The following is a 57671-nucleotide window of genomic DNA, read 5'->3' as shown; positions in this document are numbered from 1 at the left end:
ACTTATAACCTCAAACGAATGAGATAAATTTTTCTTATATTTTACTATTCAAGTTACTGACCCGAAAAGTGAGTCAGTAACTTTTGCTAAATGACTTTTAAATTTGCCCGATCAATAAGCACGTTGCGATAACGACCATCAAACCACCTGAAAAACGGCCGACTAACTGTGCTGCTTGTGGTCTGGTTTTCAAAATAGCCTCTGAACCATAACCCACCATTAAGTAAATTATTGTGCAGCTAATCATGTGGACAACACCAAAGGCAAGAATTTGTGTTGTCACTGACCATGAAGCAGTAGTATCAATAAACTGAGGAAGCAGCGCTAAAAAGAGCAAAAAAACTTTCGGGTTTAACCCACTCACATAAACGCCTTTGGTTGCCCAGCTCAACCATGACTGAGCCTTTTCAGAACCAGATTTGTTCGGAGTAGGAGGGGTAAGTAATAAGTTTATTCCCATCCATAACAAATAAGCAGAACCCGCCACAGTAAGAATCATCAAAGCAGTTGGGTTATTTGCTACAAGCAGACCAACACCAGCCGCTACCAATAAAATCGTAATAAAGTGCCCAAATAACATACCTGCAACAGCAGGTACGACGACTTTGCCTTTAATGCCTGCCGAAATGGCATAGGCCCAGTCTGCCCCTGGCGTAATAATAAAAAGAATGGAGACACTCCAAAATGCAATAAAAATGTTAAAAGCCATATGCTTATCTCGGCAAACTATTTTCCAAAGGTTTCGCTCGTGGTTTAGAAAAAATCCCTATTTATTCGAGCTTGTTGAAAATAATATGCTCATGTATTTAGAATGTGCTTTTAAATGTTTGCTCATATCACACTCATTTGGGGTAAATTTTTCTAAATGGATCGCACAGATAAAAAGATTCTTGCTGAATTGCAATTAAATGGCCGATTATCTATTACTGAATTGGCAGAAAAAGTCGGCTTGAGTATTTCACCTTGTCATAGACGAGTGAAGGCTTTAGAAGAGTCGGGAGCAATCAAAGGCTATCGGGCAGAACTCGACCCAAACTTAGTGGGATTTGAATTTTCAGCGATTGTTTTTATTACGCTTAAAGAAGGTGATAAACAGGCAGTCGAGAAGTTTGAAAATGCCGTAATTGATATTCCACAAATTATTCAAGCGCAGCGTTTGTTTGGTGAGCCAGATTACTTGTTGCATGTGGTGGCTAAGGATTTACCGGCTTTTCAGCGTTTGTACGATGAAAAATTATCTGCTATTCCAAGTGTGCAACGACTCATCTCAACCATTGTGATGAAAGATGTAGTGCCTGAACGTTTATTTCCGATTGGCTAAGAATCATCAGATATAAAAAAAGAAGCTTTAAAGCTTCTTTTTTAGTTTCGAGAGTATTTAAGCATCGAGTGTTTTACACAAAGAACAGATCGTGCCGTTATGTTTGTGAGAGAACATAATATCTGGACGCTCATAACCTTGCTCACATACACGGCAGTGATAAACAGTTGCTACAGGTGTACCTTCAGCATCGTAACGTGGTTCTTTAATGCCGTCATCGTGTGACTTGATGTAGTATTTTCCTTTGGTTAATAAGCCCATGATTGGTGTTAATACAAAGGCAAGTACAAGTGCGATAAGCGGTGAGTAAGGTGCCAAGAAGCTACCAAGTAAGCCGAAGAATGCTGCAATTGATAGGCCTGCTGATACAAGGAACGCAACCATACCGACAGGGTTTACGTTGTAGAGCATGTCACGGCGATATTCTGGTTCTTTCGGTGAAAGTTTTAAAACATATTTGTTGATTGAAATGTCTGTTGCAACAACTACAACCCATGCAATCGCAAAGTTTGAATAGAACCCTAAGATTTTACCTAGTACCGCAAACATGTTGCCTTCCATTAAAGCAAGCGCAATTGCTAAGTTCACCATCACAAAGACAATACGACCCGGATAATGTTTGCTAATACGTGTGTAGGCACTTGTCCATGCAAGGGAACCAGAGTAAGCATTGGTCACATTAATTTTAATTTGAGAAATAACCACCAAAATCACTGCAAGTGTTAAAGCAGCCCAACCCGGAAGCATGTCATGAAACGCTGCATTAAACTGTTGAACAGGTTCAGTGCTGTTTACGCCCGGTATTTTAGTAAGTAAATAGAAACCTAAAAATGCCCCGATAATTTGTTTGATTGCCCCTAAAATCACCCAACCCGGACCCGCTGAAATAACCGCAGCCCACCATGCTTTGCTATTTTCTTTGGTTTTAGCAGGCATGAAACGTAAGTAGTCAATTTGCTCACCGATTTGCATGATTAGAGATAAACAAATACCAGCACCCAACATGATTGCTGCCATGTCTACGGTTGCAAAACCTTCTTTACCTGTAAAAGTAGCAAACTGGCTAACTAAGGTTGGTTCTTGATAAATCAGGTAGGCCACAGGACCAATCATCAGAATGAGCCAAAGTGGAGTAGTCCAGACTTGTAATTTACTCAAGGCTTTCATGCCGTAAATGACGAGTGGAATCACCATAATGGTTGAGATGAGGTAACCAGCCCAAAGCGGAATGCCTAAACCAAGCAATAACCCTTGAGCCATGATTGAGCCTTCAAGGGCAAAGAAAATAAATGTGAAACTGGCGAAAATGATACTAGTAAGAACCGAACCGATGTAACCGAAGCCTGCGCCGCGGGTAATCAAGTCAAGGTCGATGTTATAGCGCGCTGCGTAGTAAGCTAAAGGAATGCCGGTTAAGAAGATAATAATCGCTGCAAATAAAATGGAGAAAACAGCATTGGTTGTTCCGTAAGACATACCAATACTGGCACCAATAGAAAAGTCAGCAAGATAGGCAATACCACCAAGTGCAGTAATAGCGACAACTTTGGGACTCCAGCGCCGAAAGCTGTGTGGAGCATAACGTAAAGTATAATCTTCTAAGGTTTCATTCACTGCTTTTTGTGAATCTGTACCTTGCACAGTGTCCAGATTTGGATGTTCAGATACACTCATAACATCAATCTCCCAATCATTTTCGGTCAATCAACACAAATATTGATCATTGTTTTTTGATGGTTTTGAGTGTGTGATTTTTGGGAAAAATTGAAAATACGTTATTTTGCGTATATGTGCGTATTTGAGAAAATCGCCATGATAAATGACTTTTGGCATAAGGATTGCTGGGTTTAATGCAGCCACATCCAAAACATGAGTGTTATGCCAGATTCTTCACGCCCCCAACAAGCGCCACAACGTGTGATCAAAACACGCCGTGAATATAATATTTGGGTGGCAGATGAAAGTATCGAAGATTATGCGCTCCGCTATGCACCTACCTCAGTACGAAAATGGTCACCTTGGACTGTTACCAATACCGCAATTTCGACCGTTAGTTTTCTGGCGATGGAAGCCATTGGGGCGACTATGCTTTGGCAGTATGGCTTTAGCAATGCAGTCTGGGCAGCAATTATCGTATGTACCATCATATTTTTAACCAGTTGGCCGATCAGTTACTACGCTGCAAAATATAATGTAGACGTCGATTTGCTTACTCGTGGTGCAGGTTTTGGTTACATTGGCTCGACCATTACCTCTCTGATTTATGCCAGCTTTACCTTTATTTTGCTTGCGTTTGAAGCCGCAATTATGGCGATGGCACTTGAGCTGGCTTTGGGTATTCCACAAGTTATTGGTTACTTAATTTCTGCCTTAGTGATCTTACCTTTAGTGGTCAAAGGTATTGGTTTTATTAATAAAGTTCAGGCAATCACACAACCAATCTGGCTTTTATTGCTGTTATTGCCGTGGTTTTTTGTACTTTGGAAACAGCCACAAATTTTAAGTAGTAGCCTGCATTTTGTTGGTGCGGTTTCAAACTCGACCGATTTTAATCTGTATTACTTTGGTGCGTCGTGCACTCTTATTTTTTCATTTGTGATCCAAATTGGTGAGCAAGCCGACTATTTACGTTTTTTACCCCAACAAGAAAAAAACAGAACTGCATGGCGGTTTGCTGTTTTTTTAGGGGGGCCATCTTGGATTATTTTCGGTTTTCTAAAAGTTTTGATGGGCATGCTGCTGATGGTATTGGCTTTTCAGCTGTTTATTCCTGTCTCTGAACTAGACAATCCGACTTATCTGTATTGGGTTGCTTATCAACAGTTTATTCCAAACCCTCAGCTTGCTTTAATCTTGACTCTAGCACTGGTTTGTTTAGCACAAATTAAAATTAATATGACCAATGCCTACGCTGGCTCATTGGCATGGTCAAACTTTTTTGCGCGCTTAACTCATAGCCATCCGGGACGAATTGTCTGGCTACTTTTTAACGTTTTTATTGCCATTGTTTTGATGGAAATGGGCATTAGCCATGCGGTTGAACGTATTTTGGGGCTATATAGCAATATCGCTTTGGCATGGATTGGTGCCGTTGTTGCCGATTTAATTATATGTAAACCTTTAGGTTTAAGCCCGAAAGGAATTGAATTTCGCCGTGCTTATTTATATGACATTAACCCCGTAGGTGTGGGTGCTTTACTGATTGCTTCAGTGTTATCTATACTGAGCTATTTGGGCTTTTTCGGACTCATGGCAAAAGGCTTGGCGAGTTTTATTGCTTTGGGGAGTGCGGTGTTATGTGTTCCTGTTATTGCTTACTTGACCAAAGGCAAATATTACATTGCACGCCAGCCTGAAAAAATTCAGGCGACGTCGGTTGCTAACTGTGTCGTGTGTGAACGTGACTATGAACTTGCCGATATGGCTGGCTGTCCAGCCTATAACGGTACGATTTGCTCTTTATGCTGTTCACTTGAAGCACGCTGCCACGATTTATGTAAACCCGATGCCCGTTGGTCAGTTCAACTTAAAAAAGCCATCTGGCACTATTTACCAGAACGCTGGGCTAGCCGTTTAAATAGTCGAGTCAGTTTATATTTATTACTGACTTTAGGGCTGTCAATCGTTTTAGCAGTGAGTTTAAGTCTGGTTTATATCCAAGAAAAAACCTATTTAGAAACCATTAATGCGGCAGCCGTTCCTCAGTTATTTACGCTGTTTGTGAAAATTTACACCATCTTATTTTTATTGATGAGCGTTGCTGCATGGTGGCTCGTATTAAACGATGAAAGCCGTCGTAATGCCGAAATTGAAACACACCAACAAACAGCATTATTGATTGATGAAATTGCTGCCCATGAAGTCACTTCAAAAGATCTGCAAGATGCCAGAATTTCAGCAGAGCGAGCAAATGATGCAAAAAGCCGTTATGTCATTGGCATTAGTCACGAACTAAGAACACCTCTAAATAGTATTTTGGGCTATAGCCAATTACTTCAAAAACAAGAGCAGCTTTCAGAGCAAGGCAAAATGGCGCTCGGTGTGATTAGCCGTAGTGGGCAGCATTTGACTTCACTGATTGACGGCTTACTAGATTTAGCACGCATTGAAACAGGCAAAATTTCTTTAAATGTGGTGGATGTTCATTTCCCAAATTTTATAGAACAGATTATTCAAATGTTTCAGCCACAGTTTGAACAGAAGAATTTACAGTTTGTTTATGAAATTGGAGAAAACCTACCGCACTATGTCCGTACCGATAAAAAACGCTTAGAGCAAGTACTCATTAATTTGCTGGGTAATGCTTTAAAATTTACCATGAGCGGCACAATTACTTTGAAAGTTGAGTATCGTTTTCAAACGGCTTATTTTGAAATTAGAGATACGGGCTGTGGTATTGCCGAGGCAGATTTAGAGCGAATCTTTAATCCGTTTGAACGGGGCAGTAATGTGGTTCAAGGCGGATTTACCGGAACAGGACTTGGGCTACCCATTGTCAAATTATTGGTCGATTTACTGGGTGGCCAGCTATCTGTGACTAGTCAACTCAATCAGGGTTCACAGTTTAAGATTAAGTTTTATTTACCTTCAAAAGAAGTGGTTCATCCAATTTCTAATGTTTACTCCAACCAAATTACAGGCTATCAAGGTGAACGAAAACGAATTTTGGTTGTCGATAATGAAGCGGTGGACCGAGGTTTAGTCGCTAATTTTCTAAAACCTTTGGGATTTATGATTGAAGAAGCAGAGTCGGGCATTGACTGTTTAAGACGTGTACCTATTTTTCAACCTAACCTAATTTTGATGGATTTAAATATGCCTTTGATGGGCGGCTGGGAAACAGCACGGTTATTACGTCAGAATAATATTACCAATGTGCCGATCTTAATTATTTCAGCGAATGCAGGTGAGCGCGAAGTCAATCCACAAGATGCCGTCTTAAGTGAAGACTTTATGTTAAAACCAATCGACCTGAATTTGTTGCTGAGTAAAATTGGAGACAAGTTAGGCTTAGTTTGGATTGATTCCAAATCAGATGCAAACCTTGAAAATAATGAAGTTCAAGCATTGGATGTAAAAGTGTTTAAGCAAGAGCAAAGCGCTGTTCATACGCCAATCCAACGACCGGAAAATAATGATCTGCTTGATTTAACACAAAGCTTGCAGCAATTAAATGATTTAATTGGACAAGGCTACATTCGTGGAATTCAACAGACTTTAACGCAATGTCGTCAAAATTTTCCGGAGCATAACGAGTTATGGGAACAGCTTGAACAAGCGATTCAAAAGTTTGATTTAAAACACGCGCAACGATTGATTCAGGATAAGCAATGAGTACGCAACATGTTTCTTTTCAGCAAGCTTCGCCAAACGAGCAGGCTGTTATTCTGATTGTGGATGATGTGCCGGAAAATCTGGGCTTGTTACATGAAAGTCTAGATCAGGCCGGTTATCGCGTGCTTGTTACAACTGATGGGTTGAGTGCAATTGAAATTGCCCACCGATGCTTACCGGATATGATTTTACTCGATGGCAATATGCCACATATGGACGGTTTTGAAAGTTGTATACAACTTAAAGCAAGTCCAATTACGCAGTTTATTCCCGTCATTTTTATGACAGGCTTGTCTGAGACAGAACATATTGTGCGTGGTTTTCAGGTCGGTGGGGTAGACTATGTAACCAAGCCTCTGAATATTGAAGAAGTATTAGCAAGGGTAAAAACACATTTGGCCCATGCCAAACTATTGCAGCAACAAAAACAGGTGATTGATGCAACGGAAACAGCCATTCTTGCGCTAGATGTTCACGGTAAAATTGTATGGAAAACTCAAAAAGCCAGTGATTTACTGAATCAATATTTACCCGAATTAGACGGTTTTGAGGCAGGTTTAAAAGCTTGGTTTTCAGACTTAGAGCAAGAAAAAGACCCCAAAAAATTAACAAGCTGTTCTTATTCAACACCATCTCAGCAATTACAGCTTTTATTGCTTACGCCGTGGCAAACTGAACCAAGTGTGGCAAAAAATTATCTCATCCAGATCAAGACATCTACACCTGCCTTGGAAATGGCTGATATTTTGAAATATTGTCCGCAGTTGACTCAACGTGAGGCAGAAGTCATGCACTGGTTGTTGTTAGGGAAAACCAATAAAGATATTGCAGAAATTTTGGAGCTTAGCCCGCGGACGGTGAACAAACATTTAGAGCATGTTTTTGAAAAACTTTGCGTTGAAAACCGAACTGCTGCTGTGGCGCACATTAATAGTCTGGTGCAAGAGTTTCACTAATTTAACTGGCGATTGTATTTAAAAAGCATACAGACTCACTGCTAAAAATAGTCTATTTTTTTACAGTTAAATTTGTTCTTATAGATAAAGATTATACAAAGTCATTTCTAAATAAATATGAGTTGTAATACGAGGAATTCACTGTGAATATTCAACAAAAAGATGATACAAAACACGGCAGCTTTAGCTTACTTGATGGTGAAACCGTTGCAGGTGAAATGACTTATACATGGGCAGGCGAAAGCATGCTAATTATTGATGCCACAGATGTGAATGAAAATTATCGCGGACAAGGGGTAGGTCGCCAATTACTTGATGCCTTGGTGGCTTTTGTTCGTGAAAAAGACGTAAAAGTAATTCCGCTTTGCCCATATGCTAAATCGGTTTTTGATAAAGACCCAAGCATTGGCGATGTACTTAGAAAGTAAGTAATAAATTAAAAATCATTTAATAAAAATCGGGCCTTGGTGTCCGATTTTTTATTGGTTTTATTATTCATCTTTGTTTTAGTGAATGTGTTTTGAGCGGTTGTATTCAACTGATTCGAAGGATTTCGATTGCCAGATCGAATTTATCAAACTTATAGAAAAGCTTATCTAATAAAAATAGTTTTAGACCAATTGGGAAAAAAATAAACTCGTTGCACAAATATTTAATAGCTGACGAAAGCTAAATATTTATAACGTTTTAATATTATTTTTTGGAATTTTCCTTGAACTGGCAGTATATCCATAGTGTGTTGCCGCAATTTTTCTCTGCAACTTTGACCACGCTGAAAATTTCAATTATCAGCATTATTTTGGCAATTATTGTAGGATTAATTTGCAGCATTTTAATCACATATCGCGTGCGGGTGCTAAATAGAATTGCCCAGTTCTATATTGAGTTATCTCGAAATACCCCTTTATTAATTCAACTGTTCTTTTTGTATTACGGTTTGCCAAAACTCGGTATAAAAATCGATGGTTTCGCTTGTGGTGTGATCGGATTGACCTTTTTAGGCGGAAGCTATATGGCTGAAGCTTTCCGAGCAGGTTTACAGTCTGTTGCTAAAGGGCAGATTGACTCAGCAAAAAGTATTGGTCTACAACCGATTCAAATTTTTAGATATATCATTTTTCCTCAAGCACTTGCCATTTCAATTCCGGCAATAGGGGCAAATTGTCTATTTCTGATTAAAGAAAGTTCTGTGGTTAGTGCCATTGCTGTTGTTGAGCTGCTTTTTGTCACCAAAGACTTAATTGGCATGGACTATAAAACCACCGAAGCTTTGTTTTTACTCATCATGGCTTATCTGATTATTTTATTACCCGTGTCTATTTTAACCAGTTATCTGGAGCACAGAAGTCGGAAGGTGAGCCATGGAACTTGATTATCTATTTCAAGCAAGTCACCTCGAACGTTTAATGTGGGGACTTTGGGCAACTGCAAAAATCGCTTTTATTTCAGTGTTTTTTTCTGCAATTTTCGGCACAGTTTTCGGCGTCATTATGACATCTAAAAATATAGTCGTTAAATCGCTGTGCCGTCTGTATTTAGAAGCCATCCGAATCATTCCAATTTTAGTTTTGCTATTTGTGTTTTATTTCGGCTTTGCGACATGGTTTAACTGGCAGTTTTCCGCAATGTGGGTATGCGTTGTTGTATTTGTTTTATGGGGTACGGCAGAAATGGGCGATTTGGTTCGTGCAGCCATTACCTCGATTGATCAGCATCAACGCGATTCGGCCTATGCGCTCGGACTTACCCATGTTCAAGCCTTGGTCTATGTCATTTTCCCGCAAAGTCTAAAACGAGTAACACCAGGCGCGATTAATTTATTTACCCGAATGGTGAAAACCAGCTCTTTGGCAGTCCTGATTGGTGTGGTTGAGGTGATTAAAGTGGGTCAGCAAATTATTGAAAATTCGCTGTTGACCGTGCCGAGCGCTTCTCTTTGGATTTATAGCTTTATTTTTATTTTGTATTTTCTGATTTGCTATCCCTTATCTCGTTTGGCGGCACATTTAGAAAAGGTCTGGGAGTAATTATGCCTTTGTTATCGATACAACAATTACAGAAATCATTTGCACAAAGTCATATTTTACAGGGCATTGATCTGGATGTAGAACAAGGAGAAGTGGTTGTTATTTTAGGTCCATCGGGCTGCGGAAAAAGTACCTTATTGCGCTGTATTAACGGCTTAGAACCGATTCAGGGTGGTGAAATTCGTTTAACAGGTTCAGGTATGCTTGGTAAAGATGTGGACTGGACTAATGCTCGTCAAAAAATTGGCATGGTTTTTCAGAACTATGAGCTGTTTGGGCATATGAACGTTATTGACAACATTTTGCTTGGACCACTCAAAGTACAAAAACGTCACCGTGATGAAGCTGAACAAGTAGCAGATGAGTTGTTAAAGCGAGTGGGGCTATTTGAGAGAAAACTTGATTATCCACGACAGCTTTCAGGTGGACAAAAGCAGCGTATCGCTATTGTACGTTCACTGGTCATGCAACCTAAAGTCATTTTACTTGATGAAATTACCGCTGCGCTTGATCCTGAAATGGTCAGGGAAGTGCTTGATGTGGTACTCAAGTTAGCGAATGAAGGAATGACGATGCTGATTGTGACACATGAGATGTCCTTTGCACGCAAGGTTGCCGACCGCATTATTTTTATGGATAAGGGCAAGATTATTGAACAGGCTTCACCAGAAGAATTTTTTGAACAGCCAAAAACAGAACGAGCGAAAGCCTTTCTAAATATTTTGTCGTACTAAATTTTTATTATTTGAATCATGAGGAAGTGAATGTTTAAACGTAATTCAATAAAAATATTAAGCAGTCTTGCCGTTGCTGGGGTGTTGTTAACTGCATGTAGTAAAACGCCATCAACTGAACAGGCAAGCAATAGTCAAGAAGACCATTCTTTAGAGCAAGTCAAAAAAAATGGAGTTCTACGCGTTGCTGTTTTTGCTGATGATCCGCCGTTTGGTTATGTAGATAGTGCGGGGAATAATCAGGGCTTTGATGTGGCTTTAGCAAAACGGGTAACTAAAGATTTGCTCGGTGATGAAAAGAAAGTTGAGTTTATTGTGACTGAAGCTTCAAATCGGGTTGAGTTTTTAAAATCAAATCGTGCCGATGTTGTATTCGCGACATTTACGGTAACGCCTGAACGCAAGGAAGTTGTAGATTTTGCTGAGCCTTATTTAAAAGGTGCTTTTGGTATTGTCTCGCCTAAAGCCAAACCGATTACAGATATTGCCCAATTAGAAGGTAAGACCTTAATTGTCAATAAAGGCACAAGTTCAGATACCTACTTTACCAAGCATTATCCGAAAGTGAATTTACTCAAGTTTGAAAGAAACTCAGATGCCTTCAAAGCCTTAACTGACGGTCGTGGTGACGCGATTTCACAAGATAGTACCTATGCTTTGGCATGGGCGGCGAAGAACCCAAGTTATGTGGCGGGTATTCAGTCTATTGGTGATCAAGAGTTTATTGCACCAGCAGTTAAAAAGGGCAATACCCAATTATTGAATTGGCTCAATACTGAAATTAAGCAACTCAGAACAAGTGGTGAAATTAATAAAATTTATGATGAAACCTTGAAACCAATTTACGGTGACTCGGTCAATCCGAATGTGTTTTTAGATGTAGGCCAATAATTTTCGATATCGCTAGAGCAGTAGTGTCTACCAAGAGGCGCTGCTGTTTTAAATAAGACTTTTACAAGAACGATAGGGTGAAATAATGACAACATTAACATTGCAAAACGTGAAGCATATTTTAGCTGCGTCTTTACTGAGTTTAGGTTTGGTTGCATGTGACAAAGGAACTCAGTCTACTGAAAAAACGGCAGATACCACACAAACAGTGTCGAGTATTGAACAGATCAAAAAGAATGGCGTGGTACGAATTGGCGTATTTAGTGATAAACCGCCGTTTGGATATTTAGATGCTCAAGGTAAAAATCAGGGCTTTGATGTAGAAATTGCTAAGCATGTCGCGAAAGATCTGCTCGGTGATGAAAACAAAGTTGAGTTTGTTTTAACTGAAGCTGCGAACCGTGTTGAATATTTAAAAGCCAATAAAGTGGATATTATTTTTGCCAACTTTACCGTTACGCCAGAGCGTAAAGAAGTGGTCGATTTTGCTAAACCTTATTTAAAAGTGGCGCTCGGTGTAGTTTCTCCTAAAAGCCATCCAATTACTGATGTTGCTCAACTGAAAGACAAAACTTTGTTGGTAAACAAAGGTACAACGGCTGATTCATTCTTCACCAAGACTCATCCTGAAATTAAACTACAAAAGTATGAGCAAAACACTGAAACTTTTGATGCTTTAAAAGATGGTCGTGGTGCTGCGCTTGCACATGATAACTTGCTGGTTTTAGCTTGGGCTAAAGAAAATCCAAATTACACTGTTGGCATTACCAATTTAGGTGAGAAGGACTTAATTGCACCAGCAGTGAAAAAAGGCGATAAAGAGTTATTGGACTGGTTGAACCAAGATTTAGAGAAACTGGCTAAAGAAGGCGTGATTCATCAAGCTTATGAAAAAACGTTAAAACCAGTGTATGGCGATACGATTAATCCAAAAGATTTATTGGTTGAGTAATCGTGCTAATAACCTCTAATGATTAGAACTCTAGATAGTATTTACTCGAGCTAAGATTCATCTACAGCCTGCTCATAATTTATAAAGATAATGTTTTTGCAATATTTTCTATAGATATAAACAGTGGTCAGGTTCTGTAGATGAGAAAGGTTTTTGGTTACTTTTTTCAAAAAAAGTAACAGAATTAGCTGCTTGCTTTAGAGGTTAAAAGGTAGGATTCCATCGTGCTAATTCCTTGACTCTATATTACTTTAACTTAAATAAAGTCGGCTCTGCTGCTAATTTATCTGCCAAATATTGAATAAACACACTCAATTTAGGTGGGACATGCCGTGTCGGTGGGTAAAGTAACCACAGCCCACCACTATAATAGGTCTTAAAATACCAATCTGGTAAAACCTGAACTAAGGTACCTTGTTGTAGAGCATGGCGTGCAACGAAGTACGGCAAGCTTGCAATACCTAAATGCTGTAATGCGGCGCTCAAACGCACACCCGTATGGTTTGCTGCATAACGACCACGCACAGCCACACTGATCGATTTATTTCTTTGTTGAAATTTCCATTTTGAGTCACTGGCTTGTTCACCTAAGTAAATACATTCATGCTGCTTTAAATCACGAGGGTGGTTCGGTGTGCCATGCTTTACCAAATATTCAGGTGTGGCACAAACCAAGTGATCAATATTAATGAGTTTTCGACCCATAAGGCCACCCGGTGGTTGCTCTGTAATTCGAAGTGCTAAATCAACGCCATCATCAATGAGATCTACATAGCGATCTTCTAAAAGCATTTGTATATCAATTTTCGGGTAGCGTTCTAAAAACTCGGGTAAATGCGGATGAATCATAAAATGTCCCACAGCTTTCGGAACACTCATGCGAATAATACCTTCGGGTTCAACATGAAATTGACCTGAACTTTCCATGACTGCTTGAGCCGCATTCACCATGTCTAAACAGCGTTGATAGACCTGTTGTCCACTTTCACTTAAACGAAGTTTTCGTGTGGTCCGATAGAGTAAGCGGGTGCCTAAAGCACGTTCTAAACGGGCAATGGCGCGGCTAACAGCGGAAGGTGTAGTACCAAGCTGTCTTGCAGTTTCAGAAAAACTTTCTGACTCGACCACCTTAACGAAGGTCGCCATTTCATTTAACAGAACCAGACTTTGATTTGTGCTCATGAGGCAAAAGTTATTTGGATTTTGATTGGATTATCGCGTCTAAAAAATCGCAATACAATCTTTTAAGTGATTTTCAGGAACTAAATTGTTATGTGGCAGTTGTATGGACATGAGTTTTTAACGCTGGCTCTTATTCACTTTATGGCGGTGATTTTACCGGGACCAGATTTTGTGATTACGGTAAGGCAAAGTGTACGTTATGGCTACTTAATTGGATGTCTAACCGCGATTGGTATTGGTGTTGGGATTTCGGTTCATGTCTTTTATACCTTGGTTGGGATTGGTTTTTTGATTCAATAAAGTGAATGGCTCATGTCGCTTATTAGAGCAGCGGGAGCAGTCTATTTAATTTATTTGGGGTGGCAGTGTTTACGTAGCCAGCCGAATACCAATATTGAAATTAATGGCCAAGCAGGCAGTGATAAGCCGAGTTTATTTAAAGCTTTTACAATGGGTTTTCTTACCAATGCGTTAAACCCAAAAGCCACTATCTTTTTTCTGGCAATTTTTACGACGATTGTAAGTACAACTACACCAATGAAAGTTCAGGTTTTTTATGGGGTCTGGATGTGTATGGTCAATGCCATCTGGTTTATGGTGGTGAGTGTAATGTTTGCTCAGCCTATTGTACGTAAACGTTTTTTAGAATTTGGAGTTTATTTTGAGAGGGTGATGGGAGTTTTATTAATTGGGATTGCGTTGAGATTGATTTGGAGTTTGTTTGTTTAAGTTGGTTTTATTTATAAGTGGATGGGGTAGCACGACGGAGTCTTACCGTTTATACGTCATAATAAAGTAGATAATTCTGTTACTTTTTTTGGAAAAAGTAACCAAAAAACTTTGTCATCTACAGAACCTGTTCACTGTTTTTCATCTATCAGGAAATGTTGCAAAAACATTATTTTTATAAATTATGGGCAGGCTGTAGATGACTCTTAGCACGAGCCGAAGGCTAATTCAGAAATCGAATTTAAAATAACAAGACTCCGCAGTGATAACTACTTTGAGTTGTCCGAACTATTGATGACTCTTAATTCGAGCTAAAATCATCTGCGAACTATTGCATAGCACGACAGAGTATTATCACTTAAAGTTTTAATTTCTTCAGTCGCCTTCGGCTTGACTTACTTTGGTTTCGCTCAAAGTAAGCAAAAGCATTGTCATCTGCAAAACCTGTCGACTTATTTCATTTAACTAGTATTTCACAGAAACAGAATCTTTTTGATGCTACGCAGGTTGCAGACGACATTTGCTCGAGTAAATATAGTGCTAGGACTATTTGAGTTTTAATAGTTTCCTCATTGAAAAATTGAATTTTAATGATGGCAAATTAATTATAAAAAAAGACCGCTCGAAGGCAGTCCTTTTTGCAAAAATAGATTTAACTGGTACGCTTGTTACGCGTAAGTTGATGTAACACCGACACCAATAAATCAATTTCTTCAGTCGTATTATAAAAAGCCAAAGACGGACGCACGCTCTGTTCTACACCGAAACGACGTAAAATTGGTTGTGCACAGTGATGCCCAGAACGTACGGCAATACCATGTTGATTTAACGCTTTACCGACTTGTTCAGTTGAATAGCCTTGTAAGGTAAAGGACATAACACTGGCTTTGTGATGTGCAGTTCCAATCAAGCGTAAACCAGACACACTACTCAGCGCATTTTGACCATATTCGAGTAGATCATGTTCATAGCGAGCAATGTTATGAATGCCTAGACTTTCGACATATTCAAGTGCAGCGCCTAAACCAACAGCATCGGCAATGTTTCCAGTTCCAGCTTCAAACTTGTTTGGTGCAGGTTGGTAAACTACTTGTTCGAAGGTAACATCCTGAATCATGTTACCGCCGCCTTCCCAAACAGGCATACTTTCCAGTAATTCTGGTTTTGTATAGACCGCACCAATACCCGTTGGCCCAAACACTTTATGTCCAGAAAACACAAAAAAGTCTGCATCGAGAGCTTGTACATCAGTAGGGATGTGCGAAACAGATTGAGCACCATCAACTAAAACACGAACACCTTTGGCATGCGCAATTTTAATGACTTCAGCAACAGGTGTGACTGTACCCAAAGCATTCGAAACTTGAGTAATCGACAGCAGTTTAGTGCGCTCATTAATCAGTTTTGGCAACTCTTCTAAAATAATTTGCCCCGTGTCATCCACAGGAATGACTCTTAATTTAGCTCCAGTTTTTTTAGTGAGTTGATACCAAGGCACAATATTGGCATGGTGTTCTAAGTGAGAAACGATGATTTCATCACCTTCGCCAATATTTTGTTCACCCCATGTTTTTGCAATCAGGTTAATGCCTTCGGTTGTTCCTCGAACAAAGATAATTTCTTTAGAAGAGGGTGCACCAATAAATCGGGCAACTACATTTCTTGCATGTTCATAGGCATCGGTTGCACGAGCCGCTAACTCATGGGCAGCACGGTGAATATTTGAGTTTTCATGTTGATAAAAATAAGCAATCCGATCAATCACGCGCTGCGGTTTTTGTGTAGTGGCAGCATTATCCAACCAAACCAGAGGTCGGCCATTGACGCGTTCCTGTAAAATTGGGAAGTCGCGACGTATAGCATGTACATCGAGTGGTTGAGCACTACTTGCTACAAAAGTGGGTTGCGATGGCTGATAGTGACTATAACTTTGTCCACTTTGAGGCAAGTCTAAAAAATAAAATGCAGAGCTTGCCGAACTTTGGGGAGGCTTATTCGTTGCAAAACGATCTTCCGTCAGCAATGATTTCAGCTGGTCACCATGTGGTAACTGAAAAGACTGTGCAACCGAATAATTATCTTCAACACCTTTAACAGACTGTTCTGCTGAATTGGGAGCAGAAAAATCATTTAAAAAATAATAAGGTGATTCACCTGCACCAGTGGGTAAGTTTGGTTCAATGCGTGGCACATTGGGTTCACTATGAGCACTTTGTGGCAAATGTGGCTCAAATGGTGGGCGCGGCAAATTAGCTCCACCAACCACAGGCGCAGACGCTACAATTCGACGTTCAGGGTAGTCTGGCAAATTTGGAATATGCTCAGGATATTCCGGATTGAGACTTTTCTGAAAGGCGATATTGGGCGCACGACCACTCAGTGCAGAAAATGGTTCACCCGGTTGTGGAGGGTGCGGTGGTGCTCCGACAGGTAAGTCCAAGTTAAGGCCCGATGGAGAAGCTGAACTGCTTGAGCTTGGTAATGCTGAAAAAAACTCATTAGCAAGTCGAGCAATGGTGGACTCATCAGGGAAGTTGGCTGGTGGGTTAACACCAGTCACTTCAGGCCCCGTTGGACTACCTTGCAGATTACTTGTAGTTAACTGGGTAGTCATGATATTTGTCCACCTCCACATCATCTAATACTGCCAACGCATCATCAGTGAGTACTGCAAGTGAGCAATATAATGAGATTAGATACGACGCAATTGCGTTACGGTTGATTCCCATAAAGCGTACTGAAAGTCCCGGTGACTGTTCACCTGCAAGACCCGGCTGGAACAAACCAACAATCCCTTGACGCTTTTCACCAACACGAAGCAGCAAGATTTTAGTTTTGCCATCTTCTACAGGAATTTTATTTGATGGAATGAGTGGAATACCGCGCCATGTAATGAATTGCGAACCAAATAAGCTAACCGTTGGAGGTGGCACACCACGGCGTGTACATTCACGTCCAAATGCTGCAATCGCATCAGGGTGTGCTAGGAAAAATCCCGGTTCTTTCCAGACTTTACGTAGCAAATCATCAAGATCATCAGGAGTAGGTGGGCCATTTAAAGTCGAAATACGTTGGTCATCTGTCACACTTGCCAGTAAACCGTATTCAGGGTTATTGATAAGCTCACTTTCTTGACGTTCTTTAATGGTTTCAATCGTTAAACGGAGCTGTTCTTTAATTTGGTCGTGTGGGCTGCTGTAAAGGTCAGCAACACGTGTATGTACGTCTAAAACAGTAGATACACCATTTAAAAAGTATTCGCGTGGCTCTGGGTCATAATCAACAAAAGTTTGAGGTAAAGTGGCTTCATCACGTTGGGTGCAAGCTACTTGAATATCATCGGTATTATTTACACGGTTTAAGCGATAAATACCTGCTTCAACAGGAAGCCATTGAAGTAAGTGAGTCAGCCATCGGGGAGTGATCGTAGAAAGTTGGGGAGCTGTCTTGGTCGCATTGGCTAGTTGACGCGCTGCGTGATCCCCAAGTGCAAGTTGGGCTTTGTCTGTATTTTTCGCCATGAATCATTTTTCCTTATTACATTGGCTTTTTGAAAATAAAAATTCTAGGGTGCATATAAACTAGAATTAGTTCTGGTTTAAAATTAAAATAGCGTTGTAATTTAAATACTGAGCTTATTAATGAGTTATCTATTTTCTAAATAAAAATATATTTAAACTAGAAATAAGCATTTTATTAATCTGCACGTTCTTTGTTTATTTATCTCCTTATCTATTTATTTCACATCTATAGTGTTTAACCGGCAATATGATTTTTTTGATAAGACTCATTCGGTGACTGTAAAATCTGGCTACCTGATGCAACACTATGCGTAAGCCAGACATTTCCCCCAATAATGGACCCTCGACCAATCGTAATACGGCCTAAAATAGTCGCGCCTGCATAGACCACAACGTCATCTTCAACAATTGGATGGCGTGTATAATCTTTTTTCAAAGCACCATCATCATTGGTTTCAAAGCGTTTTGCCCCAAGAGTTACCGCCTGATAAATACGGACACGCTCTCCAATCACACAAGTCTCACCAATCACCACACCTGTACCATGATCGATGAAGAATCCTTTACCAATTTGCGCACCTGGATGAATATCAATACCTGTTGCAGAATGTGCCAACTCTGAAATAATGCGAGACAATAAAGGCACTTGGGCATAGAGTTGATGCGCTATTCGATGATGAATAATCGCAAATATGCCCGGATAGCAAAGTAATACCTCATCCACACTATGCGCCGCTGGATCACCTTCATAAGCAGCACGCACATCGCCGTCTAAAAGACGTCGTATCGAGGGCAAGGTGTTGGCAAAATCCTGCACAATATTTTGAGCAAGTTCGTCTGGCTGTTGGACTGTGTTCGAATGACTCAAATGACGTTTTGCTTCATAGTTCAAAGCCAGTTGTACTTGAGCATGTAAAGCTGTGAGTACCCGATTTAAAGTATAGGCAATATAAGAATCTTCAGTTTCTTGACGTAAGTCAGCAGGGCCTAAACGCATTGGAAATAAAATTCCGCACAAGTCATCTAAAATGGCTTTTAAAGCTTCTTTAGATGGAAGTTCACGGCCCCCAAATTCTTTGGTCCTGTGTTGCTGCTGACGCCAGTCATGCCTTGCTTGTTGCAAACCTTGCACAACAGCATTAATGTTCCATTGAGTCACAAGCTTTCCTTGATTCACTGAAAATTGATTAAAGTATTAGTCTTGTTGCCAAGGAAGTTGATGGATGCGCCAGCCATTTTTCTGATTACGCTGTTGCTGATCATTTAGATCGCCTTCGAAGCCTTCAAGAACGTTATAAATGTGCTCAAAACCAGCATTAAATGCGGCCTCGGCTGCTTGTGCCGAACGGTTGCCACTACGACATAACAAAAGAATGGTTTTGTCTTTACCAACTTTTGATTCGAGTTCTTTTAAGAAGCGTGGATTACGGTTAAACGATGTGCCAGTTGCCCAAGCGACATGAACACTTTCAGGGACATAACCCACAAATTTACGTTCTTCATTAGTACGCACATCAACTAAAACAGCTTCGTCTTGTTGTATGAGCTGCCATGCATCAGTCGGAGATAAACTGCCACTAAAATTAAGTTCATGGTCTTGTGCGTATTGCTGTGCTTGAGAAAGAATTTCTTGGGCTGAAAAAGATGTATTTGAACCATTTGAGATAAAGCTTTGAGGGGCTTCTGTATTTAATTTAGCATTCATTGAATATATCCTTATCTTCGATTCAGATTGTTATTGTTCAATTTACGCGGTTTTAAATATAAGCAAAAATAAGGAATATCTATTTATATATATTATTTTTATAAATAAGAATGGGGGATATTTTTATAAAAAAAGTATTAATTAAGCTTATATAGTTTTTTAACTGAAATTGATGGAATAATCATTTTAATAGTTAAGAAAAATTGTGTGAATTAAAATAATCCACACGATTTAAAAATTAAGCAAATCCACCATTTACTCGAACGACTTGTGAATTTATCCAACGTCCATCTGGGCCAGCTAGCATGGCAACTACACTGGCAATTTCTTCAGGTGTTCCGATTCTTTCCAAGGGAGCGAGTTTTGCAATTGCTGCCACTTGCTCATCAGTTTTTCCATTATAAAAAAGGTCAGTTCCTGTCGGGCCGGGCGCAACTGCGTTTACAGTAATATTTCGGCCGCGTAACTCATTTGCTAACACATGTACCAAACCTTCTACACCTGCTTTTGAAGCAATGTAGGGACCATATGCTGGAAAAGATTTAGCAATTACACTCGTTGAAAGGACAATAATCCGGCCACCATCCGGAACTGTTTCGGCCGCATGCGCCAATATTAAAAACGCGCCACGTAAATTGGTATGAATTACTTTATCGAAATCTGGCAGGCTTTCAGGTGTAATTTTTGCCATAGGCATAATACCTGCGCTATGAACCACAACGTCTAATTGACCGTTAATGGCTTTAGCTTCTTGAAATAAACGACTCACCTCATGTTCATTTGCAACGTCCGCTTGAATAGCTAAGGCTTGACCACCTTGCTCAATAATATGTTCTACAGTGGCTTGGGCATGCACCTTATTGCCCGCATAGTTAACAATCACATAAAAGCCATCTTGAGCTAAACGCTCAGCGATAGCTCGGCCAATACCACGTGAAGCACCAGTAACAAGAGCTGTCTTTTTTGAAATATTCATTTTTAGATTGCCTGTTTGAGTAAGTATGGCTTATTTTAATAATATAGAAATATGGGATAAATCTTCATAATTGGATAAGATAATTCCATATTCATTAATAATAGATAGGGTTAAAAGCGAGCACCATGGATAAATTTGATACCTTGCAACTTTTTACCCGCATCGTAGAGCTGGGTAGTTTTAGTCAGGCAGCCGATCAGCTAAATCTCCCACGCGCTACAGCAAGTAACGCCATTAAAGAGTTAGAAAATAACTTACAGTGTCGTTTGCTAGAGCGGACGACTCGGCATGTAAGACCATCACTAGATGGACAAGCATTTTATGAGCGTTGCACACAAATATTATCGGAACTCGATGATGCCGAATCATCTTTACGTAATGTAATTGCTCAGCCCCGTGGTTTATTACGTGTCGATTTATCAGGCGCACATGCAACTAAAATTGTTTTACCTAATATTGATCAATTTCACGAGTTGTATCCCAACATTGAACTGGTAATTAGTACGGGGGATCGTTTAGTTGATCTGATTAGGGAAGGGATAGACTGTGTGGTGAGAGCGGGTCGTTTAGATGATTCCACTTTAATTGCTAGACATTTGGTTGATATGCCACAAGTCATTTGTGCAAGTCCTTACTATCTAAATAAACATGGAACACCTCAGCAACCAGAGGATTTGTTATCACATTATTGTGTCAATTTTTTCTCGACATCAGGCGGGCGGAATTATCCATTTGAATTGATGGTGAATGGTAAAAAACAAGATTATTTTTTGAAAAGCTGGATCGCTGTAAATGATGCTGAAAACTATGTATTATCTGCTTTACGTGGGGCAGGTTTAATTCAGGTCCCGAGCTATCATGTAGCGAATGAGTTAAAAGACGGGCAGTTGGTTGAGGTTTTATCTGAATGGCAAATCCCGAAGATGTCAGTTTCTGCTTTATATCCGCAGCATCGGCAGCTCTCGCCACGTGTACGCATTTTTGTCGCTTGGCTGAGTGAGTTATATATGGGCTATTTTGCCAACTTTGAATACCCGCAAAATGAAATATCTTGCGGGTAAGTCAAAAACTGAATGATATTTTTAAGTCTGATTCTGCAATTTAACTTGAGTCTTGGTCTCAAAATCGCTGGCATCATGGCGTTCATGCAACTGGGTAGCTAAATCACCAAAAGTACGGTTGACCATACGGCCACGTTGTACCGCAGGGCGCGCTAAAATCGCATCTGCCCAGCGCTGAACATTTTTATATTGGTCAACACTTAAAAACTCCGCGCCGTTATACACCCAGTTTTTAACAAGACCGCCATACCAAGGAAATGTCGCAATATCGGCGATGCTATATTCAGAGCCTGCTAAATATTCATGCTTTGCTAGATGCTTATCTAACACATCAAGCAATCGTTTTGTTTCCAAGGCAAAGCGGTTAACTGCATATTCAATTTTAATGGGTGCATAGGCATAAAAATGCCCAAAACCACCACCTAAGTATGGCGCGCTACCCATTTGCCAAAATAACCAATTGAGACATTCAGTACGTGCAGCAATATCCGTTGGAATGAAAGCTTTAAACTTTTCAGCCAAGTAAAGCAAAATTGAACCAGATTCAAACACTCTTAATGGCGGGTTTTGGCTATGGTCAACCAAGGCTGGAATTTTAGAGTTTGGATTAATTTCTACAAAGCCACTGCCAAATTGCTGACCTTCACCGATTTTAATCAGCCAAGCATCATATTCAGCATCTTGATGTCCTAATGCTAAAAGCTCTTCTAATAAAATAGTGACTTTTTGACCATTAGGCGTTGCTAAAGAGTAGAGCTGGAGCGGATGTTTCCCTACTGGAAGTGTATGCTCGTAACGCGCACCTGAGGTAGGTTGGTTTAAATCGGTTTTTTCTCCAGTCCATTGCCAAACTTGTGGAGGAATATAGTTTGAATCGCTCATTTTTTTATCTCATGTTTGGTGTAAATATAAGGATTTATTTATGTCGCAAGGCAAGCCATTTTTGTACGGTCGGACGTTGCCATTGCTGTAATGCATAGTTTTTTAAACGTTCTGGTACAGCATCACCATTTTGAATAAGGCGTTGCAACATTAGGGCAAGTTCAGCATCCACAATGCTCCATGAACCAAAAAGAAATTCGGCATCAGACGCAAGAAGTTTTTCTGCAACAAAGAAAAGTTTCTCGGCTGCTTTTTTGCCTTCTTCTGAAAGTGGAGTGGACTTGGGCTGAATAAAAATAACGTCGGTTGGGCGCTCAGTTCTTAGTGCCACTAAGTCGGATCGGAGCCATGCCTGAATTTGTCTTGCTCTTGCACGTGCTTGAACATCTTTTGGATAAATAGATGTGTTTGGATAAAGCTCTTCAAGATATTCCAAAATGGCAGAAGATTCTGATAAGGCAAAATCATTATGCTCAAGTACAGGCACTTTGGCAGTTAATGACTTTGCTACATAAGACTTTTCAAACTGGCCTTGTTGGCCTAAGTTGATGGTTGCTATTTCAAATGGAATTTGTTTTTCATGTAGCCCTACAAAAACTGTAAATGCATAGGGGCTTAGAAATTGTGAATCTGTGTACAGCTTAAAATGTTCATTATTCATTGTTATTGTCCATGTCATAAAACAATCGGATCTAGTCTAAGTGAGCTGATCCAAGATTGGGTAGCTTTTTTGTGGAAAAGCTTTATCGGTTTTTGAATTAAGCCATTTCAGTGTTCTACGTTAGGGCTTAATGTGCTGAAAATGTTGACGAACAATGCTAAGCCATGCCTGTACCGCTGGTGAGACAGGAAGATTCTTTTTCCAAGCCATGACTAAGTGCCACTGAATATTTGGTTTTTCGAGTGGTACCGCTGCAAATAAAGCGGGGTCAAGCATGTCGGTATAATATTGAGGAAGAAGGGCGATTCCCATGCGTTGTAGCACCATGTCTGCCAAAAGGTGCCATTGGCTGGTACGGCAAGCAATGGTTGGGTAGAAACCATGCTGCTTACAGGCATCGAGAATAATACTGTTTAAAGAGAAATTTTCTGGAAACATTAAAAATGATTGGTGTTGTAGCTCTTCTAGATTTATTTTTTTACGGGTTGCCCAAGTCGCATCCCGACGTAAAAGAACCATTAAAGGGTAGTTACATAGCTCGATGCTATTGAAAATTTGCGTATCAAAAGGCTGCAATAAAACGCCAACGTCTAGTTCATTGTTAAGCAAAGCTTGCTCAATACCGCGTGAACCAACCTCCATAAAAGCCAATTCAATATCTGGTAATTGCTGGTGATAATCAAACAGTGCTGTTGTTAGGAGCTGCGAGCCTAAAGGCGGAACGCCAAGTTTTAAAGTTCCTGTTTTTAATTGTTGATAGTTTTCAATTTCAAGAAAAATGTTTTGTTCTGCCTGAAGAAGCTCGATCGCATGTTGATAAATACGTTCTCCAATTTCAGTTAGTTCAATTTGCCTTTTACGGCCGTGATCAGGTTTAACCAAAAGCTGTACCTGAAGTTGCTCTTCAAGCTGCTGTAATATTTTACTAATAGTGGGTTGAGTCAGATACAACTCTTCAGCAGTACGGGTAAAACTTTTAGTTTTGACCAGTGTAACGAAGCACTGTAATGATTTTAGTGAAAGCATAATAAAGAATAAATTATTCCATTTTAGAATAATATTAACATGAATAATTCATATTTAGCAGTTTTAACCTAGATAGCATAATAGTGTAGTTAACCATTTAATTTCGCAAAATGAGTACTGAATCTGCTTCTGGAACACCCACACAACCTTCACTATTAGTTTTAGTTAAACAAATTTTGATTCTGGCTGGATTTTGGTGGGTCGGATATCTCTTACATCAAAAACTTGGCGTACCTGTCTCGGCAGGTATTTTAGGTATGTTTTTATTGCTTTTATGCCTGTTCTTTAAAATTATCAAAATGGATCAGGTGGCAATGGGAGCAACCGTTGTTTTAGGTGAACTATTGCTGTTTTTCGTACCTGTTGTGGTTGCCGTAGTTCAGTATAAAACCTTGTTTATGACCGAAGGCTGGCAAATTGTTTTGAGCATTGCGGTTGGGACCATTTCGGTCATGCTCAGTACCTGCCTGACGATTCACTATTACAATCGCTTGAAAGTTTATTTACAGGCTCGAAAACGTCTTCAACATAAGCATATCTAAAGAGCAAATGACATGAATATTTGGTCAATTCTTTGTCTGATCTGGACTCTGGCAGCCTATGTTGTGGCAAAGCGAATCTATCAGAAAAATCCAAAACTTTGGTTATCACCCGCGATTAGCGTGCCTGTACTCACCATCATTTTGATGACGATTTTTGGAATTTCATATCAAACATATGCTGAAGATACGCAGTGGATTGTTAATTTATTAGGACCAGCAACGGTTGCTTTCGCTTTACCGATTTATCGTTATCGGGAAACGATTCGTAAAAACCTTGGAGTCCTTTCGATTGCGATTATTGTGGGGATGAGTGTAGGTGTGATGTCTGCCTATGAAATGGCACAGTGGTTCCACTTTAGCCCTGAAGTCACCAATAGTTTGATGGCCCGTTCTATTTCAACACCATTTGCCATGATTTTAGCGGAAGATATTCACGGTTCGGCAGCATTGGTTTCACTATTTACGGTCATTACTGGTTTGGTCGGTATGATTTGTGGCGATGCGATTTTAGCGATTACTAAAATCCGTTCTAATGTAGCAAATGGGGCAGCCTTCGGTAATGCAGCCCACGGTTTTGGTACAGTTAGAGCACAGCAACGCAATAGCGAAGAAGGTGTAATTGCCAGTTTAACCATGGTTATTGCCGGTATTTTAATGGTGCTGATTGGGCCATTTGCGATTCATCTATGGTTGCTGTTGTAGATTTTATCTAACTTGATTTGTCATGTTGTTGAATAATTCTTGATAATTTTTTTATGGCTTGCCTCATCAGTTCGGGTTCAAAATCGCCTAAGCCGACAATTAAACCCGAACGTCGCCGTTCTTTTGAAAATGTTGGTGAAATTGCTTTAATCGCAATGCCTGCATCGACTGCCGAGCTTGCAACGTCAATGTCATTAATATGATGAGCAAGCCATAACACCATATGCATGCCTTGATCGCCCGGCTGTAACCAAGCCAGTTCTTGAGGTATGTATTTTTCAATCAAGCCAATAATGTATTCTCGAACTTCTGCATAGACATTTCGAGTCCGTCGAATATGCCGCTCTAAATAGCCTTCTTGAATAAAAGCAGCCAAAACATGTTGGTCCGCAGCAGGTGGGTGTCGATCAATTAACACTCTGAGTCCACAAAAAGATGCCACCAATTCTTTAGGCAATACTGCATAGCCAAGTCTAAGAGACGGAAATAGGACTTTACTGAAAGTCCCAAGATAAATGACTTGGTCGGGCGCCATACCTTGTAAAGATGGGAAGGGCTGACCGTTATAACGAAGTTCACTGTCATAGTCATCTTCAATGATCCATGCATTTTGCTTTTTTGCCCAAGCCAATAAAGCCGTACGTCTCGCTAGACTCATTGGCATGCCAAGTGGATATTGGTGAGATGGAGTCACAAAAGCAGCACGTGCATGTTTAGAAAGCTTAATTCCGGTTTCAACCTGAATACCTTCTTCATCGACAGGAACACGTACCATCCGAATGTTTTGTACAGCATGTTCAAAAATGGCTGTTGTACCGCGATAAGCTGGATCTTCAATCCAAACTTCATCTTTTGCTTCAAATAAAATCTGGCTGCAAATATAAAGTGATTGCTGAATACCGGGAGTAATCACAATTTGGTCAGGTTCGCAGTGGACAGAGCGTGATCGGCGTACATAGTCTGCTATAGCAATTCTTAGTGATAGTACGCCTTGAGGTTCACCATAACCCGAAGGAGCACCTGCACCTCTTGATCTAAATTTATTTCCGAACTTGCGCCAAATATCACTCGGTTGGGTGCGCGCAATCGGGACAGACACTGCAAAAGGGGCTTGAGGGAGTTGTTTAAACTCTTTAAGCACTTGGGCATATGAAAGTGCCGACTTCGTCAAAGGGATTGAGTTAGATGTGGTCTCTTTTTGAGAATGTTGCGGTGTAGTTTTTTTAGCTAAAGCATGAGACACATAGGTGCCCGTTCGTGCTTGAGAGTCAAAAACACCTTCAGCTAAAAGCTGATCGTAAGCTTCGATAATCGTTCCACGAGCGACCCCAAGTGTTTGAGCCAATTCACGTGAAGAGGGTAAAGGGTCGCCGGGTTGTAAATCACCACTTTGTACAGCTTCACGTAAAGCTTGAGTCAATTGTGCACTTATCTTTCCTTGGCTTTTATTAATCTTTGCAATCGACGGAAGTTCAACAACTTTTGCCATTCTTGCCATAATTCTGGTCTACTTAAAAAAATACAAAGTGGTTCTTTTTAATAAACCACATAAACCAGAAAATTTACAACACAAAATATAAATAATCCTGATATTTACAGTGAGGTTTTGAGCCATGTATATCCCTGATGATTATGCAGAAAACCGTTTGGATGTATTGCATTCTCTTATTACCGAATATCCGTTTGGTGTGCTTTTTACTTATGGAAGTAATGGCTTAGATGCAAATCATCTTCCATTCGAATTACAGGCAAGCGAAGGGGAATTGGGTGTACTACGTGCGCATGTGTCTAGAGTTAATCCAGTCTGGCAGGACATTGAAAATGGAGATGAGGTGTTGGTCGTATTTCAAGCAGGCGATGCTTATATTTCACCAAACTGGTACCCATCCAAACATGAACAGCACAGACAAGTACCGACATGGAACTATAGGGTTGTGCATGCTTATGGCAAAGTAACCATTCGAGATGATGAACGTTATGTCCGTGGTGTTGTGGCTCGTTTAACACGTACCCACGAAGCATCTCAACCTGAACCATGGAAAATGTCCGATGCACCAAAGGACTATCTTGAACCGATGTTAAAAGCCATTGTAGGTATTGAGATTGAAATTACCAAGCTACGAGGCAAATCAAAACTTGGACAAAACAAAGAACGTCGAGACATTTTAGGTGCGGCAGATGGCCTATCGAAAGCTGGTCATCAAACTATAGCGGACGCTATGTATAGTGTCGCTGAGTTAAATAAATAATTTCGAAAATATACAACTTTAATATCAATTGAGGAGACAAAGATGTCTTTTACTACACCTGTTGAGTTGGTAGGTGAGCACGTTATTTTAAAGCCCTTAGACTTAACTCAAGCTGAATCACTGGCAGAGGCTGTTTGTGATGGGGAACTCTATAATCTTTGGTATACCCGTGTGCCTAGACCTGAACAAATGACTGCTGAAATTGAAAGACGTCTTGGTTTACAAAAATCCGGCTCTATGCTGCCATTTTATATTGAAGATCGAAAAACGGGGCGGGCGTTGGGCATGACAACTTTAATGCATATTGAAGAAGCCCATCGCCGTGTAGAAATTGGTTCGACGTGGTATCGAAAGTCTGCACAGCGTACGCCTGTAAATACTGAGTGTAAAAAGCTATTGCTGGCTCACGCATTTGAGACTTTAAACTGTATTGCGGTTGAGTTACGCACATCTTCTTTAAATGTTCAAAGTCAAGCCGCGATTGTACGCTTGGGTGCAAAGCTAGATGGTGTGCTAAGAAGCCATCAAATTGTAAAAGATGATATTTTACGGGACACCCACGTTTATAGCATTTTAAAACATGAGTGGTCTGCGGTTCGCCAAAATCTGGAATGGATGTTGAATAAACCGCGATAGAAAAGATATGGCTTGGGCCTTGATTTTAAAAGGCCATACCTTCTTATGAAATGTTCTCAACTCTTTTTTGAATGGTTTTAATCACTTGATCTAATGCGCTTTGAATTTTAGTGTTCCATTCAAAAGAACAGTTGATTCGCAAATAATGCTGCTGTGCAGGTAAAACACTAAACAGAGGACTTGGCGCAACGCCAATGTCTTGCTGAATCAACTCTTCATAAACTTGCATACTGTCTAGCGTACTGGGAAGTTTGACCCATAAAAAATAACCACTTGGGTAATAATACACTTCGCAAGAGCTAGGTAGATGTTGCTTTAAATAGTGATAAAACTGCTTTTTATAGCGCTCAAGCGAAAGTCTAAGTGTGCGCAAGTGTTTTTCATAATGATGGTGAGACAAAAATTCAACTAAAGCATTTTGAATGAGGGCATTTACTGAAATGGTACTCATAAGCTGTAAGTGTTGGATATGGTCTGAAAATTTACCTGCATAGACCCAACCAACCCGAAAACCTGCACCTAATGTTTTAGAAAAAGACGAGCAGTGCAGTACCAGATTTTGTTGGTCAAAATACTTCATTGAAAGTGGTTTTTGGCCGCCATAAAAAAGCTCTTCATACACATCATCTTCAATTAAGTAAATTTGGTGTTCATGAAGCAATTTGGCAATTTTATATTTAATATCATCACTAACAGTAAAACCAATCGGGTTCTGGGCATTCAGCATGAGCCAACATACCTTGATAGGATATGTTTGAATAACTTGTTCAAAAGCTTCTAGGTCAAAACCATGCTGAGGGTGTTCAGGAATGGTAATGACTTTAAGTCCTAAGCGCTCTGCAGCTTGCCAAGCGCCGTAAAATACGGTTTGTTGCAATAGAATATAGTCGCCAGGTTGAGCAACAGCTTGTAGGGAAAGGTTCAGTGCATCTAAACCTCCTGATGTAATGACAATGTCATCTGGGTCAGTTTGTATCCCTTGCATACAATAGCGCTGAGCAATCAGTTTTCTTAAGGCTAAATTACCGGGAGGTAGACTTGCTGTTTGATCATAGCTTTGTCTTTGACGCGCAAGTTGCCCCATAATTTGAATGAGTTTGGGGGCAGCTAAAAGCTGACTATCTGGAAAAGCTGAACCAAAAGGTACAACAGATTCATGTTGAATCGATTTAAGGTATTTAAAAACTAAAGAATTAATTTCGATTTTAGAATTGAGCGAAACAACTGAATATTGTTCCAGTGGTTTAAGTGCAATTTGTTCGGCAACAAAATATCCCGATTTTTCTTTTGAATAAATCAGACCTTGGGATTCAAGCTCCTGATAAGCATTCATTACGGTCATTAGACTAAAGCCAGAGCGTTGTACCTGATCTCTCAACGAAGGTAATTTTTCATGTGCATTTAAAGTACCGCTCTCAATGAGTTGGCGAATGCTATGGGCGAGTTGTTCTGATTTATACATGTATGAGCTGCACGAAATAAAAAAAGATGCACTGAATCAATAATAAATGCCGTTTGCAGAATCTACAAACGGCATTTGTTTAGAACGATAGATTTACTTTAAGTAAGGGGCTGCATAAATCAATATCACTTTAAACAATCCTGCAATCACAGCTAAGGCAAAAAAACCTCCAAGCCATAGCAGAATAAACCATTGGGTTTGATTGAGTTTAACTGATAACTTTTTCATAAAACCCTCCATACTTAATGATAGCCTTCATCACCTACACGGACTTTGTCTCTAAATACCCAGTAAGACACAATGGTGTAAGCAATAATGATTGGAATCAAAATAAGTGCACCGACCAAAGCAAACATTTGGCTTGAATGTGGTGCTGCGGCCTGCCAGATGGTGACTGATGGTGGAATAATATAAGGCCATAAACTAATCACGAATCCAGTAAATGCAAGGAAAACGAGAGCCAATGTATATGCAAATGGTTTGAGGTCGTGATTCTGCTTTTTACATGCCGATAAAATTAGGCCAACAAACAATAAGACCAAAATAGGTACAGGACTAAAATAGAACAGATTTGGTAAAGAGAACCAGCGATCTGCAATTTCAGGATGAGTCAAAGGCGTATATAAACTTACGCCACCAAAAATAATGAGTAGTGCAATAATTAGCTTAGGCATAAGCTCATACATACGTTGCTGCAAACCTTTTTCAGTTTTTAAAATGAGCCAGCCACAACCCAAAGTTGCATACATAGCAACTACACCAATACCTGTAAAGATCGTAAATGGTGATAACCAATCAAGAGATCCACCAGCATAAATACCATTTTCGGTTTTAATCCCTTGAATATAAGCACCCAAAATAATCCCTTGAAGGAAGCTCGTTAAAACCGAACCCCAAATAAAAGCCAAGTCCCACAGATGTTTGGTGCGATGAGCTTTAAAACGGAATTCAAAAGCAACGCCACGGAAAATCAGGGCAATCACCATAAAAATAATAGGTAGGTATAGTGCTGATAAAACTGTTGAATAGACCAGTGGAAATGCTGCATATAGACCAGCACCTCCGAGTACCATCCACGTTTCGTTACCATCCCAGACAGGGGCGACGGTATTCATCATCACATCACGTTCTTGGCTGTTCTTAATGAATGGGAACATGATCCCGATTCCTAAGTCAAAGCCATCCATGACCACATAAATCATGACACCTAAACCGATAATACCGACCCATATTAAAGAAAGATCAATCATGACGGTTCTCCCCAGATTTTTGGTTGCTGTCAATATTTTCATCAACTGCACTGAGTGGGCGCATTGGTGTTTTAAAGTGTCCAACACCACCAGATTCGATATTTGGTGTATCGATAAATGATGGGCCTTTATTAATGAGTTTTAAGGTGTAGTAAATACCGCTACCAAAAACGATGGTATACACCACTACAAAAATAAAGAGACTGAGGCCGACTTGATCTGCCGACACCGTATGAGATAAGCCATCTTTGGTTCGCATAATGCCATATACGACCCAAGGTTGACGGCCTACTTCAGTGGTGACCCAGCCCGCAAGTAATGCAACATAACCTGCTGGGCCCATTAGTAAAGCAAATTTGTGGAACCATGATGTTTCATAAAGCTTTCCGCTTTTACGCAGCCAAAGGGCAATCAGTGATAATGTAACCATAAGGACACCAAGGCCAACCATCACACGGAAGCTCCAGAAAATAATGGTCGAGTTTGGACGATCTTCAGGTGCGAAATCTTTTAAACCAGTGACTTGACCATCTAAACTGTGAGTCAAAATTAAGCTACCCAAATATGGAACCCCCACTTCAAAGTGGTTACGTTCTTCTTTCATATCTGGAATAGCAAATAACAGTAATGGCATTGGTTCGTTATGATTGGTTTCCCAGTGACCTTCCATTGCGGCAAGTTTGGCAGGTTGATGTTCACGAGTGTTTAAACCATGGTTATCACCAATCACCACTTGTAAACATGAAGTCACAAGTACCATCCAAAGACCCATCGAGAATGATTTTTTTACCAGTTCATCGCGACGGCCTTTTACTAAATGCCATGCAGATGTTCCTACGACCAATAAAGATGAAACCAAGAAGGCAGCAGCACCCATATGGGCAAAGCGGTAAGGGAACGATGGGTTAAAGACAATAGCTAACCAGTCTTTAGGCACAATAATGCCATTTTCGATGGCAAAACCTTGTGGGGTTTGCATCCAACTATTGGAAGATAAAATCCAGAACATGGAAATACATGTTCCGATAGCAACCATAAGCGTCGCAAAGAAATGGGCTCTAGGACCAACACGTCCCCAGCCAAACAACATAATGCCTAAGAAACCTGCTTCTAAGAAGAAGGCACTTAACACTTCATAGGTAAGTAAAGGACCAGTAATACTTCCGGCGACTCGTGAAAATTCACTCCAGTTGGTACCAAACTGGTAGCTCATTACGACACCGGAAACAACTCCCATACCAAACGCAACGGCAAAGATCTTAATCCAGTATTTAAATAGATCTTTATAAATTGGGTTTTGCGTTCTTAACCATTTCCATTCTAAAACTGCCAAAAAGCAGGCAAGTCCGATGGATGTGGCTGGAAAAATAATATGGAAGGATACTGTGAAAGCAAATTGTATTCGCGCTAATTCTAGAGCGGTTAGACCGAGGCTCATAAACTTTCCCCCTGTGAACTAGCTGATGATGATTGAATGAGTTAAATACTTATTTTCAGGCAAAAAAGTACTCTGGCGATTAAACTTACTTCTGTGATAAATGTTCTTAGCAAGTAAAATGCCAACAGGGTAAAGCAATATAATTGCTTGATATTTCAATAAAATAGGGCGATTGATTGTTTTCAATCTGTTAGCAAAGTTTATGCTTGATGTTGCATTTGTAAAAATGCATGTTGCATTGAAACATTGATGAAATATCTGGCGATATGCAATAGATCGTCTCATGAAAACTACCTACCTTAAGAAGTTTTCTTAATCATGCACTCGCTCTATTTGTATATGTAGATACAGAAATTTTTTATAAAACTATAACAGTTCAGTGTTGTTTCGAGGGGGTGCTATAGTTTTTTTTCGATCATCTGTAGCTATATATTCAGTCCTCTAAAGTTCACAATAAAAATGAACAGGATTTACCGTCGACCTAAACCAACCTTCAAGACTCAATGTGAACGCTGCTTTAGATTTTTTTTTAAGCACATGATTATGTTCTTCTTTTCTATTTCCATTGTTGTTTTGTGTAGGGTCCGGTTGCTGCGTGTTTCTTAAAGACCTGAGTATAAGTGTAGCGCTTCTAAAATAGCTTGGATGTTAAAAAATGTTTATTACTTCTCAACTCAATGTTCTACATAAAATTATTAAAAATCAGTCTATTTCTACCTTGGTAATAGATCAGTTAGAACAGACGTATGTGAACCTTGAAGCAACCTTACTTAGAGCGAAAGTACTCAGAGACTTTTCTAAAACTCAAACGGTTTATTTAATTCAGTCGCATATTGAGCCACAGCAAAGTAGTTTAGCTTATCTATTCTCACCATTTATTTTTGCGAACCTAAACAAAGCTGCTATTTATACAACACCTGCAACACCACCTGTGCTTACTATCCTGAATAAATACTATCAAGCTGACAAGAAGGTTGTGTTTAAGGTAGATGAGGTTTTAGAGAGCCTAAAAATATATCTAGATTTGGAACTAATAGAGATAGGAGAAGCTGACTTTATTTATTTAAAATTAATCAAAGCATTGTGTAGAAGTGATATCTCTACAATTTTTTTGATCACCCATTTAGAGCTGGACTTAGACGTTTTAGAACAACTTGAACAGTTCTTAAAAATAAAAATTCATTGGGTCAAAGTCGTAAAAGATGAAAGTCTAAAAGGCTTAGATCAGCTAGATATGCGTAAATTATTATTTAAAAATAAAGATGAAGCATATGTACATTTATGTGCTCATTTTGCGCAAATGAATGCAGCACTGGTCGGGTTATGCGATACCTTTACTGCCAGTCAAATGACTCACTTAATTGATGATATGTTTTATTCAGAACATATTTTTGAAAAGTTATCTGTCTATTCAGAATATATGCAAACCTTATTGCAAAGTCAGCATAGTCTTACTAAAAAAGAGATCGCTTAGGGTGGTCAGGCTTTTGATTGGTGTTATATCAAGATTGAATACTGTTATAAAAAAATAATCGTTTTCATGTGAAATAAATATTTTATGGTAAAAGCAAAGCAATATTGGTTTTACTTACATGACAAATTTAAATTTTGAGCATCATCTCGGTTCACTAACACATGCAGCACTTAGTCAGGCCTCAATTATTTCTCGCGTGTGGGGTGAAGGGCCAACTGAGCGTTATGATGAATTGGCAAAAAATTTCAGACCAACTTTTGCCCGTATAAAAGAAGGGGCTTTAATCCGTGAGCAACAGCATATTTTGCCTTATGAACAACTCCAGTGGCTCAAAGATATTGGTTTTACGCGCTTAAGACTTCCCAAAGCTCATGGTGGCTTTGATGCAACTATTCCTGAATTATTTGCATTACTCATTGAACTTGCAGAAGCCGACTCGAACTTACCCCAAGCTTTGCGTGTGCATTTTGGTTTCACTGAAGATGTTTTAGTAAGTAAAGACAAAGCGTTTCAACAGCGCTGGCTAAGCCGAATTGCAAATGGGGAAACAATCGGTAGTGCATGGTCTGAAGGTGGGAAAGAGTCAATTGATCAGTTCGAAACTCACTTATATCGAGATAGTGACGGAAAAATTCGCGTTAAAGGCAAAAAATACTACACCACAGGGAGCCTATATGCAGATTGGGTTGATGTTGGTGTAACAGACTTAAAGGGTGAATCTGGCTCGGTCGTTGTTCGCCGTGAAGATGAAGGTGTCGAAATTGTTGATGACTGGAATGGCTTTGGCCAGCAGCTCACTGCAAGTGGTACAGCATATTTCCATGATGTATTGGTCGACGAAGCTGAAATTTTACCTGATGATGACCGTTTTAAATATTCAGCGGCTTACTATCAACTTGTTCAACTGGCAATCATTACAGGTCTAGGGCGTGCTGCAAGCTATGATGTTTCTCAAGCTGTTGCTAAACGGACCCGAAACTACACGCATGCAAATGCCCAATTTGTAAAACAAGATCCCCAAATTTTACAAGTAGTAGGCCAAATCCGTGGCGCGGCTTACAGTGCAGGGGCGATTGTTGAAAAAGTCGCACAAAGCTTACAACGTGCTTACTTGGCTGCATTTCAAAATAATGAGCAGCTTGAAGAAGAGCAAAATGCACTTGCCGAGCTTGAAAGTGCACAATCTCAAACGGTTATTACCGATTTGATTTTAAATGCTTCTACGATTTTATTTGACGCTTTAGGTGCTTCCGCAACAGACAAAGATTTAGGCCTAGATCGATACTGGCGTAATGTACGAACTTTATCTTCACATAACCCGAGAGTATTTAAAAATCGTATTATCGGTGATTTTAGTGTAAACGGCACATTACCACCGTATCAATGGCGAATAGGGAATGTTGCTAAACAATAAATTATAGTTTTAGATATTAAGCTGCTATTTTAGCGGCTTAATATTATTTTGGTTATTTAAATTAAATTATAAAAATCTATTAGAATAAAATCATATTTTGTTTGGGGTTTATATTATAAAGAAAACCTAAAAATTGCTTTAGTATAAAAATTAAATAAAATGCTGGCTGATATTTTATGACTAAGAAAATTAGTTTTAATGCTTTTGAAATGAATTGTATTGCCCATCAATCTCCTGGATTATGGCGACATCCTCAAGATCGATCTGTTGAATATAAAGATTTAGAATATTGGACAGATTTAGCGCAAATTCTTGAGCGTGGTTTTTTTGACGGTATTTTTATTGCAGATGTGCTTGGTATTTATGACGTTTATCATCAAAGTGCTGAACATGCCTTAACAGGTGCAGTACAAGTTCCAGTCAATGATCCGCTACAGATTGTGCCAGCGATGGCGGCAGTCACAAAGCACTTGGGTTTTGGTGTCACGACCTCTATTTCTTTTGAGCATCCTTATCCTTTTGCTAGACGTATTAGCACGCTAGACCATTTAACCAAAGGGCGAGTTGGTTGGAATATCGTGACGTCTTATTTGGAAAGTGGTTCGAAAAACTTGGGTCTAAAAACTCAGGTTAATCATGATAATCGTTATGATATTGCTGATGAATATTTAGAAGTCCTTTACAAACTTTGGGAAGGTTCTTGGGAAGAAGGTTCGGTACTTCGTGACCGTGAAAGCGGTATTTTTGCTGACTATAAAAAAGTGCATCCAATTCAGCACGAGGGTAAATACTTTACTGTACCGGGCATTCATATTTGTGAGCCATCACCACAGCGAACGCCAGTACTTTACCAAGCAGGCGCATCTTCACGCGGGCAGAAGTTTGCTAGTCAAAATGCCGAGTGTGTATTCATCGCAGCGCCGTCTAAAATCGCCACTAAAAAAGTGGTACAGGGCATTCGTCAAAAATTGGCTCAAGAAGGTCGCGATCCGTACTCAGTTAAAATTTATGCGCTTTTGTCGATTGTCACTGATGAAACCGATGCAAAAGCACAGGCTAAGTTTAGAGAATATCAAAGCTATGGAAGCTATGATGGCGCTTTAACATTGCTGTCTGGCTGGTCAGGTGTTGATTTTTCACAATATCAACCGACCGATAAAGTTGAATATATTCAAACCAACGCGATTCAATCTTTATTAGATTCTTATGTAAATGCAGATCCAGAACGTGTCTGGACCATTGAAGAAATTGCAAACTGGAGCAGCTTAGGTGGTAATGGGCCAGTATTGGTAGGTTCGGCAGAAACAGTTTCAGATTCTCTACAACGATGGGTTGAAGATACCGATATTGATGGCTTTAACTTGGCCTATATTTTGGCGCATCAAACCTTTGCTGATGTGGTCGAATTTATTGTTCCAGAGTTGCAAAAACGTGGGGTATATCAAACCTCATATGCACAAGGAACATTAAGAGAAAAATTATTTGGTGCTGGGCCATATTTGCCTGAAAATCACCGCGGTGCAAAATATCGTAATCTAAAGGAATTAAAACTTGCTGAGGCGAGTTAATATTTTGCAAAGCCTTTAAAATAAATGGCTGGTTAAATACCAGCTTTTATTTTGTCTTTTTTTATATCGGTTTTACTGCTGAGTTAATAATGAAAAAATAATTCTATAATTTAGATTAAAACATCAGATTAATTTGTTTTTGTATTGTGTGAATAATCATTATTTTGTTCCTGTTATTAAAATTCAGGAATTATTAAGTGAGCACACAAGAACTCGATCATAACCATCGTTATGAAATTAAATCTCCCGATGATGTTTCACAGTTAATTTCAAAATTTGCAGGGAAGGGTAAATCGAATAAAATTATTTGGTTAGCACTCATTGGGGTGTTTATTGATGCCTATGATTTAACAACGCTATCCTTTGGTATTGAGCAAGTCATCTCAGAGTTTTCTTTAAGCCCTGTGATGACTGGTGTGGTGGCTTCAGCAATTGTCTGTGGAACCATTGTGGGTAACCTGATTGGTGGTTGGCTGACAGATAAAATTGGTCGTTATCGGGTCTTCATGGCGGACATGGTACTGTTTGTCATTGCGGCAATTGTCGCAGGCTTTGCACCAAATGTTTGGGTTTTAATTTTAGCCAGATTTATTATGGGAATTAGTGTGGGGATTGATCTGCCTGTGGCAATGTCCTACTTATCTGAATTTTCCAAATTTAACGGAAGTAGTAACAAGGCAGCTCGTTTAGCGGCATGGTGCCCAATGTGGTATGCGGCTTCTTCGGTATGTTTTGGTCTGGTTCTGGCGCTTTATTTTCTTTTACCGCCTGAGCATAGCAACTGGTTATGGCGAGCATCTTTAATTTTTGGAGCAGTGCCAGCGTTACTCATTATTTTTATTCGCGGTAAATATTTAACTGAATCACCCATTTGGCTTGCAAACCAAGGCGATTTAAAAGGGGCAGCTAAAGTTCTACAAGAGTCCTATGCAATTAATGCAGTCGCTACAGTTGAAAAAGTAGAAAGAACTGCTGAAAAGAAAAAGCGTGAGGGGTTTGCGGTTTTATTTAATAAAACCTATTTGCCAAGAACGATTGTGGCCATTGTAATTCATATTTCGGTTGCATTTCAGTACACCACCATTGCTTTCTTTTTACCTTCTATTTTAACACGGTTCTTTCATACCGATGTTTTGACGACCATTACTACAACGCTCGGACTCAATCTACTATTTGCATTTACGGGCGGCCTGTTAGGCGTATTTGTTGCTAGCAGATTTAAATCTCGTCATGTGTTGCTCACAGGCTTTTTACTCCAGTTTATAGCCCTCATTGCCTTGACATTCATTGGTGAGCCCGGTAATAGCTTTTTACTCTATACCGCAATTGGCATGCTCGGTTTGTGGCTTTTTGCTGAAGGCTTTGGGCCTGGGGCACAAATGATGGTTTATCCAACTATGGCCTATCCAGCTTCGATTCGTGGCGTTGGTGTCGGCTTTAACCGTGCAGTAACGGGTGTTGCTCAAGCAATTGCTTTGTTTGTTTTACCCATCTGGATGGCGGGATATAAAACCGATGTTTATCTGATTATTTCTATCTTTGCATTTATTCCTTTAATTGTGATTGGGCTACTGATTAAGTTTGAGCCTACCGCCCAAGACGTCGATGTGATTTATGAAGATAAAACAGAACTTCCTCTCAATAATTCACCAGTAATCGACTAGAGTAAAAGTAAATTCTAAATAAAAAGAAAGGCCAACATCTGTTGGCCTTTCTATTAAAAATTAGAAGTAATAAGCAAAAATTACAAATGCTTTTTTGTTCCATTTATTATTGGTTCCGCCAGCCGCAAGACCTTCACTATCTCCTAAATATGGATCGTGTTTACCCATCAGTAACTCGGCTTGTACTGTCAATTTTTGATAGTTAAAGGCAATGCCGGGAATAAAACGGGTTGAATCTTTAAAGCCATCTTGCTCTTTTCGATAAGAACTATAGTTTAGGTAGGGGCGAACAGAGGTAATTGGGCCAAATTGCTGAGGGAACAAATAGCTGAGTTCGGCTGAATAAATCTGACCTTTAGTTGCCGAGTTAAATGAATAATCGAAACCACCTAAAGTCAGGTGGTCTTTATATTGATTGTCGGCATTATCAATGTCTTGATAACCAGCCAAAAGCTGTAAATTCCATTGGTTATAATTGGTGTTGCTAAAAACCGAATAGACTTGGCGATTCCCATCTTGCCCTGAGCGTTTGTTTTCAATGGTGGAATACCATGCAGAAGCACCTAGTTGGGTAGAGAAATTTTCTTGGCCTAAGACATTTTTAAAGGTATGAGCACCACGAACAACAATGGAGTTCTTTTCTTTGGTATTGGTGCCTTCTGGTACAGAGTCATCTGCATTGACAGGGTTGATACTAAATCGACTCGAGTCTTTGCTTTTACCTCTATAGGTGCCACCATCGGTAGGATAAAAGGCAAATTGTGCCTCATTGATTCCATCATTGAAATCATATTTCACGCCAAGGTTGTGTACATCCTCCCAACCCGCACTATTGGCAATGCCTAAATAATAAGTATTTCCCCAAAAGCGACCCAAGCCAAAAGGAACAGGGTTTAAGCCAACAATAATTTTACTATTGTCATTAATTTTATAACCCAACCATGCATCGGTGAGCCAATTTGCATCACCTAAACGCCCGTAATATTCATAAACCCGATAATCTAAGCGGCCAATCCATTTCGGGGAGTTGTAGTCCAACCATAATACCGCGTCATTAAAAGAAAATTTACTGGTAGAGGGTTCAGAGTCAAAATCATAAACATATTTAGCCCGAACAGTACCACTTACTTTAAGTTCACCTTCTTCAGCATTACCAAAGGTAAGCGCTGCATGGCTTGAAAGACTAAAGGTAGTCAAAGTCGTAGCGATGAATATTTTTTTTAAATTTTGGGGATGTTTAAACAAAATATATTTTCTCCTCTTAAAAATAAAAAATTAAACTTGCGTAATGTATAAACCAGAAAAAGATTTGTCTAAATCTCAATATTTGCAGAGGTTTTAAGATAAAAAGATAATAAAATCTGATCTTTATAAAAAATGGCGAAAATTAATTAGACGTAAAACATCTAATGCGATAGACCAAAAGAAAAAATGATTAAAGGTGAGTAGGATAAAATACTAGAGAGCTTATGTCAGGCTTTTCCAATCATATGATTTGGGAATAACGTTTTTAATTATTGATATATAAGTATTTTAATTTTGTATCTATTCTATAAGATTACTTAAAATTTGCTTTTTACCAAAAGATAAAAACTTATGAAGAAAAGTTATTTATAAAAACTAGATAAGCAACTCATATTTTTTTATTTTTCATTATAAAGCCGGCTGCATACCATAGGCTTATATTATTGAAAGATCATGAAATTATGAGCACGAAGACCAAACCGCTGATTGTCACGGCAATTGTGATCGTCGCAATTGTTGCATTTATCGTATGGCAAAATAAAAAAGACAATAATACAAGTGCTTTAGTTCGTGACAACAAACCTGTCGTGATTGCCTATCAAACTGGGGTGGACCCAAGTAAAGTTGCACAGGCCAATGGTGACTACGAAAAACAAAGTCAACGTAACATTCAATGGAAGAAATTTGATGCAGGCTCAGACGTTGTTAATGCTCTGGCTTCAGGCGATGTCGTACTTGGCAATATTGGTTCAAGCCCACTTGCTGCTGCGGCAAGCCGTGATTTACCGATTGAAGTATTCTTAATTACATCAAAACTTGGTGCGTCTGAAGCGCTAGTAGTAAGTAATAAATCAGGCATTAAAACTCCTCAAGATTTAATTGGCAAAACCATTGCTGTACCGTTTGTTTCAACTACGCATTACAGCCTTTTGTCTGCACTTAAACACTGGAACATTCCAGAAGACAAAGTAAAAATTATTAACTTGCGTCCACCTGAAATTTCAGCTGCTTGGGAACGTGGTGATATTGATGCAGCCTATGTGTGGGAACCTGCTTTAAGTAAAGCCAAAGCATCTGGTACGGTTTTAACCGACTCAAAACAAGTGGGTGAATGGGGTGCTCCAACTTATGACTTATGGGTTGTACGTAAAGATTTTGCAGAGAAAAATCCTGACTTCTTAAAAGCTTTTGTCAAAACCACGCTTGAGCAGCTTGAAAAATATAATCAAGATCCAGCCGCTTACGTTAAAGATGCCGATAACGTGCAAAAAATTGCGCAGCTTACTGGTTCTGATCCAAAAGATATCCCGCTTTTATTAAGTGGAAATATTTACCTTGACCGTGCACAGCAAAAACAAACGTTAGATGGTGAATTCGCACAAAATATTTTTGATACAGCGAAGTTCTTAAAAGGTCAGGGCAAGGTCGATCAATTGAAAGCCGATTATAAAGGCAATGTGAATTCTTCATTTTTGCAGCCTTAAGGAGTTGTCATGAGTGTACTTGAAGCCAAACATATTCATCTGACTTTTCCTAAACAGCAAAAGCCAGTTTTACAAGACATTAACCTAACCATTGAAGAAGGTTCTTTAACCGTGATTTTGGGTGAGTCGGGTTGTGGCAAAACAACTTTGCTTAATATCTTGGCAGGGTTTCAAAAGCCAAGCTCTGGTGATGTACTTGTAAATCATGAAGTGGTAACTGGTCCAGATGTAACCCGCGCTGTTGTATTTCAGGATCACGCCTTACTTCCTTGGTTGAATGTTGCAGATAATGTTGGCTTCGCTTTGCAGTTAAAAGGTTTAAAACGTGCAGAGATTGAGAAACAAGTGAGTGCAATTTTAAAAATTGTAGGTTTAAGTCACGTTGAAAAAGCCAATATATGGGAACTTTCCGGTGGTATGAAACAACGTGTTGGTATTGCCAGAGCTTTGATTAGTCACGCGCCGTTTATTTTATTAGATGAACCTTTTGCCGCATTAGATGCTTTTACGCGTGAAAACATGCAGCAGTTAGTGCTCGATTTATGGATTCAACAAAATAAAAGCTTCTTTTTAATTACTCATGACATTGAAGAAGCATTATTACTCAGCAATCAGTTAGTTCTAATGACAGCGCATCCAGGCAAAATTGTAGAAACTCTACATCTCGATTTTGCTCAACGATATCGACAGGGTGAGTCTATTCGTTCGATTAAATCGGACCCTCAATTTATTCAGTTCAGAGAGCAGTTATTTGAAAGTTTAAGGGCTCAAAAACAAAGCGGTAAGGAGGCGTTACCTACATGAACACTAAAGATAACGTCTATGAGTATGACAAAGCAGAGCTAAAACTTAAGCCAGATGTGCAAACAGAAAATGCTTCATTTCTATCGTCATTTTTTGAGAAGCATCGCACTTTGGCAGTCAGCATAATTAGTGTGGGAAGTGTGGTTGCACTCTGGTTTCTTATTACTGCTTTGCATGTTGTACCTGAACTGTTTTTACCGAGCCCACAGGCAGTCTGGCAAAAATTTATATCGGTCAGCCGAGAAGGCTTTATGAAAGCTACTTTATGGCAACACTTGGCAGCCAGTATCTCTCGTGTATTTTTAGCTTTGATTGCTGCAGTAGTGATTGGTGTACCACTGGGTTTATGGATGGGCCTGAACAAATGGGTTCGCGCTGTTCTAGATCCTTTGGTTGAATTATTACGTCCAATTCCGCCGTTAGCTTATTTACCTTTACTCGTAATTTGGTTCGGTATTGGCGAAACCACAAAAGTACTTTTGATTTTCTTCTCGATATTGGCACCTGTCATTATTAGTAGTGCACACGGTGTATTAAGTCATCAGCTTAATCGTGAACGTGCTGCACTGTCGCTAGGGGCAAGTCAGACACAAGTATTTTGGCATGTCATTTTACCAACGGCTTTACCTCATATTATTACCGGGATTCGTATTGGTCTTGGGGTGGGCTGGTCAACCTTAGTTGCAGCAGAGTTGGTTGCAGCGGATCGCGGTATTGGTTTTATGGTGCAATCGGCAGCGCAGTTCTTAATTACCGATACGGTGATTCTAGGCATTATTGTCATTGCGATTGTCGCAGTTAGTTTTGAGCTGTTTTTACGTTGGTTACAAAAACAGTTTTCTCCTTGGTATGGTCAGCAGTTGTAGTAAAGAAGATGAATACAGTAGTAGCAAACTTAAATATTGAAGTGATCAAGCCTACCATTGGCGCAATTATTCACGATATCGATTTGAATGCGTTAAATGAACAGACAACGCAACAAATCCAGCAGGCTTTGCTTGATCATCAGGTCATTTTTTTTCGAAAGCAACAATTAGCGCCACAAGCACAAGCAGACTTGGCACGCAGTTTTGGCAGCTTACATGTGCACCCGATTTATCCTTCAATTGAAGATGTACCTGAAGTGATGGTGCTCGACAGTTGGAAACAAGATTTGCGTGACAATGAACTTTGGCACACAGATGTGACTTTTAGTAAAACTCCACCATTGGGCTGTGTGTTGCAAGCCATTAAAATTCCACCTGTAGGCGGAGATACATTATGGTCGAGCAACACAGCAGCTTTTAAAGGGCTTCCGCTCGAACTACAGCAAAAACTACGTGGCTTAACCGCAACACACGATATTCGTAAGTCTTTTCCGCTTGAACGTTTTGCTTATAACGAAGAAGAACGTGAAAAGCTTTTGCAAACATTTAAGCGTAACCCACCAGTGGTTCACCCAGTGGTGCGTACCCATCCTGTTACAGGTGAGCCTTTGTTGTTTGTAAGTGAGGGCTTTACCACTCGCATTAATGAGTTACCTGAACAAGAAAGCGAACAGTTACTTAATTTCTTGTTTGAACATGCGACCCAAGAGCAATTTCATTTGCGTTGGAAGTGGCAAGATGGTGATATCGCGATTTGGGATAACCGTTGCACACAACATAAAGCATTATTTGATTATGGCGATGCTCATCGCATCATGCACCGTGCAACTATTAATGGTGATGTGCCGTTTTATAAAGAAGAACAACAGCCAGAGTTAGCAGAGGCTTAATTCCTTTAATTATTCTTTGTTTCAATTCCAACGTAGCGTTTTGAGTTGGAATTGAAACAATAACTCTTTAGTTCATTCCAAATCCTGACAATATACCTGTGTAGTTCTTTACAGGAGGTGAGGCCCAATCACCAACTTTGCTGGTTTTTAAATTTAACTGAACTAACATTTCAGCTTGTTTAACGGCTGCTGTAACGCCGTCAATAACAATCACTCCCAACTCGTTTTGTAGCTTTAGGCATAAATCACTCATACCTGCACAGCCCAAAACAATTGCATCGCTTTTATCTTCAGCGAGTGCTTTTTTGCACTCATCTCGTATGGTCCGATAAGCATTTGAATCAGGAAGCTCCAACTCTTCAACTGCAATGTCACAAGCTCGAACATTTTTACAAAATGGCGTAGCCCCATAGCGATGAGCCAGATGCCAACTCATATTCACTGTACGTTGTAAGGTGGTGACTATACTAAACCCAGTACTGATATAACTTGCAGTTCGCATAGCTGCTTCGGCAATTCCAATCACAGGTGCTGACGTCATTTCACGGGCAGCATAAAGTGCAGGGTCACCAAAACAGGCAATAATATAAGCATTTACACCTAGATGCTCACCTTGGCGAATTTCCTCCAACACACCTACGGCACTTAGAACCTCATCATAATAACTTTCAATCGTTGCAGGGCCCATTTGAGGACTCACTGCAATAATTTGAGTACCAGAACTTGCAACTATCTTTGCTGATGCAGCAATTTTGTCTGTCATACTTTGGGTGGTATTGGGATTAATAATTTTAATTTTCATTGTACTTTTACCTTAGTCATTGCCGATTTAACATGGGCAAGCGGTTGGTTAAGAAATCGGTAAATGACAAAACCGAATCCCATCCCAATAAACCATGTGAAATTAGCAAGAGCAGATAATTGGGGTAACAGCACACATAGAATAGGAATTAATGAAGCTGGAATTAAGGCATAAAAGGCAGAGTGGTTATAACCATTTTTGTACCAATACGAACCTTTGGTATCTAAGGTATATAAATCATCTACTTCGATTTTTTGTTTTTTAACGAGGTAAAAATCGGCTATCAATACGCCAAAAAGTGGACCAATAAATGCACCCAAAATATCAATGGTGTAATGGATCACTTGAGGATTATTAAATAAATTCCATGGGGTAATGAAAATTGAACCAACTGCTGCAATCATTCCACCCATGCGCCAGCTAATTTTGCTCGGTGAAACGTTGGAAAAATCAAAGGCAGGTGAAACAAAGTTAGCGACAATATTAGGGCTTGTTGAGAATTAACAAAGGCTACTGATTAATTTATAATAGTACTATGGATAGATACATACTTACTGATGCCCAATGGGCAAAAATGGAACCTTTTTGCCTAGGTAAAGTGACCGATCGAGGTCGTAGTGGAAAAGATAATCGATTATTTTTAGAAGCAGTCCTATGGATTGCCCGTACAGGCAGTCCATGGCGTGATCTACCTGCTCATTTTGGTAAATGGAATACCGTCTTTAAAAGATACCGTGATTGGGTGAAAGCTGGTGTATTTGAAACTATTTTTGCATCTGTAAATGAAGATGTTGATTTGGAATACGCCATGATTGATGGAACGATTGTTAAAGTTCATCGACATGGGCAAGGTGCAAAAGGGGGACTTTCAAACAGTCTATAGGTAAATCTCGAGGTGGAATGACCTGTAAAATTCTTGCCTTAGTGGATAGTCTAAGCAACCTCATTAAGTTTCGATTAATGCCTGGTCAATATCACGATTTAGTAGAAACCAAACCTTTAATTGAAGATATTGATTTTCAAGCATTACTGGCTGATAAAGCATTTGATGCAGATTGGCTCATCCAAGAGCTCAATGAACGTAAAGTCAAAGTGGTGATCCCACCCAAATCTAATCGAAAAGTAATGAGAGCATTTGATACGACTATGTATAAATGGCGTCATCTCATTGAAAACTATTTCTGTAAGTTAAAAGAATTTAAACGTATAGCGATGCGTAGTTGTAAAACAGATACGAGTTTTGAAGCCATGATTCAATTGTGCGCGAGTGTAATTAACTCTCGGTAATTCTCAACAGACCCTAATCCCGATGGTGGCAATCATTAAGGTTAAACTGCCTAAAATCACCACAAAGGTATTATCAAGTTTTCCAACCATCTCGACAGGGTCTGTAATGAGCTTGCCGTAGACTGGAAGCGTTGCCGCAATACACACCACAGTAAGTAAAGAAAAGCCTAAGAAGTTAATCGGTAGCCCAAGAAAGTTCCCCATTTTAATGGCATTAAAACTTTTGCCGTAACGAGAAAAGTCACCAAAGTTCAGCATAGGCCCTGAAAAATATGAAACAACGAGAGCAATAGCACCAATCATGACTGGTACAACCGCAAAACCGTCGTATTGAACACCGCTCAAGTTTAAATCAATATTTTGCCAGCCAGCTTTCCAGATGAGCCATACTGCCATCGCAAACATTACGATGTAGACAGCTGGACCTGCCCAGTCAATGAATTTACGAATACTATCCATGCCAGACCAAAAAACAATCGCTTGCAGTAGCCAAAGCAGCATGAATCCAACCCATCCTAAATAGGAAAGCCCAAGAAAGCCATAAGTTGAAACATCGGCATAGACCGACCATTCTGGAAAGAACTTTAAAATGACTAATAAGAAAGCACTTGAGGCTAAATAGGTTTGAATGCCATACCACGCGACAGCAATAAGACCACGAATAACAGCAGGAATATTTGCACCAAGTACACCGAAGGTTGCGCGGCAAATAACAGGATAGGGCGTGCCAGTTTGTTGGCTAGACTTGGCAATGAGGTTTGTAAAAAACTGAACTATGGCAATGCCGATGAGTAAAGATAAAAGTACCTGCCAGCTATTGAGCCCGAGTGCAAAAAGGCTCCCAGCCATGACATAACCGCCGACACTATGAACATCAGACATCCAGAAAGCAAAAATATTATAAGCGCCCCATGTTTGGTTTTTTAAAGGAGCTAAGTCTTGATTTGTCAGTTTTGCATCATAAGAAGGTTTAATTATTGCTTCGGTATTATTCATCTTGAACACTCACTTCCTTAAGATGGAGGCACTTTCAGCAGCATTGTTTTTCTGTCTAAAAGAATGAAATTAAAATTGTGTACAATGTGATATTTAAATTGTGCACAATTTCAATTGAGCAAAAGTTATGCCAAATTTAGGAAGTAGCATTTATGAGTCATTAAAACTGGTATGGATTTTGGATATGAAGAGACAAATTTAGAAAATGAGAAGTGCTTAATTTTTTATAAAAAGTAAGTAAATTTAGGTGTATAAGTGGATATTTAGATGTCTAATATTGGATTGTTTAGCTCATCATAAGTGGTTTGGGAATGAGAGCGATATTCCAAAACGCTTAAGTTAAACTTACACTACTGTCACGAGATAAAGTTTTAAAAAGAGGGAGCATCAATAAAAAATGGAAAAATCAATGCCATCGAATGCACCAAAAAAAGCCGTAGAAATGAGCAATGATGAAATTGATGACCATATATATAACGCTATTGTAGATGCTATCTTAAATCGACAACTTGCCCCTGGCGCACGTTTAGTTGAAGCACCTTTGTGTGAAGCATTTGGTGTAACGCGAGGAGTGTTAAGACGTGTTTTTGTCAAACTTGCCCATGATAAGGTCATCGAAATTCAGCCCAATCGTGGAGCACTCATCGCAAAACATAGTGCTCATGAAACAAAAGAGGTGTTTGAAGCACGCAGCATGCTTGAAATCGCTACTGTAAAAAAGCTAGCTCAAAAGTCACATAGCCTAGATTTTAGTGAGCTTCGAGGTTTAGTAGATCAAGAGTCTCATGAGCGTTTAGCTGGCAATTGGGCTGAGTGGATTAAGCTATCAGGGCAATTTCATTTAAAACTGATTGAAGCAAATCAAAATACAATTATGAGCAGTTATTTGCAGACGCTTATTGCAAGAACTTCGTTATTAATTGGGTTATATGAAATTCCCAAACATAATAATTGTTCGGCAGATGAACATCGTGCAATTTTAAATGCCATTGAGCAAGGCGATGAAAAGCGAGCAACTCAATTGATGGAAGAGCATTTAGAACACTACGCGACGACATTTGTTGAAGAAGACAGCACAGCAACAGCAGAACAAAATTTATTAAATTTATTTAAAAATAGAAAAATTGAAACTATTTAAACTAAATAAAAAATAATGAGCCAATTCCTATGGAAAATGCCCAGATTGGTTATTTTATAGGAACGATTTGACGCGTTAGAAAATCAATAAATAGTTTGACCTTCTTCGATAAAATCTTACGGTTTGGCCATGTGACATATAAGTGAAGCGGCTGACTGGTGTAGTCCTCCAAACATTTCTGTAATTTGCCTTCTTTGTAATAAGGCTCTGCAATAAACTCTGGAAGAAAAACGATACCGTGATCTTTCAAGCACATATCTAATAATAATTCCCCATTATTACAGGTCATCACAGGGAAGCAATTAAAGGACACCTCTTTTTGATCTTTTTGGAAAATCAATTTTTTATGTCGGCTATCTTGATAGTAAATCAGAAATTTATGTTCTTTAAGTTCTTCTAAAGAGGTTGGCAGGCCATGCTGATTAAAATATTCAGGTGTTGCATATAAATATCGTTGATAGGTATTTAATATTTTACTATTTGCCAAATTTGGAGGTGAACCATCTACACGAATGGTTAAATCAAATTTATTATTATTCGTGTCTAATAGCTGATCAGTCATGAATAAATCAATTTTGATACTAGGATATTTCTCTATAAAGTCTGAAATGATATGTTGAAGAAAAATATTGCTAAAAGACATGGGTGTATTGAGCTTAAGTTCGCCTTCAGGGTACTGCTGATTGTAGCTAATTTCATAGGCAGCCCATTCAAACTCACTTAAAATGACTTTACTATGTTGATAAAATTTTTCCCCACAAGAGGTGAGGTTCATCTGTCTTGTTGTTCTGGTTAACAGTGTGGTTCTGAGGTCGTTTTCGAGGTAGCAAACACGTTTGGCAACTAAGTCACGAGAGATGTCGAGTGCTCTGGCTGCGCTACTAAAATTCCCATGCTCTACGACACTTACAAAAGTGGAAATACAGTCTAATCGATCCATGGATAAGCAAAAGTTAAAAAAATATATATCAATGATTAAACTATAAAAATTAAAAAGCAATCATTGATTTTATTGTATTCGTACAGCATACAGATTCGAGCTGATTTACTGTCTATTTTTTTACATTTTTATCTGTTTTGATAATAAACATTAGATTATTTACTTAAACACAAAACTTATCAGTAATAACGGAGTTATTCATGAATAAATCACTTTTAGAACAATTATCACCAACGAATTGTCAGGTTATTTTTATTGATCATCAGCCACAAATGGCTTTTGGGGTACAGTCAATAGATCGCCAAGTATTAAAGAATAATACTGTAGGGTTAGCAAAAGCAGCTAAAACATTCAATATTCCTGTCACGATTACGACAGTTGAAACTGAAAGCTTCTCTGGTCATACCTATCCAGAACTTTTAGACGTATTTCCAGATGCTCCATTACTAGAACGTACTTCAATGAATTCATGGGATGACCAAAAGGTACGTGATTCTCTTGCAAAAAATAATCGTAAAAAAGTGATTGTTTCAGGTTTGTGGACTGAAGTGTGCAATAACACTTTTGCTTTTGGTGCCATGCTTGAAGGCGATTATGAAATTTATATGGTTGCGGATGCTTCGGGTGGCACATCGAAAGAAGCGCACGATTATTCTATGCAACGCATGATTCAAGCAGGTGTTGTTCCGGTAACTTGGCAGCAAGTCTTACTTGAATGGCAACGTGATTGGGCACACCGTGATACCTATGATGCAGTTATGGCAATTGTACGTGAGCATTCTGGTGCTTACGGTATGGGCGTTGATTATGCCTATACGATGGTACATAAGGCACCTGAACGTACCACATCAAAACACGAAGTACTTGCACCAGTTCCTGCAAAATAAAACAGTACTGATTTAGGTAAAGGCATGTCTAGTATTCAATATTTAAGTGATATTAATACAGATATGCCTTTATTTTTTAGAACGATAATTCACAAGAATGGAGTTCAGAATGACCGAAATAAACCTCATACTCATAAACGGTAAAATCACAACATTAGATCCTCAGAACCCCGAAGTACAAGCAATTGCGATTGCAGATGGTAAAGTCGTACGTACGGGTACAAATGATGAGGTTATGAAGCTCGCAACACCTACAAGTAAAGTCGTAGATTTAAATGGTCGTCGTGTTATACCGGGCCTAAATGACAGTCATTTGCATATTATTCGTGGTGGCCTAAATTATAATATGGAACTGCGCTGGGAAGGTGTGCCATCTGTTGCAGATGCACTACGCTTACTCAAGGAACAAGCAGATAATACGCCAGCTCCACAATGGGTTCGTGTAGTAGGCGGTTGGACTGAGTTCCAGTTTGCTGAAAAGCGTTTACCAAGTTTAGAAGAAATTAATAAAGCTGCGCCAGATACTCCTGTCTTCGTTTTACATTTATACGCCAGTGCGATGCTCAACCGAGCTGCGCTTGATGTATTAGGCTTTAATAAAGACACTCCAGATCCACCCGGAGGCAAAATTGTACGAGATGCAAAGGGTGAACCAACAGGTCTGTTGCTCGCAACTCCATCCGCTATGATTTTGTATTCAACCTTAGGGAAAGCACCAAAATTACCAGTTGAAGATCAAGTCAATTCAACTCGTCATTTCATGCGCGAACTAAATCGATTAGGCATTACTTCGGCAATTGATGCAGGTGGTGGTGGTCAAAACTATCCTGAAGATTATGATGTGATTAAGCAATTACACGATCAAAATCAAATGACAGTGCGAATTGCTTATAATCTATTTGCTCAGAAGGCAGGCCAAGAGCTTGATGACTATCGCCGCTGGACAGAAATGACATTTCCGGGCGATGGTGATGAACTATTTAGAATGAATGGAGCAGGTGAAAACCTGACGTGGTCGGCGGGTGACTTTGAAGATTTCTATGAACCTCGTCCGGATTTACCAGAAAAAATGGAAGGTGAACTCGAAGCCATCGTAGAGCACTTGGCTGAAAAGAAATGGCCATTCCGTATTCATGCAACTTACGATGAAAGTATTAATCGTTTGCTCAATGTATTTGAGCGTGTCAATTCAAAACAGCCATTCGCAACTCGATTTATTATTGACCACGCCGAAACCGTATCTGAGCGTAATATTGAACGTATTGGTGCGTTGGGCGGTGGTATTGCCATTCAACACCGTATGGCATATCAAGGTGAGATTTTCGTAAAACGCTATGGTGCCGAGGCTGCTCAGGCAACGCCACCAGTTAAGAAAATGTTAGAACTCGGTGTTCCTGTGGGTGCGGGGACAGATGCGACTCGTGTTGCCTCTTATAACCCTTGGGTGTGTTTGTATTGGCTAAGTACTGGTAAAACAGTGGGTGGTTTGCCACTCTATGATGAAAAAAATCTATTAGACCGTCAGACTGCACTCAAACTCTGGACTAAAGGTTCGGCTTGGTTCTCAGGTGAAAAAGATGTCAAAGGTTCACTCACAACCGGGGAACTTGCTGACTTGGTCGTGTTGTCTGATGACTACTTTAAAGTTGAAGCAGAAGATATCCAGTGGACTGAGTCTGTACTCACTGTTTTAGGTGGAAAAGTGGTATATGCAGGGGCTGAGTTTAAGCAAGACGATCCGCCGTTGCCGCCAGCATCTCCAGCATGGTCGCCGGTAAAACGCTTTGGTGGTCAGTGGCGTTTATCTGAAAATCGTAATGCACCGTCGAATCAATCATTACAGTCACAAAGTGCATTGTGTGAATGTGCCAGCAGCTGTGGCATGCATGGACACAACCACGCTTGGATGCTTGATGTTCCTGTAAATGATAAGGACAAAAAATCTTTCTGGGGCGCACTAGGGTGTTCGTGTTTTGCATTTTAAATAAAACAGTATGGGAACCTGCCTCTTGAAATGGCTTGTTTCCCTAAGGTATGTACGATGAAAATGTACTTGTTATCTTTGGCTGTAGGGTTGCTTGTTGGTGTCTTATATTACGTTCTAAATGTTAAGTCACCAGCTCCACCTCTTGTTGCGTTAGTCGGATTATTAGGCATGGTAATAGGAGAGCAACTGCTTCCTTTTATTAAGTCTTATTTTTAATCTGTTTCATTCAAAAAAAGCTAAATGGTGCTATGCCATTTAGCTTTTTATATTAATAAGTATCTTCGATCACTTTATACGACGGCCTTGTTCGTCAATAATCACTTCGCCATCTTCTTTTGCAAAATAGCCTAAGTTTTTTGAATCTAAAATGTCGAGCACGACTTCAGAAGGACGGCAAAGTCGTGTGCCTTTTGGTGTAACCACAAATGGGCGATTAATTAAAATTGGATACTCCACCATAAAATCAATTAATTGCTCGTCTGTCCAATGGTTTTGTTCTAACTCTAAATCTTTGTAGGGATCAACATTTTTACGAATTGATTCACGTACAGTTAAGCCTGAATCCTTAATGAGTTGAATCAATTCATCTTTACTTGGTGGTGTTTGCAAATATTCAATAACAATAGGCTCAAGTCCTGCATGACGAATAAGCGCCAATGTATTGCGTGAGGTTCCGCAAGCAGGGTTATGGTAAATCTTCACTAGCTCAGTCATGGTAAATTTATTGTCAAATTAAGATATTGCATTTATATATGGATATCCGTATATTTGCAATAACGAATATACTCTGTTGAATATATGATCAACCAAGTCGATTTCTTTAAATGTCTATCTGACCAAACTCGGTTAAATATTCTTAAATTAGTTCTAAACAAACAAAATATTTGTGTTTGTGAGTTAACTGAACAGCTTGAGTTGAGCCAACCGAAAATTTCTCGTCACTTGGCCTTATTAAGAACTCATGGCATTTTACTTGATGCACGACAGGGGCAATGGGTGTATTACAGCGTCAATCCAGATTTACCAAATTGGGCTGTTGAAGTTTTGAAAACTATAGGAAACCAAGATGAAAGTTTAGTGAATCAATCATCTTCAAAGTTTTCTTCTATTTCTACCTATTGTGAGTAAGACCATGAAATTCTTATTTTTATGTACTGGAAACAGTTGCCGTAGTATTTTGTCAGAAGTTTTATTTAATAGTCGTGCACCAGAAAATTGGAAAGCGTATAGCGCAGGCAGTAAACCATCAGGGCAGGTGCATCCATTAACCATTGAAACACTTGAAAACTTAGGTCTTTCAACAGAAGGGTTATGGAGTAAAACTATTGATGACTGCGAACAGTATCAACCAGATGTTGTGATTACAGTCTGTGATTCTGCTGCACAAGAAGCATGCCCACTTTATTTAGGTGGCGCAATCAAAGCACACTGGGGCTTAAGTGATCCATCTCATTTGGACTTGCCAAAAGAAGAAAAGCTTAAAGCATTCCAAGATACTGTAGCTCATATTAATCGTCGTTTAGATGCATTGTTTGCACTTGATGTTGCGAACCTAAACCGTTCACATTTAATTGCTGAGATTAATGAAATCTCTCATATTGAGTAAGAAAGCAGACATGACTAAGCAAAAACTTTCCTTTTTAGACCGAAATTTGACGCTATGGATTTTTATAGCCATGGCTTTAGGTTTAGCCATTGGAGTTTTCTTTCCTCAGGTATCTATGTCTTTAAATGAGTTAAGTGTAGATAACGTGAATATCCCGATCGCAATCGGCTTAATTTTGATGATGTATCCACCTTTATCTAAGGTTGATTATGCTGCGTTACCAGAAGTATTTAAAGATAAGAAAACCTTAACTCTATCGTTGGTACAAAACTGGATTATTGCTCCAGTTTTAATGTTTATCCTTGCGATTATTTTCTTACATCACTATCCAGAGTATATGACGGGCCTTATTTTAATTGGCTTGGCACGTTGTATTGCCATGGTTCTGGTTTGGAATGGTTTAGCCTGCGGTGATAACCAATATGTTGCAGCGTTAGTTGCCTTTAACAGTATTTTCCAAATCTTATTTTTCAGTACGTATGCTTGGCTATTCTTGACCTTTTTGCCGCCGTATTTTGGTGTGGCAGGGCAAGTCATTGATGTGAATTTCTGGACGATTACACACGCGGTTTTGGTGTACTTAGGTATTCCATTTTTAATGGGATTCTTGACGCGTTTGATTTTAGTCAAGTCGAAAGGGGTGGAATGGTATCAAAGTAAATTTTTACCAAAGATCAGCCCGATTAGTTTAATTGCTTTACTTTTTACTATTGTGGCGATGTTTAGTCTAAAAGGTGGGGATGTAGTGAGCTTACCTTTAGATGTATTACGTATTGCGATTCCACTTACGATTTACTTTGTCGTAATGTTCTTCATTAGCTTCTTTATGAGTAAACGGATGGGGAATAACTATCCACGTACCACTGCTATTTCATTTACCGCTGCTGGCAACAATTTTGAGTTGGCATTAGCGGTTGCTATCGCAACATTTGGTTTAGCATCACCTGTCGCTTTTACCACAGTGATTGGGCCGTTGGTTGAAGTTCCCGTTTTAATTTCACTCGTTACCGTTTCTCTTTGGCTCAAGAAAAAGTATTTCTCACATGAACAGTCTTAATAATGATTTATCAAATGTAGCATTAAATCTTCTAGATAAGCCTACATTTGAGCAAGTGCAAGCACAGCAGCTTGAGCATCCTCCTCGGATTTTATTGCTATATGGTTCTAATCGTGAACGCTCTTATAGTCGTTTTGCTGTGCTGACTGCTGGCTGAATCCTTGAATATTTAGGTGCTGAAGTCAAAATCTTTCATCCTAAAGGTTTACCTTTGCCTGAGGATGCAGGAACAGATCATCCTAAAGTCCAAGAATTACATACACTATTAGCTTGGGCGGAAGGCATGGTCTGGTGTTCGCCTGAACGTCATGGTGCGATGAGTTCTATTTTAAAAGCTCAAATTGACTGGATTCCCTTAGCATTTGGAGCAATCCGTGCAACTCAGGGTAAAACCCTAGCAGTCATGCAAGTCAGTGGTGGTTCGCAATCTTTTAATGCAGTCAATCAAATGCGTATTTTAGGTCGTTGGATGCGTATGATTACCATCCCAAATCAGTCATCTGTCGCAAAAGCATTTTTGGAGTTTGAGGAAGATGGCAGTATGAAACCTTCTTCTTACTATGATCGAATTGTTGATGTGATGGAGGAGTTGTATAAGTTCACATTATTAACGCGTGGGCAAAAAGAATATTTGACAGATCGCTATTCTGAGCGCAAAGAATCGGCAGAAGAGCTGTCAAAACGAGTAAATCAAAAATAAACAGCTTCATGAAAAAGTGCTTCATTTGGAGCACTTTTTATTGCTTAGTTTTTACACTCAGGTGATTGTGGGCAAAAGTTTTTGTAATAGTTCAATAAAGTTTGAAACTTTAGCCGAGTTTTCATTTTCACGTGTAATCAAGTAAATAGGCGCATTCAGTTTTATTGAATCATCAAATTCTCGATAGACAATTCCATGTTCCCAAAAGTTATGCATTGAGGCTGGCACAATCGTTATACCAATTCCAGCAGCGACTAAATTTAATGTTGCGGTAGGTCGAGGTGCTTCCTGAACAATGCGCGGACTAAAACCTGCCTGATAGCAGCTATATAAAATATTGTCATATAAACCTTGTCCCGAAGAACGACGATATAAAACAAAATTCTCATCAGATAAGTCAACTAAACGAATTTTCTCTCTTTTTGTAAGTGGATGGTCTATGGGCAATGCTACTACCATTGATTCATCTAATATATGCAGATGTTTCAAACCAATATCACGACTAATCGGCGCTCTTAAAAAAGCAATATCAAGCTTTTCCGAAATTAACCAATCTAATTGCTTTTGGCTGCCTGCTTCTTCAAGTTTAGTCTGTACAGCTGGGTACATTTCACGATATGAGCGCAATACCAGCGAAATAAGCGGATGTAAACCTGCGGAACTTGTAAAACCAATATTGAGTTGTCCAGTTTTGCCTTGACTAACATCTTGGACGAGTTGGGGTATATGTTTAGCATGCTCTAATAAAAGCTGTGCTTCTTTAAATAAAGCTAGACCTGCCTCAGTTGGTTCAATCCCGCGCGGTTGACGAATAAGTAATTGTGTACCGAGTTCTTCTTCAAGTTTTTTGAGTAAACGCGTTAGAGGCGGCTGTTGAATAAACAATCGATTTGCTGCATGCGTAATATTTCTTTCTTAAACCACTACTACAAAGGCGTGAAGCTTATGTAAATCGAGCATAGAAATACCTTTAGGGTATGCTTAGTGAAAATAAAAGCATTTGTAGATATATCACAAAAGTATCATTCTATCTTGGTCAGATAAAGTGAAAAGTAACGAAAATGAACCATGTTGAGATTGCCGTGCGGAAGGAGAGTGTACCCACCTGCACAGAGTTATTTTTAGGTTTTTTAACATTAGGTTTAATTGGATTTGGTGGTGTTTTACCTTTAGCAAGAAAAGTCATTGTAGAGCAGAGACAGTGGCTAAGCCCTGAAAAATTCACTGAGTTACTTGGTCTGTGTCAATTCTTACCAGGGGGCAACATTATTAATCTCTCGGTTGCGATTGGCATGGAGTTTCGGGGTGTTCGTGGTGCAGTGAGCTCGCTCATTGGTCTGATCCTTGCACCTACTGTTATTGTTGTACTTTTACATTATGTCTATGAGCAGTTCCAAGACAACCTTATGGTTAAGCATCTTTTTGAAGGGTTAGCAGCAGCAGCAGCAGGGCTTCTGGTAGCAACTGGCTTAAAAATGTTGAAACCATTATTACGTAACCCGATAGCGATGTGTGTTGTCGTGGCTGCAATTATCAGTATTGCTTTTCTAAAAGTTCCTTTACTTTTGACCATGCTGATTCTATTGGCACTTTATTCATCTATTATTTGGAGACGTGTGTAATGGGTGCAGTTCTACTTGCTTTAGCGATCATTTTTACTCAGTTGTCTCTTATAGCTTTTGGTGGCGGAAACACGATTTTGCCCGAAATGCAGCGTCAAGTGGTTGACATTCATCATTGGATGACTGCACAAGAATTTAGTGCTTTGTTTGCTATGGCTCAAGCAGCTCCCGGTCCGAACATGATGATTGTACCATTGGTGGGATGGCATGTAGCAGGACTGTCAGGTTTACTTGTGGCCTCTACCGCTAAATTTCTACCTTCATCTCTTATTACGGTATTTGTAATGAGAGGCTGGTCTAAATTCAAAGACAAAAAATGGCGCCGTGTTTTACAGCTTGCTTTGCAACCCGTCACAGTGGGGACGGTGCTTGCCAGTGCTTGGATTATTTCTGAGGCAGCTGCCATAAATACTTTACTTATCATTATGGTAGTCATTGCAACTCTATTATCTTTAATTAAAAAAGTTCATCCTTTACATGTCTTAATTGCTGGGGCTGTATTTGGTGTGGTGTTACTCTAGTTTAACCAGTTTGCCGACCTGCGCTGGGATAAGTTCAGGTTGGTTTTTTTGAATGAAAAGAATAAAATCTAAAAAACCGATTAAATCTATAAAAACATACTGTTTCACCTATTTTGTGTTTTCACGTACTATGCATCTATTGAAAGAATTTGGATGCATTGGAGTAAAAACAGATGTTAGATCAAAACATTAAAACTCAATTAAAAGCTTACCTAGAACGTTTAGAAAGTCCAATCGAATTAGTGGCTGCTTTAGATGAATCAGATAAAGCTGCTCAAATTAAAGAGTTAGTGACAGAAATCGCTGAGCTTTCTGACAAGGTGACTGCTCGTTTTGATGGCAACAATACACGTCATCCAAGCTTTGGTGTAGCTAAAGCAGGTGAACAGCCTCGTGTGTTCTTTGCTGGCTTACCGATGGGCCATGAGTTTACGTCTTTGATCTTGGCTCTGTTACAAGTGTCTGGTTATGCACCGAAGGTT

At 39.4% G+C, this 57671-nt stretch carries 57 protein-coding genes and 5 pseudogenes (1 of these 62 running past the window's edge); 37 read left to right on the top strand and 25 right to left on the bottom strand.

Features of this window, described 5'->3' with window-relative positions; all coding sequences use genetic code 11:
- A protein-coding gene (locus MSG95_RS03430) for a LexA family protein (RefSeq protein WP_019458855.1) crosses the window boundary here: on the top strand, positions 1-27 show its final stretch. The gene continues 585 nt to the left of window position 1, outside the view; only the last 27 of its 612 coding nucleotides appear in the window; its start codon lies beyond the left edge, outside the window; the stop codon is at positions 25-27.
- A gap of 70 nt (positions 28-97) precedes the next feature.
- Here MSG95_RS03430 and MSG95_RS03425 read toward each other — a convergent pair whose 3' ends face one another.
- Positions 98-709 carry a LysE family translocator gene (locus MSG95_RS03425; protein ID WP_077165507.1) on the bottom strand — a complete coding sequence of 204 codons (612 nt, stop codon included), beginning with the start codon at positions 707-709 and terminating at the stop codon, positions 98-100.
- A 156-nt stretch (positions 710-865) separates the two neighbouring features.
- On the opposite strand from MSG95_RS03425, the gene MSG95_RS03420 reads away from it, so the two are divergent.
- Positions 866-1321 carry an Lrp/AsnC family transcriptional regulator gene (locus MSG95_RS03420; protein WP_000376211.1) on the top strand — a complete coding sequence of 152 codons (456 nt, stop codon included), beginning with the start codon at positions 866-868 and terminating at the stop codon, positions 1319-1321.
- 57 nt (positions 1322-1378) lie between these two features.
- On the opposite strand, the gene MSG95_RS03415 is transcribed toward MSG95_RS03420, so the two are convergent.
- Positions 1379-2995: a purine-cytosine permease family protein gene (locus MSG95_RS03415; RefSeq protein WP_004702319.1), complete on the bottom strand. Its 1617-nt coding sequence runs from the start codon at positions 2993-2995 to the stop codon at positions 1379-1381.
- Positions 2996-3190: 195 nt separating this feature from the next.
- On the opposite strand from MSG95_RS03415, the gene MSG95_RS03410 reads away from it, so the two are divergent.
- The 3 genes from MSG95_RS03410 (at position 3191) to MSG95_RS03400 (ending at position 8039) form a co-directional block, all read left to right on the top strand.
- The gene (locus MSG95_RS03410; RefSeq protein WP_077165508.1) at positions 3191-6655 is read left to right on the top strand and encodes an ATP-binding protein; all 3465 of its coding nucleotides are present in this window, start codon (positions 3191-3193) and stop codon (positions 6653-6655) included.
- On the top strand, positions 6652-7611 hold the full coding sequence (locus tag MSG95_RS03405) for a response regulator transcription factor (RefSeq protein WP_077165509.1): 960 nt from the start codon (positions 6652-6654) through the stop codon (positions 7609-7611). The genes MSG95_RS03410 and MSG95_RS03405 overlap by 4 nt, the downstream gene beginning before the upstream one ends.
- 143 nt (positions 7612-7754) lie before the next feature.
- On the top strand, positions 7755-8039 hold the full coding sequence (locus MSG95_RS03400) for a GNAT family N-acetyltransferase (protein ID WP_001025680.1): 285 nt from the start codon (positions 7755-7757) through the stop codon (positions 8037-8039).
- A 106-nt stretch (positions 8040-8145) separates the two neighbouring features.
- Here the strand turns inward: MSG95_RS03400 and MSG95_RS03395 are convergent, their stop codons facing one another.
- Positions 8146-8259 (bottom strand): hypothetical protein, encoded by a 114-nt coding sequence (locus MSG95_RS03395; RefSeq protein ID WP_077165510.1) that lies wholly within the window; start codon positions 8257-8259, stop codon positions 8146-8148.
- Positions 8260-8323: 64 nt separating this feature from the next.
- Between MSG95_RS03395 and MSG95_RS03390 the strand changes: the two genes are divergently transcribed.
- The 5 genes from MSG95_RS03390 to MSG95_RS03370 all read left to right on the top strand — a co-directional run bounded on the left by MSG95_RS03390 (position 8324) and on the right by MSG95_RS03370 (position 12215).
- The gene (locus MSG95_RS03390; protein ID WP_213033563.1) at positions 8324-8983 is read left to right on the top strand and encodes an amino acid ABC transporter permease; all 660 of its coding nucleotides are present in this window, start codon (positions 8324-8326) and stop codon (positions 8981-8983) included.
- Positions 8973-9638, top strand: a complete 666-nt coding sequence (locus tag MSG95_RS03385) for an amino acid ABC transporter permease (RefSeq protein WP_077165512.1) — start codon at positions 8973-8975, stop codon at positions 9636-9638. Before MSG95_RS03390 ends, MSG95_RS03385 begins: the two co-directional genes overlap by 11 nt.
- 2 nt (positions 9639-9640) lie before the next feature.
- Positions 9641-10372, top strand: a complete 732-nt coding sequence (locus tag MSG95_RS03380) for an amino acid ABC transporter ATP-binding protein (protein WP_049836428.1) — start codon at positions 9641-9643, stop codon at positions 10370-10372.
- Between the two features lie 30 nt (positions 10373-10402).
- On the top strand, positions 10403-11263 hold the full coding sequence (locus MSG95_RS03375) for a transporter substrate-binding domain-containing protein (protein ID WP_009388221.1): 861 nt from the start codon (positions 10403-10405) through the stop codon (positions 11261-11263).
- Between the two features lie 85 nt (positions 11264-11348).
- Entirely contained in the window at positions 11349-12215 is an 867-nt protein-coding gene (locus tag MSG95_RS03370; protein ID WP_077165513.1) for a cysteine ABC transporter substrate-binding protein, read from the top strand.
- 50 nt (positions 12216-12265) lie between these two features.
- Here the strand turns inward: MSG95_RS03370 and MSG95_RS03365 are convergent, their stop codons facing one another.
- Both MSG95_RS03365 and MSG95_RS03360 read right to left on the bottom strand, forming a co-directional pair.
- Positions 12266-12385: a hypothetical protein gene (locus tag MSG95_RS03365; RefSeq protein WP_077165514.1), complete on the bottom strand. Its 120-nt coding sequence runs from the start codon at positions 12383-12385 to the stop codon at positions 12266-12268.
- A 76-nt stretch (positions 12386-12461) separates the two neighbouring features.
- Positions 12462-13397, bottom strand: a complete 936-nt coding sequence (locus MSG95_RS03360; RefSeq protein WP_077165515.1) for a LysR family transcriptional regulator — start codon at positions 13395-13397, stop codon at positions 12462-12464.
- 90 nt (positions 13398-13487) lie between these two features.
- Between MSG95_RS03360 and MSG95_RS03355 the strand changes: the two are divergent.
- Positions 13488-14126 (top strand): annotated as a pseudogene (locus MSG95_RS03355) (LysE family translocator).
- A gap of 88 nt (positions 14127-14214) precedes the next feature.
- A pseudogene (locus MSG95_RS03350) lies at positions 14215-14336 on the top strand (hypothetical protein).
- Positions 14337-14778: 442 nt separating this feature from the next.
- Here MSG95_RS03350 and MSG95_RS03345 read toward each other — a convergent pair.
- The 5 genes from MSG95_RS03345 to MSG95_RS03325 all read right to left on the bottom strand — a co-directional run bounded on the left by MSG95_RS03345 (position 14779) and on the right by MSG95_RS03325 (position 20328).
- Positions 14779-16740, bottom strand: coding sequence for a family 2A encapsulin nanocompartment cargo protein cysteine desulfurase (locus MSG95_RS03345; RefSeq protein ID WP_077165517.1), 1962 nt, complete (start codon positions 16738-16740; stop codon positions 14779-14781).
- Positions 16715-17647 carry a family 2A encapsulin nanocompartment shell protein gene (locus MSG95_RS03340; protein ID WP_001107602.1) on the bottom strand — a complete coding sequence of 311 codons (933 nt, stop codon included), beginning with the start codon at positions 17645-17647 and terminating at the stop codon, positions 16715-16717. The genes MSG95_RS03345 and MSG95_RS03340 overlap by 26 nt, the downstream gene beginning before the upstream one ends.
- 235 nt (positions 17648-17882) lie before the next feature.
- Positions 17883-18824 carry a serine O-acetyltransferase EpsC gene (epsC, locus tag MSG95_RS03335; RefSeq protein ID WP_077165518.1) on the bottom strand — a complete coding sequence of 314 codons (942 nt, stop codon included), beginning with the start codon at positions 18822-18824 and terminating at the stop codon, positions 17883-17885.
- Between the two features lie 18 nt (positions 18825-18842).
- Complete coding sequence (locus MSG95_RS03330) at positions 18843-19352, bottom strand: rhodanese-like domain-containing protein (protein WP_077165519.1); 510 nt, start codon at positions 19350-19352, stop codon at positions 18843-18845.
- A gap of 238 nt (positions 19353-19590) precedes the next feature.
- Positions 19591-20328 carry an SDR family oxidoreductase gene (locus MSG95_RS03325; protein ID WP_077165520.1) on the bottom strand — a complete coding sequence of 246 codons (738 nt, stop codon included), beginning with the start codon at positions 20326-20328 and terminating at the stop codon, positions 19591-19593.
- A gap of 125 nt (positions 20329-20453) precedes the next feature.
- On the opposite strand from MSG95_RS03325, the gene MSG95_RS03320 reads away from it, so the two are divergent.
- A complete protein-coding gene (locus MSG95_RS03320) occupies positions 20454-21389 on the top strand; it encodes a LysR family transcriptional regulator (RefSeq protein WP_077165521.1) in 936 nt (311 codons plus the stop codon).
- Between the two features lie 21 nt (positions 21390-21410).
- Here MSG95_RS03320 and yghU read toward each other — a convergent pair whose 3' ends face one another.
- From yghU to MSG95_RS03305, 3 genes are all read right to left on the bottom strand, one after another.
- On the bottom strand, positions 21411-22271 hold the full coding sequence (gene yghU / locus MSG95_RS03315; protein ID WP_077165522.1) for a glutathione-dependent disulfide-bond oxidoreductase: 861 nt from the start codon (positions 22269-22271) through the stop codon (positions 21411-21413).
- Positions 22272-22305: 34 nt separating this feature from the next.
- Positions 22306-22932 (bottom strand): glutathione transferase, encoded by a 627-nt coding sequence (yfcF, locus tag MSG95_RS03310; protein WP_039253443.1) that lies wholly within the window; start codon positions 22930-22932, stop codon positions 22306-22308.
- A 120-nt stretch (positions 22933-23052) separates the two neighbouring features.
- Positions 23053-23958 carry a LysR family transcriptional regulator gene (locus tag MSG95_RS03305; protein WP_077165523.1) on the bottom strand — a complete coding sequence of 302 codons (906 nt, stop codon included), beginning with the start codon at positions 23956-23958 and terminating at the stop codon, positions 23053-23055.
- Between the two features lie 110 nt (positions 23959-24068).
- Here MSG95_RS03305 and MSG95_RS03300 point away from each other — a divergent pair, with 110 nt between their 5' ends.
- Both MSG95_RS03300 and MSG95_RS03295 read left to right on the top strand, forming a co-directional pair.
- Positions 24069-24500, top strand: a complete 432-nt coding sequence (locus MSG95_RS03300) for a CidA/LrgA family protein (protein WP_039253439.1) — start codon at positions 24069-24071, stop codon at positions 24498-24500.
- A gap of 12 nt (positions 24501-24512) precedes the next feature.
- Positions 24513-25202: an LrgB family protein gene (locus MSG95_RS03295; RefSeq protein WP_077165524.1), complete on the top strand. Its 690-nt coding sequence runs from the start codon at positions 24513-24515 to the stop codon at positions 25200-25202.
- Between the two features lie 7 nt (positions 25203-25209).
- Here MSG95_RS03295 and MSG95_RS03290 read toward each other — a convergent pair whose 3' ends face one another.
- On the bottom strand, positions 25210-26700 hold the full coding sequence (locus MSG95_RS03290) for a PLP-dependent aminotransferase family protein (RefSeq protein WP_077165525.1): 1491 nt from the start codon (positions 26698-26700) through the stop codon (positions 25210-25212).
- Positions 26701-26815: 115 nt separating this feature from the next.
- On the opposite strand from MSG95_RS03290, the gene MSG95_RS03285 reads away from it, so the two are divergent.
- Positions 26816-27451, top strand: coding sequence for an FMN-binding negative transcriptional regulator (locus tag MSG95_RS03285; RefSeq protein WP_077165526.1), 636 nt, complete (start codon positions 26816-26818; stop codon positions 27449-27451).
- A gap of 42 nt (positions 27452-27493) precedes the next feature.
- Positions 27494-28087, top strand: a complete 594-nt coding sequence (locus MSG95_RS03280; protein ID WP_077165527.1) for a GNAT family N-acetyltransferase — start codon at positions 27494-27496, stop codon at positions 28085-28087.
- Between the two features lie 43 nt (positions 28088-28130).
- Here MSG95_RS03280 and MSG95_RS03275 read toward each other — a convergent pair whose 3' ends face one another.
- The 4 genes from MSG95_RS03275 to MSG95_RS03260 form a co-directional block, all read right to left on the bottom strand.
- Positions 28131-29549 (bottom strand): PLP-dependent aminotransferase family protein, encoded by a 1419-nt coding sequence (locus MSG95_RS03275; RefSeq protein ID WP_077165528.1) that lies wholly within the window; start codon positions 29547-29549, stop codon positions 28131-28133.
- Positions 29550-29642: 93 nt separating this feature from the next.
- Positions 29643-29777 carry a DUF2474 domain-containing protein gene (locus MSG95_RS03270; protein WP_198307702.1) on the bottom strand — a complete coding sequence of 45 codons (135 nt, stop codon included), beginning with the start codon at positions 29775-29777 and terminating at the stop codon, positions 29643-29645.
- 14 nt (positions 29778-29791) lie between these two features.
- Entirely contained in the window at positions 29792-30799 is a 1008-nt protein-coding gene (gene cydB, locus MSG95_RS03265; protein WP_077165530.1) for a cytochrome d ubiquinol oxidase subunit II, read from the bottom strand.
- Complete coding sequence (locus MSG95_RS03260) at positions 30792-32237, bottom strand: cytochrome ubiquinol oxidase subunit I (RefSeq protein WP_019458892.1); 1446 nt, start codon at positions 32235-32237, stop codon at positions 30792-30794. Before MSG95_RS03260 ends, cydB begins: the two co-directional genes overlap by 8 nt.
- Positions 32238-32892: 655 nt before the next feature.
- Between MSG95_RS03260 and MSG95_RS03255 the strand changes: the two genes are divergently transcribed.
- The 4 genes from MSG95_RS03255 (at position 32893) to MSG95_RS03240 (ending at position 38357) form a co-directional block, all read left to right on the top strand.
- A complete protein-coding gene (locus MSG95_RS03255) occupies positions 32893-33711 on the top strand; it encodes a hypothetical protein (RefSeq protein WP_324624514.1) in 819 nt (272 codons plus the stop codon).
- A gap of 118 nt (positions 33712-33829) precedes the next feature.
- Positions 33830-35125, top strand: coding sequence for an acyl-CoA dehydrogenase family protein (locus tag MSG95_RS03250; RefSeq protein WP_077165533.1), 1296 nt, complete (start codon positions 33830-33832; stop codon positions 35123-35125).
- A gap of 176 nt (positions 35126-35301) precedes the next feature.
- Positions 35302-36693, top strand: coding sequence for an LLM class flavin-dependent oxidoreductase (locus MSG95_RS03245; RefSeq protein WP_077165534.1), 1392 nt, complete (start codon positions 35302-35304; stop codon positions 36691-36693).
- A 197-nt stretch (positions 36694-36890) separates the two neighbouring features.
- The gene (locus tag MSG95_RS03240; protein ID WP_151819350.1) at positions 36891-38357 is read left to right on the top strand and encodes an MFS transporter; all 1467 of its coding nucleotides are present in this window, start codon (positions 36891-36893) and stop codon (positions 38355-38357) included.
- 60 nt (positions 38358-38417) lie between these two features.
- Here MSG95_RS03240 and MSG95_RS03235 read toward each other — a convergent pair whose 3' ends face one another.
- Positions 38418-39602, bottom strand: coding sequence for a hypothetical protein (locus MSG95_RS03235; protein ID WP_151819349.1), 1185 nt, complete (start codon positions 39600-39602; stop codon positions 38418-38420).
- Positions 39603-40045: 443 nt separating this feature from the next.
- On the opposite strand from MSG95_RS03235, the gene tauA reads away from it, so the two are divergent.
- Genes tauA through tauD form a run of 4 tightly spaced genes read left to right on the top strand, consistent with a single transcriptional unit; the run spans position 40046 to position 43646 of the window.
- Positions 40046-41086, top strand: coding sequence for a taurine ABC transporter substrate-binding protein (tauA, locus tag MSG95_RS03230; RefSeq protein ID WP_077165536.1), 1041 nt, complete (start codon positions 40046-40048; stop codon positions 41084-41086).
- Between the two features lie 9 nt (positions 41087-41095).
- A complete protein-coding gene (locus MSG95_RS03225; protein ID WP_077165537.1) occupies positions 41096-41890 on the top strand; it encodes a taurine ABC transporter ATP-binding protein in 795 nt (264 codons plus the stop codon).
- The gene (tauC, locus tag MSG95_RS03220; RefSeq protein WP_077165538.1) at positions 41887-42756 is read left to right on the top strand and encodes a taurine ABC transporter permease TauC; all 870 of its coding nucleotides are present in this window, start codon (positions 41887-41889) and stop codon (positions 42754-42756) included. Before MSG95_RS03225 ends, tauC begins: the two co-directional genes overlap by 4 nt.
- A gap of 8 nt (positions 42757-42764) precedes the next feature.
- Positions 42765-43646, top strand: a complete 882-nt coding sequence (gene tauD, locus MSG95_RS03215) for a taurine dioxygenase (RefSeq protein WP_077165539.1) — start codon at positions 42765-42767, stop codon at positions 43644-43646.
- A 67-nt stretch (positions 43647-43713) separates the two neighbouring features.
- Here tauD and MSG95_RS03210 read toward each other — a convergent pair whose 3' ends face one another.
- The gene (locus tag MSG95_RS03210; RefSeq protein WP_077165540.1) at positions 43714-44448 is read right to left on the bottom strand and encodes an aspartate/glutamate racemase family protein; all 735 of its coding nucleotides are present in this window, start codon (positions 44446-44448) and stop codon (positions 43714-43716) included.
- Positions 44445-44933: pseudogene (locus MSG95_RS03205) on the bottom strand (cytosine permease); the annotation flags it as partial. The gene MSG95_RS03210 and the pseudogene MSG95_RS03205, both read right to left, overlap by 4 nt.
- A 50-nt stretch (positions 44934-44983) precedes the next feature.
- Between MSG95_RS03205 and MSG95_RS03200 the strand changes: the two are divergent.
- Positions 44984-45735, top strand: a protein-coding gene (locus MSG95_RS03200) for an IS5 family transposase (protein ID WP_126132094.1) whose coding sequence is annotated in 2 segments (ribosomal slippage) — positions 44984-45320 and positions 45320-45735 — 753 coding nt in all. Because the reading frame shifts where the segments join, the coding sequence is not laid out codon by codon here.
- A 9-nt stretch (positions 45736-45744) separates the two neighbouring features.
- On the opposite strand, the pseudogene MSG95_RS03195 reads toward MSG95_RS03200, so the two are convergent.
- Positions 45745-46731, bottom strand: a pseudogene (locus tag MSG95_RS03195) (cytosine permease); the annotation flags it as partial.
- 397 nt (positions 46732-47128) lie between these two features.
- Here MSG95_RS03195 and MSG95_RS03190 point away from each other — a divergent pair.
- Positions 47129-47869, top strand: a complete 741-nt coding sequence (locus MSG95_RS03190) for a GntR family transcriptional regulator (RefSeq protein ID WP_077165542.1) — start codon at positions 47129-47131, stop codon at positions 47867-47869.
- Positions 47870-47918: 49 nt separating this feature from the next.
- On the opposite strand, the gene MSG95_RS03185 is transcribed toward MSG95_RS03190, so the two are convergent.
- A complete protein-coding gene (locus MSG95_RS03185; protein WP_019458905.1) occupies positions 47919-48809 on the bottom strand; it encodes a LysR family transcriptional regulator in 891 nt (296 codons plus the stop codon).
- 200 nt (positions 48810-49009) lie between these two features.
- Here MSG95_RS03185 and MSG95_RS03180 point away from each other — a divergent pair, with 200 nt between their 5' ends.
- The 3 genes from MSG95_RS03180 (at position 49010) to MSG95_RS03170 (ending at position 51899) form a co-directional block, all read left to right on the top strand.
- A complete protein-coding gene (locus MSG95_RS03180) occupies positions 49010-49696 on the top strand; it encodes a hydrolase (protein WP_003651277.1) in 687 nt (228 codons plus the stop codon).
- A gap of 109 nt (positions 49697-49805) precedes the next feature.
- Positions 49806-51680, top strand: coding sequence for an amidohydrolase (locus MSG95_RS03175; RefSeq protein WP_077165543.1), 1875 nt, complete (start codon positions 49806-49808; stop codon positions 51678-51680).
- Positions 51681-51737: 57 nt separating this feature from the next.
- Entirely contained in the window at positions 51738-51899 is a 162-nt protein-coding gene (locus tag MSG95_RS03170) for a DUF1427 family protein (RefSeq protein WP_000784879.1), read from the top strand.
- 69 nt (positions 51900-51968) lie between these two features.
- Here MSG95_RS03170 and arsC read toward each other — a convergent pair whose 3' ends face one another.
- Positions 51969-52397 (bottom strand): arsenate reductase (glutaredoxin), encoded by a 429-nt coding sequence (arsC, locus tag MSG95_RS03165; RefSeq protein ID WP_077165544.1) that lies wholly within the window; start codon positions 52395-52397, stop codon positions 51969-51971.
- 84 nt (positions 52398-52481) lie between these two features.
- Here arsC and MSG95_RS03160 point away from each other — a divergent pair, with 84 nt between their 5' ends.
- From MSG95_RS03160 to arsH, 4 genes and pseudogenes are all read left to right on the top strand, one after another.
- Positions 52482-52811, top strand: coding sequence for a metalloregulator ArsR/SmtB family transcription factor (locus tag MSG95_RS03160; protein ID WP_068564287.1), 330 nt, complete (start codon positions 52482-52484; stop codon positions 52809-52811).
- Between the two features lie 4 nt (positions 52812-52815).
- The gene (locus MSG95_RS03155) at positions 52816-53289 is read left to right on the top strand and encodes an arsenate reductase ArsC (protein ID WP_077165545.1); all 474 of its coding nucleotides are present in this window, start codon (positions 52816-52818) and stop codon (positions 53287-53289) included.
- Between the two features lie 10 nt (positions 53290-53299).
- Positions 53300-54346, top strand: a complete 1047-nt coding sequence (gene arsB, locus MSG95_RS03150) for an ACR3 family arsenite efflux transporter (protein WP_077165546.1) — start codon at positions 53300-53302, stop codon at positions 54344-54346.
- Positions 54333-55046 (top strand): annotated as a pseudogene (arsH, locus tag MSG95_RS03145) (arsenical resistance protein ArsH). Before arsB ends, arsH begins: the two are co-directional and overlap by 14 nt.
- A 57-nt stretch (positions 55047-55103) precedes the next feature.
- Here the strand turns inward: arsH and MSG95_RS03140 are convergent.
- Complete coding sequence (locus MSG95_RS03140) at positions 55104-55952, bottom strand: LysR family transcriptional regulator (protein WP_324624550.1); 849 nt, start codon at positions 55950-55952, stop codon at positions 55104-55106.
- A gap of 155 nt (positions 55953-56107) precedes the next feature.
- On the opposite strand from MSG95_RS03140, the gene MSG95_RS03135 reads away from it, so the two are divergent.
- From MSG95_RS03135 to MSG95_RS03125, 3 genes are all read left to right on the top strand, one after another.
- Positions 56108-56668: a chromate transporter gene (locus MSG95_RS03135; protein WP_077165548.1), complete on the top strand. Its 561-nt coding sequence runs from the start codon at positions 56108-56110 to the stop codon at positions 56666-56668.
- Positions 56668-57189, top strand: coding sequence for a chromate transporter (locus MSG95_RS03130; protein ID WP_004702206.1), 522 nt, complete (start codon positions 56668-56670; stop codon positions 57187-57189). Before MSG95_RS03135 ends, MSG95_RS03130 begins: the two co-directional genes overlap by 1 nt.
- 173 nt (positions 57190-57362) lie before the next feature.
- The coding region (locus tag MSG95_RS03125; protein WP_324644952.1) for an alkyl hydroperoxide reductase subunit F domain protein at positions 57363-57671 on the top strand (309 nt) is incomplete at its 3' end.

The sequence above is a fragment of the Acinetobacter sp. IK23 genome (assembly GCF_035615275.1).
Lineage (GTDB): Bacteria > Pseudomonadota > Gammaproteobacteria > Pseudomonadales > Moraxellaceae > Acinetobacter > Acinetobacter seifertii.
This window is presented reverse-complemented; position numbering and strand designations above follow the sequence as displayed.

Excerpts from the sequence above, each read along its gene's own strand:
- MSG95_RS03425 (WP_077165507.1), bottom strand. The coding sequence starts at position 709 with ATGGCTTTTAACATTTTTATTGCATTTTGGAGTGTCTCCATTCTTTTT.
- MSG95_RS03420 (WP_000376211.1), top strand. The coding sequence starts at position 866 with ATGGATCGCACAGATAAAAAGATTCTTGCTGAATTGCAATTAAATGGC.
- MSG95_RS03415 (WP_004702319.1), bottom strand. The coding sequence starts at position 2,995 with ATGAGTGTATCTGAACATCCAAATCTGGACACTGTGCAAGGTACAGAT.
- MSG95_RS03410 (WP_077165508.1), top strand. The coding sequence starts at position 3,191 with ATGAGTGTTATGCCAGATTCTTCACGCCCCCAACAAGCGCCACAACGT.
- MSG95_RS03405 (WP_077165509.1), top strand. The coding sequence starts at position 6,652 with ATGAGTACGCAACATGTTTCTTTTCAGCAAGCTTCGCCAAACGAGCAG.
- MSG95_RS03385 (WP_077165512.1), top strand. The coding sequence starts at position 8,973 with ATGGAACTTGATTATCTATTTCAAGCAAGTCACCTCGAACGTTTAATG.
- MSG95_RS03380 (WP_049836428.1), top strand. The coding sequence starts at position 9,641 with ATGCCTTTGTTATCGATACAACAATTACAGAAATCATTTGCACAAAGT.
- MSG95_RS03375 (WP_009388221.1), top strand. The coding sequence starts at position 10,403 with ATGTTTAAACGTAATTCAATAAAAATATTAAGCAGTCTTGCCGTTGCT.
- MSG95_RS03370 (WP_077165513.1), top strand. The coding sequence starts at position 11,349 with ATGACAACATTAACATTGCAAAACGTGAAGCATATTTTAGCTGCGTCT.
- MSG95_RS03360 (WP_077165515.1), bottom strand. The coding sequence starts at position 13,397 with ATGAGCACAAATCAAAGTCTGGTTCTGTTAAATGAAATGGCGACCTTC.
- MSG95_RS03345 (WP_077165517.1), bottom strand. The coding sequence starts at position 16,740 with ATGACTACCCAGTTAACTACAAGTAATCTGCAAGGTAGTCCAACGGGG.
- MSG95_RS03340 (WP_001107602.1), bottom strand. The coding sequence starts at position 17,647 with ATGGCGAAAAATACAGACAAAGCCCAACTTGCACTTGGGGATCACGCA.
- MSG95_RS03330 (WP_077165519.1), bottom strand. The coding sequence starts at position 19,352 with ATGAATGCTAAATTAAATACAGAAGCCCCTCAAAGCTTTATCTCAAAT.
- MSG95_RS03325 (WP_077165520.1), bottom strand. The coding sequence starts at position 20,328 with ATGAATATTTCAAAAAAGACAGCTCTTGTTACTGGTGCTTCACGTGGT.
- MSG95_RS03320 (WP_077165521.1), top strand. The coding sequence starts at position 20,454 with ATGGATAAATTTGATACCTTGCAACTTTTTACCCGCATCGTAGAGCTG.
- yghU (WP_077165522.1), bottom strand. The coding sequence starts at position 22,271 with ATGAGCGATTCAAACTATATTCCTCCACAAGTTTGGCAATGGACTGGA.
- yfcF (WP_039253443.1), bottom strand. The coding sequence starts at position 22,932 with ATGAATAATGAACATTTTAAGCTGTACACAGATTCACAATTTCTAAGC.
- MSG95_RS03305 (WP_077165523.1), bottom strand. The coding sequence starts at position 23,958 with ATGCTTTCACTAAAATCATTACAGTGCTTCGTTACACTGGTCAAAACT.
- MSG95_RS03300 (WP_039253439.1), top strand. The coding sequence starts at position 24,069 with ATGAGTACTGAATCTGCTTCTGGAACACCCACACAACCTTCACTATTA.
- MSG95_RS03295 (WP_077165524.1), top strand. The coding sequence starts at position 24,513 with ATGAATATTTGGTCAATTCTTTGTCTGATCTGGACTCTGGCAGCCTAT.
- MSG95_RS03290 (WP_077165525.1), bottom strand. The coding sequence starts at position 26,700 with ATGGCAAGAATGGCAAAAGTTGTTGAACTTCCGTCGATTGCAAAGATT.
- MSG95_RS03285 (WP_077165526.1), top strand. The coding sequence starts at position 26,816 with ATGTATATCCCTGATGATTATGCAGAAAACCGTTTGGATGTATTGCAT.
- MSG95_RS03280 (WP_077165527.1), top strand. The coding sequence starts at position 27,494 with ATGTCTTTTACTACACCTGTTGAGTTGGTAGGTGAGCACGTTATTTTA.
- MSG95_RS03275 (WP_077165528.1), bottom strand. The coding sequence starts at position 29,549 with ATGTATAAATCAGAACAACTCGCCCATAGCATTCGCCAACTCATTGAG.
- MSG95_RS03270 (WP_198307702.1), bottom strand. The coding sequence starts at position 29,777 with ATGAAAAAGTTATCAGTTAAACTCAATCAAACCCAATGGTTTATTCTG.
- cydB (WP_077165530.1), bottom strand. The coding sequence starts at position 30,799 with ATGATTGATCTTTCTTTAATATGGGTCGGTATTATCGGTTTAGGTGTC.
- MSG95_RS03260 (WP_019458892.1), bottom strand. The coding sequence starts at position 32,237 with ATGAGCCTCGGTCTAACCGCTCTAGAATTAGCGCGAATACAATTTGCT.
- MSG95_RS03255 (WP_324624514.1), top strand. The coding sequence starts at position 32,893 with ATGTTTATTACTTCTCAACTCAATGTTCTACATAAAATTATTAAAAAT.
- MSG95_RS03250 (WP_077165533.1), top strand. The coding sequence starts at position 33,830 with ATGACAAATTTAAATTTTGAGCATCATCTCGGTTCACTAACACATGCA.
- MSG95_RS03245 (WP_077165534.1), top strand. The coding sequence starts at position 35,302 with ATGACTAAGAAAATTAGTTTTAATGCTTTTGAAATGAATTGTATTGCC.
- MSG95_RS03225 (WP_077165537.1), top strand. The coding sequence starts at position 41,096 with ATGAGTGTACTTGAAGCCAAACATATTCATCTGACTTTTCCTAAACAG.
- tauC (WP_077165538.1), top strand. The coding sequence starts at position 41,887 with ATGAACACTAAAGATAACGTCTATGAGTATGACAAAGCAGAGCTAAAA.
- tauD (WP_077165539.1), top strand. The coding sequence starts at position 42,765 with ATGAATACAGTAGTAGCAAACTTAAATATTGAAGTGATCAAGCCTACC.
- MSG95_RS03210 (WP_077165540.1), bottom strand. The coding sequence starts at position 44,448 with ATGAAAATTAAAATTATTAATCCCAATACCACCCAAAGTATGACAGAC.
- MSG95_RS03190 (WP_077165542.1), top strand. The coding sequence starts at position 47,129 with ATGGAAAAATCAATGCCATCGAATGCACCAAAAAAAGCCGTAGAAATG.
- MSG95_RS03185 (WP_019458905.1), bottom strand. The coding sequence starts at position 48,809 with ATGGATCGATTAGACTGTATTTCCACTTTTGTAAGTGTCGTAGAGCAT.
- MSG95_RS03180 (WP_003651277.1), top strand. The coding sequence starts at position 49,010 with ATGAATAAATCACTTTTAGAACAATTATCACCAACGAATTGTCAGGTT.
- MSG95_RS03175 (WP_077165543.1), top strand. The coding sequence starts at position 49,806 with ATGACCGAAATAAACCTCATACTCATAAACGGTAAAATCACAACATTA.
- MSG95_RS03170 (WP_000784879.1), top strand. The coding sequence starts at position 51,738 with ATGAAAATGTACTTGTTATCTTTGGCTGTAGGGTTGCTTGTTGGTGTC.
- arsC (WP_077165544.1), bottom strand. The coding sequence starts at position 52,397 with ATGACTGAGCTAGTGAAGATTTACCATAACCCTGCTTGCGGAACCTCA.
- MSG95_RS03160 (WP_068564287.1), top strand. The coding sequence starts at position 52,482 with ATGATCAACCAAGTCGATTTCTTTAAATGTCTATCTGACCAAACTCGG.
- MSG95_RS03155 (WP_077165545.1), top strand. The coding sequence starts at position 52,816 with ATGAAATTCTTATTTTTATGTACTGGAAACAGTTGCCGTAGTATTTTG.
- arsB (WP_077165546.1), top strand. The coding sequence starts at position 53,300 with ATGACTAAGCAAAAACTTTCCTTTTTAGACCGAAATTTGACGCTATGG.
- MSG95_RS03135 (WP_077165548.1), top strand. The coding sequence starts at position 56,108 with ATGAACCATGTTGAGATTGCCGTGCGGAAGGAGAGTGTACCCACCTGC.
- MSG95_RS03130 (WP_004702206.1), top strand. The coding sequence starts at position 56,668 with ATGGGTGCAGTTCTACTTGCTTTAGCGATCATTTTTACTCAGTTGTCT.